Below are 55,958 nucleotides of genomic sequence, written 5' to 3'. Positions count from 1 at the left end.
ATCGCGCATTGCAGTTCCTGCGCACCTTCGTGGTGGCGCGTGACAAAGAGAACTACTTTGAAATCCCGCCAGCCAACATGTGGGAATTTCTTGCTGAAGAAGCGGACGTCACTATTCAGCCGGACAGCACGCAAGATTGCAGTTTTGCTTTCCAGCCGATCATTGATCCTTTCGCGCGCCGCGTGACGTCTTTTGAAGCGCTGATTCGTACGCCAGAAGGTGGATCACCGGAAGCCTATTTTTCGGCGTTTAGCGGCGATGAAATTTATCTGGCGGATATCCAATCTAAACGTCAGGCATTCAAGCTGGCACGTGAATTGGGCATCGGCGATCAGCGTTTGTCGATCAATCTGCTACCGATGTCGTTGGTCACCGTGCCGAATGCGGTGGATATCCTGCTGCAAGAAATCGCCGCTAATGGTTTGATTCCGCAACAGGTGATTGTTGAAGTCACGGAAAACGAAATCATTTCGCGCACCGATGAATTTGCTGCAGAAGTGAGAAAACTGAAAGCGGCGGGCATCAGTTTGGCGCTGGATGATTTTGGTGCGGGCTTTGCCGGTTTGTCGCTGCTTTCAACCTTCCAGCCGGACAAAATTAAGATTGATCGGCAGATCATTCGTGATGTGCACAAAAGCGGTCCGAAACAGGCTATCATGCACGCCATCATCAAATGCTGCGCATCGTTGGAAATCGCGGTGATTGCCGAAGGTGTCGAGCAAGCCGAAGAGTGGATGTGGTTAGAGGCGGCAGGTATTAGTCAGTTCCAAGGCTACTTATTTGCGCATCCGTTATTGAATGGCTTCCCGGCAGTCGCATGGCCGGAAATTAAGTAAGCGTTTCGGTGCGCATTAATGCGCACCCTACGAAAAACGCGCTAATCCTTTGTAGGGTCGAAATTTATGGTGACCCATCCCTGTCAGCCTCTTGTTTGCCATTCAACATCGACTAAGTAAACCTATTTTTGACATGTTAACCAATGAAGTTTACATTGAAAAAAATGGTTTACATGGTGTCTTGCGATGACAAAAATAGTGGAGCAGATCAAAAGCTATGTGGAAGACGCGGTGGGCCTCAAAGCGTCGACTCGCAAATTAGCCGCACTTCCGCTGCCTTTCTTTATTGAAGACATGTATCAACTGATCGGTATGCGGTTAACGCTTACGGAGCAACATATCTTTGATGTGTTGTTAATTGTGCAGAAAGAAGAGGCCTATCCCGGCATTGTGGCGCTGCGCAAACATCTTAATCAAATTCATAAGGTGACAAATGAGCCGCTGGTGTATGTAAACCACGCTTTGTCTGCCGCCGATCGTAAAAGCTTGGTAACGCATCATATCAATTTCATCCAACCGCATACGCAACTCTTCATTCCGGAACTGGCTCTGGATATCCGGGAAGCTTACCGCCAACATCGCATCAGCAAAGAGTTCGACACGCTATTCCCCGCCACACAGGCAGTGTTAATTGCTTGTCTGAATCGGAGCTGGTCGTTAAGCCAAGCCTATACCTCATCACAACTGGCACAAGGCGTTGATTATAGCCGTGTGACACTGTCAAAGGTGATTGATCAGATGCTGGCGCTCGATATCCTTACTCGCGGAGAAAAAGCGCGCACTTACCATTTCACCGCCTCGAAAAAAGATGTTTACGAAAAAATCTTGCCTTTGATGCGCTCGCCGGTCAAACGCGCTGTCGCTATCAATATAACGTTAACAACTGGTGAGGATATTTTTTGGGCAGGAGAAACGGCGTTGGCGCAATACAGTTTGCTGGTAGAGCCGGTGAAGCCAATATATGGCATGACACAAGAGTGTTTTTCTAACATGCTCAAACAAAACGAGTTGCGCGAAACAGAATCTATTGATGAAACGCGGGCGATGGTGGAATTGTGGACTTATCCAAATCCCATCAAAGAGAAACAAATTGCAGATCCACTTTCGCTATTCCTAAGCCTTAAAGATAACAAGGATGAGCGAATCCAAATTGCTCTGGATGAAATGATGGGAGAAATGGCATGGTTGAAATAAAAGGATTACAGCGATTTGCTGAGCATTTCAAAGATTGGCAACAGCATTACGTGCTGATTGGCGGGGTTGCTTCAAGCCTGTCAATGGAAGAAGCGGGTTTGGATTTCCGGGCTACTAAGGATTTAGATATTGTACTGGTGATTGAGATGTTATCACCTGCATTCGCGGCGCACTTTTGGCATTTCATTCAGGAAGGAAACTATGAAATCCGGGAAAAAGGCGGGCAAAAGCCTAATTGTTATCGTTTTTTAAAACCGCAGAACCCAGATTATCCCTATCAGTTAGAACTCTTCTCCCGCACGCCTGAAGGATTAGCGTTAACTGAAGAAGCAACACTGACGCCGATTCCCATCGAGGAGGATATATCCAGCCTATCAGCAATTCTACTTGATGAGGATTATTACGCATTCTTAATGTCAGGGCGGCAATACGCTGATGATAGTGGGCTGGCTTTTATTCACGCTGATCGTTTGATACCTTTCAAAGCGAAAGCCTGGATTGATTTATCGCAGCGAAAAAGCCAGGGAGAAAGAGTCGATAGTCGGGATATCAGCAAGCATCGCAATGATGTATTGCGACTGGTGGGATTATTATCCGGCGAGCCGGTGATTTTGCCAGCAACGTTATTCCAGGATATGACGCATTTTATTGAGCGGCTTGCAAATGAATCAATCGACCTCAAAGCCTTTGGTATTCGCGGCACATTGGCCGAGCTAATCGCACGCTTGCACAGTAGTTTCATCAGTGATGAACCTGAAACAGCGCCAGAAGATATGGCGGACTTGGCGTAATTACGGACACAAAGAAGACGTATTTCATCGTCTTCTTAATCGTTAATCCTAATTAATAATACACAACTTCAATATTACCATGCTGCTTAGCCAGCACCTTACCTTCATTATCGGTGGTAACAATGTCGCAATAATAAGGAATATCATTTTTATATTTGCAGGTATTACTAACGATTTTAGTTTGGTTATTGCTTTTAACTGTGGTCACCACATCTGATATTTTCTTCACATCAGAAGAACGCTCAGCCGTGGCGCGCGATACCTCTTCGCCTGCCTTGGTAATACTCAACACCGACATTTCGCCCGCGCTGTTATAAGCCAGATTGAAGGCTACATCGGTATTCGGCGAGGAGAGCTTCTCCACCAATCCTTGCGGGTTATAGCTAATATCCACCGTCAGCGTCGGCGTAACTTTCTTCACCATGGTGCAGTGTTTATCCAGCGTCACCACCACGTTTTGACCGTTCTCGCTGCCGGTTAATTGATCGCCGTTACGCGAGACTTCAATTACCTTACCTTCTTTATCTACCGATTTAACATGCTGCAAACAGCCCTGTTTATCGAAATCGGCATTCACTTCGAACAGTTGCTCGCCATCTTCGGCAAACAGCGTTTGATGGGTGCTTTTCACTTTGCCCGGCAACGCTTCGAACTGATAGAGATAGGCAAAGTTTTTCATTTGCGGGTAATAGTTCGCTTCATCCTTATTACATCCTGACAGCAGGACAACGGCGCTTAAAAACAGCAGGGTTTTCTTCACCTGAGAATCCTCTTCTCTTAATGTTACCGCGCTGAACTATACCCGTAAGCGATAGCAAACTACACCTGCATATTCATCACGTCGGTATAAGCCGATACCAGCTTATTGCGCACCTGAATGCCCATCTGCATCGAAATAGAGGATTTCTGCAGATCGACCATCACATCATTTAACTGAATACCGGGTTTGCCCATTTCAAAATCCTGCGCCTGGGTGCGTGCGGCGTTTTGCGTGTCGCTGATTTTGTCTAACGCGGCTTTCATCGTGGCACCGAAATCCACCTGATTGCCGGTCTCAACCTGCTTACCGCTGGCCTGCAATGACGTCATTTGTAGCTGCTGCAACACACCATCAATCGCCTGAATCGACATTACCTGTACCTCATTGAAGAAGGGATTAAATTTTCACGATGAGAAAGTTAACACAGTGTCAATAGGACAAAGGCGCTAAATGACAGCAAAAAACCCGGCTTATCCAGCCATCGAAGTGACACGTTTCAACAAATAATGCCTGCCATTAAGTGGAATTTAATTTTCACCTCCCCCTGACTTTGGGGGGAAGTCTTCAGGGAGTTCGTTTTGTCACCACTAATAATTTCAGGCAGGAATTGGTCATGAATGCGAGTGCAGCCGCTACACCAGAGACAGCAAAGAAAGGTTTCAGTGACCTTCTCGCCCGCCTGCGCGCTAATCCGCGAATCCCCTTAATTGTTGCTGCCGCGGCGGTGATTGCCGTGGTTTTTGCCTTGGTGATGTGGGCGAAAGCGCCTGATTATCGTGTCCTTTATAACAACCTCTCAGACGAGGATGGCGGCGCGATTGTCACTCAGCTGACGCAAATGAACATCCCTTACCAGTTTGCCGAAAACGGTGGAGCGCTGATGGTGCCCGCCGAAAAAGTGCATGAATTGCGTCTGCGCCTCGCACAACAAGGCTTGCCGAAAGGCGGCAATGTTGGCTTTGAGCTGATGGATAAAGAGAAGTTCGGTATCAGCCAGTTCAGCGAGCAAGTCAACTATCAGCGTGCGCTGGAAGGTGAACTGTCGCGCACCATCGAAACGCTCGGTCCAGTTAAGAGCGTGCGCGTGCATCTGGCGATGCCAAAACCGACCTTGTTCGTGCGCGAGCAGAAAGCCCCTTCCGCTTCGGTGACCCTGAACCTGCAACCGGGTCGTGCGCTGGATGAAGGCCAGATTCAGGCGATTCAGCACATGGTATCGAGCAGCGTGGCCGGTTTGCCGCCGGGCAACGTTACGGTGGTCGATCAAACCGGTCGCCTGCTGACGCGTTCAGACAGCGAAGGTCGTGACCTGAATGATGCGCAACTGAAATATGCCTCAGAAGTGGAAGCGCGCTTCCAGCAACGTATCGAAGCCATCCTTAATCCGATTGTTGGCCAGGGCAATGTGCATGCGCAGGTGACGGCGCAGATCAACTTTGACCGCAGCGAACAAACCGACGAGAAATATCAGCCGAACGCCAACCCGAACAACACCGCGGTGCGTTCGCGTCAAACCAATACTTCCGAGCAAAATGGCAGCCCGTATCCTGGCGGCGTGCCGGGTGCATTGTCGAATCAGCCTGCGCCAGCTAATACCGCGCCGGTAACCAATCCGCAGAACAACGCAAACGGCCAGAATGCCAACGGTCAAAACGCTAACGCGCAGAACAATGCGCAAAACAATGGCACCACCACCAGCACCGCACAAAGCAGCGGCCCAAGCAGCTCCAGCCGTAATGACACGGTTAACTACGAACTGGATCGCACCATTCGTCATACCAAAGTTAACGTGGGTGATGTGCAGCGCCTGTCGGTTGCGGTGGTGGTGAACTACCTCGACGACGGCAAAGGCAAACCGGCTGCGCTTAACGAGCAGCAGATCAAACAGATTGAAGATTTGACCCGCGAAGCGATGGGCTATTCCCAGGCGCGTGGCGACAGTGTCAATGTCGTGAACTCGCAGTTCAACACGACCGAGCCAAGCACGGGCGACCTGCCATTCTGGCAGCAACAAGCCTTCTTCGATCAGTTGATGACCGCCGGTCGCTGGCTGCTGGTGGCGTTGGTTGCCTTCATCCTCTATCGCAAGCTGGTGCGTCCACAGCTGATGCGTAAGAAAGCCGAAGAGAAAGCGGCGGCTGAAGCAGCGGCAGCGCGTGCAGCGGCGATGGAAGATGAAGAAGCCTTCAGCGTGCAGCTCAGCAAAGATGAGTTGGAACAAGAGCGTAAATCTTCTAACCGCATGAGCGCCGAGGTGATGAGCCAGCGCATCCGCGATATGTCTGAAAACGATCCGCGCGTTGTGGCGCTGGTTATCCGTGAATGGATGAGTAACGAACTATGAGTCTGACCGGTACTGAAAAAAGCGCCATTCTGATGATGACTATCGGCGAAGAGCGCGCGGCAGAGGTGTTCAAGCACCTCAACCAGCGTGAAGTGCAGCATCTGAGTCAGGCGATGGCCAGCATGAAGCAGGTTTCGCACAAGCAGCTGACTGAAGTGCTGCGTGAGTTCGAAGCCGATGCCGAACAGTTTGCGGCGCTGAGCCTCAACTCTAACGATTACCTGCGTTCGGTGTTGATCAAAGCGCTGGGCGAAGAGCGCGCCTCCAGCCTGCTGGAAGATATTCTCGAGAAGAACGAGACCACCAGCGGCATGGAAACACTCAACTTCATGGAGCCACAAGCGGCGGCCGATCTTATCCGCGACGAACATCCGCAGATCATCGCCACCATTTTGGTGCACCTCAAACGCGGTCAGGCAGCGGATATTCTGGCGCTGTTCGACGAACGTCTGCGTCACGATGTGATGCTGCGTATCGCTACCTTCGGTGGTGTGCAGCCAGCAGCATTGGCGGAACTGACCGAAGTGCTCAACGGCTTGCTGGATGGCACCAACCTCAAGCGCGCGAAGATGGGCGGCGTGAGAACCGCAGCCGAGATTATCAACCTGATGAAAACGCAGCAGGAAGAAGCGGTTATCGAAGCGGTACGCGACTTCGATGGCGAGCTGGCACAGAAGATCATCGACGAGATGTTCCTGTTCGAAAACCTGGTGGAAGTGGACGACCGCAGCATCCAGCGTCTGTTGCAGGAAGTGGAATCCGAGCAGTTGCTGGTGGCATTGAAAGGTGCCGAGCAGCCACTGCGCGAGAAGTTCCTCAAGAACATGTCGGCACGTGCGGCCGATATCCTGCGCGACGATCTGGCCAACCGCGGACCGGTGCGTATGTCGGCGGTGGAAACCGAACAGAAAGCAATCCTGCTGGTGGTACGCCGTTTGGCAGAAGCAGGCGAGATGGTAATTGGTGGTGGCGAGGAAACCTATGTCTGATGCCTTTTCCGCCCGTGCCTGGCAGCGCTGGCAGCCTGATGATTTAGGCAGCCCGTTTGGCGCCGAGCCGGAGCAGCCGATGGTTGAAGAACCGCAAGTCGATGTTGAGCTGAGCGCGGAAGCGGAACAGCAGCAGCAACTCGAACGTATGCAGCAGCAAATGCGCAAAGATGCGCAAACGCAAGGCTACAGCGAAGGCTATCAAAAGGGGTTTGCCGAGGCGCAACAAAACGGTTATGACGCCGGTTTCCAGCAAGGTTTAGCCGATGCACAGCAGCAGCAAGCGCCGTTGCAGGCGCGTATGCAGCAGTTGGTGACCGAGTTCCATCACACGCTGGAAGCGCTCGACAGCGTGATCGCCTCGCGATTGATGCAGCTGGCATTGGAAGCGGCGCGCACGGTGATTGGGCAAGCCACGCAGGTGGATGGCAGCGCCCTGCTGCGTCAGATTCAGCAGCTGATTCAACAAGAACCGATGTTCAGCGGCAAACCGCAGTTGCGCGTGCATCCGGACGATTTGCAACGCATCGAGCAGACGCTGGGTCCAACGCTGGATCTGCACGGCTGGCGTTTGCTGGCCGACAGCACGCTGCATCCTGGCGGCTGCAAACTCAGCGCTGAAGATGGCGATCTCGATGCCAGCGTGGCAACGCGCTGGCAGGAACTGTGCCGCCTCGCTGCGCCGGGGACGCTGTAATGACTTCGCGCCTGTCACGCTGGCTCGGTGCGCTCGACGCCTTCGAAGATCGCATTTCTCAGGTGCAAACGGTGCGTCGTTACGGCCGTTTGACGCGTGCCACCGGCTTAGTGCTGGAAGCCACCGGGCTGCAACTGCCGCTCGGTGCCACCTGCATTATTGAACGTACCGATGGCAGCAAAATCACTGAAGTAGAAAGTGAAGTGGTTGGCTTCAACGGGCAGAAACTGTTGATGATGCCACTGGAGGAAGTCGACGGCATTTTGCCCGGCGCTCGCGTGTATGCGCGCGTCAGTGGCGACAGCGGACACAGCGGCAAACAGATGTTGCTCGGCCCGGAACTGCTGGGCCGCGTGTTGGATGGCAGCGGCAAACCGCTGGATGGTTTGCCCTCCCCTGAAACCGGCTATCGCGCACCGCTGATCACCGCACCATTCAACCCGCTGCAACGTACGCCGATTGAAGATGTGCTGGATACCGGCGTACGCGCGATTAACGCCCTGCTCACCGTCGGTCGCGGTCAGCGTATGGGTTTGTTCGCCGGTTCAGGCGTGGGTAAAAGTGTACTGCTCGGCATGATGGCGCGTTACACCAAAGCCGATGTGATTGTGGTTGGCTTGATTGGTGAACGTGGTCGTGAAGTAAAAGAGTTTATTGAAAACATTCTCGGTGCCGAAGGCCGCGCGCGTTCAGTGGTGATTGCTGCGCCAGCGGATGTGTCGCCGCTGTTGCGGATGCAAGGTGCGGCTTACGCCACGCGCATTGCCGAAGATTTTCGCGATCGCGGTCAGCATGTATTGCTGATTATGGATTCCCTCACCCGCTATGCGATGGCGCAACGTGAAATCGCACTGGCGATCGGTGAGCCACCAGCGACCAAAGGTTATCCACCTTCGGTATTTGCCAAACTGCCAGCGCTGGTAGAACGCGCCGGTAACGGGACGCATGGCGGCGGTTCGATTACCGCTTTCTATACCGTGTTAACCGAAGGCGACGATCAGCAAGATCCGATTGCCGATTCAGCGCGTGCGATTCTCGACGGCCACATTGTGTTGTCACGCCGTCTGGCGGAAGCCGGGCATTATCCGGCGATTGATATTGAAGCGTCGATCAGCCGCGCCATGACCTCATTAATTGATGAGTCGCATTATGCGCGTGTGCGTCAGTTCAAACAGTTGCTCTCCAGTTACCAGCGTAACCGCGATCTGGTGAGCGTGGGTGCGTATGCCGCAGGCAGCGATCCGATGCTGGACAGAGCCATCAAGCTCTACCCAGAGATGGAAGCCTTCCTGCATCAAGGTATTTTCGAACGCAGCGACTACGACGATGCCTGTTTGCATCTGCAGGCGATGTTCGGTTAACGCTGGGAAGCGAGGTTAAGCCATGAAAACTGCCAGTGCCATTGACAAGCTGCGCGATATCGCGGAGCAAGAGCTGGAAAGTGCGGTGATCCATCTCGGTGATATGCGCCGTGGCGTGCAGCAGGCCGATGAACAACTCAACATGCTGCTGGATTATCAGGATGAGTATCGTAATAAGCTCAACCAGGACATGTCCGGCGGCATCGCCAGCACGCGCTGGAGCAACTACCACCAATTTATTCAGACGCTAGAAAAAGCTATCGATCAGCATCGCCAACAGCTTTTCCAGTGGAATCAGCGTTTAGAAACCGCGCTGAGCAACTGGCGTGAGAAGCATAAGCGGCTCAATGCTTATCAAACCTTGATTACGCGCGCTGAGGAAAAAGCATTACTACAAGAAAACCGTCTCGATCAGAAACGGATGGATGAATTTGCCCAACGGGCCGCATTGAGGAAAGGCGAATGATTACGCTGCCAACACTTGCTACGCAAACCTCGGTTAAGGGAGAAGCGGATACTTCAGTTTCACCCGATCTTTTACAAGGTATCGATACGCTGCCGAAGGGATTTATTACGGAACTCGGCAACCGCTTATTGACGCTGGCAAAGCAACAAGGTGTTAACACGCAATCAACTGATCTCACAGCAGAAGTTGATGAAAAAGACGTCACAAAAGCGTCATTAAGCGCGTTATTACAGGCATTGGACAAACCGGATGCGTTAAACGCACTTTTACAGCCGGAAAACACTAAAGCCACGCTGAAATCAGCCGATGATAAAGACAAGAGTGAGGCAAGTTCGTTAAGTGCCAGCGACTTACAGAATGTGCAGGCGTTATTCGCCATGTTGCCGGTAGCCGTTGAGAACCGCAACAGTCAGCCAACCGTAAGCAGCAGCCTGAGCGAAGGCAAAACTGACACTCGCGCTTCGCTTAATGCCGCATTGTTAAATGGTTCTCTGCAAAGCGCAGTAAAAGAAGAATCAGCGCAACCAGATAACACCGGTAAGAAAGCCAGCGATGCTGTAAGTGTCTTAACGCAAACCAGCGCCAGTGCGCAGGCCAGCAATAGCAACACCAGCGCCACCGCCAGTTCCACCGGCGCCCTGACGCTGGATGAGAGTTTCAAGCAAGTATTGAGCGCGTTGAGTAAGCCGGAAGAACGCAGCGCTGCGCAGAACAGTAGTAATGATGTGGCGACGCCAATCACCAGCGCGCCGCTCAGCAGCACCAGTTCACTGGTTGCCAGCACCGCTTCGACCAGCACCACGCCATCGACGCCAATGCTGAATGCGCAGCTCGGCAGCAGCGAGTGGCAGCAGGCGCTGAGTCAACAAATTGTGATGTTTAGCCGCAACGGGCAGCAGAACGCCGAATTGCGCTTACATCCGCAGGATCTGGGCGCTATCCAGATTAGCCTGACGCTCGATAAAGATCAGGCACAGTTAAATATGGTTTCCAGCCACAGCCAAGTGAGGGCCGCGCTGGAAGCGGCTCTCCCTCAGCTGAAAACAGCGCTGGCGGAGAGCGGAATAAACCTGGGACAGAGTAACGTCAGCAGCGACGCCTTCGCACAGGGCCAGAGTTATCAGGGCCAACAAGAAGGACGTCGTGACGGACAGCACGGCAGCTTTACCCTCTCCCAGGACAGTGAAAACGAGATAACGCCTATTGCCGTCCCGGCAGCTCTTCAAGCGCGCGTGGCCGGTAACGGCGCTGTCGATATCTTTGCCTGACAGCAGCTAAACGCTGAAGGTAAGCGTAAAACCCGCGTCTTTTCTTGCCATTGTTTGACTTAAGACGCGGGATAATCTGTCCAGGTGAGCCGAGAGGTTTGCCCATAATTCACAGGAAGTAACTGCAAGATGTCTGATAACGCGAAAGCTAAAGGCCGCAAACGTTCACTACTAATACCGGTGTTACTGATTGTAACGCTGGCCGCTTGCAGCGTGGCAGGCTATGCAGTCTGGCGAATGATGAATAAACACGAGGGCAGCCAGACGGAAGCAGCGAAAGTTGAGCCTCCGGTCGCTCCTGTATTTTTTGCAATGGATACGTTTACAGTTAACCTGGTCAATCCTGACAACGATCCTGACCGTGTGCTGTACGTGGGGTTCACCCTGCGTCTGCCCGATGAGGACACCCGTCGTCGGTTGAATGATTACCTGCCGGAAGTGCGCAGCCGTTTGTTACTGCTGCTGTCACGCCAGAGCGCTACCGCGCTGGCAACCGAGCAAGGCAAGCAAGCGCTGGTTGATCAAATCAAACAGGTTCTTGCCCCGCCGCTGGTAAAAGATCAACCGGCTCAGGTCGTCAGTGACGTGCTGTTTACCGCCTTCATTTTGAGGTGATTTAATGGGCGATAGCATTCTCTCCCAGGCTGAGATTGACGCGCTGCTTAATGGCGACAGTGACAGCGCGGAAGTAGAGAACAGTTCCAAAGGGGCCGATGGCGACATCCGTCCCTATGATCCCAATACCCAGCGTCGCGTGGTGCGCGAGCGTTTGCAGGCGCTGGAGATCATCAACGAGCGATTTGCCCGTCAATTTCGTATGGCGCTGTTTAACCTGCTGCGCCGCAGCCCGGATATTAGCGTCGGTGCGATCAAGATTCAGCCGTATCACGAGTTTGCCCGCAACCTGCCGGTGCCAACCAACCTGAACCTGATCCACCTCAAGCCGCTGCGCGGTACGGCGCTGGTGGTGTTTTCACCGAGCCTGGTATTCATTGCTGTCGATAACTTGTTTGGCGGCGACGGTCGTTTTCCGACCAAAGTGGAAGGCCGTGAATTTACCCATACCGAACAGCGCGTAATCCGTCGCATGTTAAAGCTGGCGCTGGATGGCTACAGCGACGCGTGGAAAGCCATTTATCCGCTGGACGTCGAATATGTACGTTCAGAGATGCAGGTTAAATTCACCAACATCACCACTTCGCCGAACGACATCGTGGTCAACACGCCGTTCCAGGTGGAGATCGGCAACCTGGTGGGTGAATTCAATATCTGTATTCCGTTTTCAATGATTGAGCCGCTGCGCGAGCTGCTGGTCAATCCACCGCTGGAAAACTCCCGTCAGGAAGATAACCACTGGCGCGACAATCTGGTGAAACAGGTGCAGCACTCGGAGCTGGAGCTGATTGCCCACTTCGCGGAAACATCGCTGCGTCTGTCGCGCATTTTGCAATTGAAACCTGGTGACGTCCTGCCGATTGAGAAGCCGGATCGCATCATTGCCCACGTCGATGGCGTACCTGTCCTGACCAGCCAATACGGCACCATTAACGGTCAGTATGCCCTGCGTGTAGAACATTTGATTAACCCGATTTTGAATTCGCTGAACGAGGAACAGCCCGATGAGTGACAGCAAGAATCCGTCTGATGACGTCTCCGCGGACGATCTGTGGGCTGCAGCTATGAACGAACAGACCGCCACTAGCGCGCCTGATCCAACTGAGAATGTGTTCAAATCACTCGACAATCCGGGTGTCAGCGGCTCGCTGCAAGATATCGATCTGATCATGGATATCCCGGTCAAACTGACCGTGGAATTGGGCCGCACCAAGATGACCATCAAAGAGCTGCTGCGTCTGACGCAAGGTTCGGTAGTGGCGCTGGACGGTCTGGCTGGTGAACCGCTGGATATCCTGATCAACGGCTATCTGATTGCGCAAGGTGAAGTGGTGGTGGTGAACGACAAATATGGCGTGCGCATCACCGACATCATTACGCCATCTGAACGTATGCGTCGTTTGAGCCGCTAAGCATGTTGAAGAACACGCAAACAGAGCAACCGGTTCACAGCCAGCCGGTGGTCTCCACCGGTTCGGTGATTGGCCAGGTCAGCAGCGTGCTGGCGGTGATTGTTCTGTTGATTCTCGCTTGTGGCTGGTTGGCAAAACGTCTGGGTTTTGCGCCAAAAACCGTCACCGGCCAGGCGCTGAAAGTCAGCGCCACCGTGCAGGTCGGTCAGCGTGAGCGTGTGGTGATTGTCGATACCGCTGATGCGCGTTTGGTTTTGGGTGTTACCGCTCAGCAAATCACCCATCTGCACTCTTTACCGCCGTTGCCGCCAGAAGAACAGGCTGGCAACGCTGCTGCACCGCAGGATTTCCGTCAGCTGTTGCAGAACATGGTTAAACGTCCCGGAAAAAACCAATGATGCGTCGACTCCTCGCTCTTTTGCCGCTGTTATTGCTGGCACCGGTTGCCCATGCGCAACTGCCGGGATTGATCAGCCAGCCGCTGGCTAATGGCGGCCAAAGCTGGTCGCTGCCGGTGCAGACGCTGGTGTTCATCACCTCGCTGACCTTTATTCCGGCGGTGTTGCTGATGATGACCAGCTTCACGCGCATCATCATTGTGTTTGGCCTGCTGCGTAACGCCTTGGGTACGCCTTCTGCGCCGCCTAACCAGGTGCTGCTCGGCCTCGCGCTGTTTTTAACCTTCTTTATTATGGCGCCGACTTTCGACAAGATTTATTCCGACGCTTATCTGCCGTTCAGCCAGGACAAAATCAGCATGGCGGACGCGATTGATAAAGGGGCACAGCCGCTGCGCGAATTTATGCTGCGTCAAACACGTGAAGCCGATTTAGCCCTGTTCGCCCGCCTGGCGAATACGCCGCCGATTCAAGGCCCGGAAGCGGTGCCAATGCGCATTCTGCTACCGGCTTACGTCACCAGTGAATTGAAAACCGCCTTCCAGATTGGTTTCACCGTGTTCATCCCGTTCCTGATCATCGATCTGGTGGTCGCCAGCGTGTTAATGGCGCTGGGGATGATGATGGTGCCGCCAGCCACCATTTCCCTGCCGTTCAAGCTGATGCTGTTTGTGTTAGTGGATGGCTGGCAATTGCTGGTGGGTTCACTGGCGCAGAGTTTCTACTCGTAGTTCAACCTATCTCGAGGAATGCAACATGACACCTGAATCAGTAATGGTTATGGGCCAGGAAGCAATGCGCGTCGCCCTGATGATGGCGGCACCGATGTTGCTGGTGGCGATGATAAGCGGTTTGATCATTAGCGTGTTGCAAGCGGCAACCCAGATCAACGAACAAACCCTCTCCTTTATTCCGAAAATTTTGGCCGTGGCGGCAACGGCGGTGATCGCCGGTCCGTGGATGTTAAATCTTATGCTTGATTACATTCGCACCCTGTTTAGCAACCTGCCGTACATTATTGGCTAATGATTAACTTCGACAGCAGCCAGCTGATCCATTGGGTCGCACAATTTTTCTGGCCAATGGTGCGTTTGCTGGCGCTGTTTGCCAGCGCGCCGATGCTGAGCGAAAAGTCGATTCCCAAACGCGTCAAAATTGGTCTGGCGGTATTAACCACCTACATCATTATTCCGGTACTGCCACCGGTTGAAGTGACGTTGTTTACGCCCGCTGGATTCTGGTTGTTGCTGCAACAGTTGCTGATTGGCATCAGCATTGGGCTGACCATGCAATTGGCTTTCGCGGCGGTGCGCATGGCCGGTGAAGTGATTGGTTTGCAGATGGGTTTGTCGTTTGCCACCTTCTTTGATCCCGGCAGCCGTTTGAACATGCCGGTGCTGGCGCGCTTCCTCGATATGCTGGCAATGCTGCTGTTTCTTACCTTCAACGGCCACCTGTGGCTGATTTCATTATTAGTCGATAGTTTCCACACCTTGCCGATCAGCGATCATCCGCTTAACGCCAATGCGTTTATGGCATTGGTGAAGGCCGCCGGGTTAATTTTCCTTAATGGCATGATGTTAGCGCTGCCTTTAATAGTTCTGTTACTCACGCTTAACATGGCACTAGGTTTGTTAAACCGTGTTTCACCACAGCTATCCATTTTCGCCATTGGCTTCCCGATTACCTTAACGGTGGGGATCCTCAGTATGGGGATGATGATGCCGCTGCTTGCTCCCTTCTGTGAACATCTGTTCAGCGAAGTCTTTGATTTGCTCGCGCAGTTTATGTCAGAACTTTCCCGCGCAGGTTGATTAACTATTCTGTAGATGTTCTTAAGTAATAGTTAAGCAATGGGAATAAGTCTGTGCATTTTTCGAACCATATTTCCCAGAAATCAACTGAGGAAATTCTGATAAATGCGCATTTTAGGTGAAAATTATTCTTATTAAACGGCGCTTCGCGTATTTTAGTCAGACGATTCCTAAGGTATCTAACTTTATGAATTGGACGTTGAAATGCTCAAAGGGCTGTTTTTAAACAAAAAAAATTTCACAGCGATTTTTCTTGTCTAAATCCCTTTTTTCCGGCATTGTCAACGCTCGCTAAAGCGTCACACTTTCGCGATTCAAATGTTTTTAAGAATTGTCCTATCAGATTTGTCTGTGATCTAAGCGATAGTGACAGGGCTCTCAAAACAGAGCGAATTAAACACTTAATCCAAATCCTTAGCCATTCCCACTATGGCTGAGTTTAGAGTGACGTGGATGCACTAAAAAAATAACTTCGCAGGACGGTTCAGGGAAGAGTCATGATGGCGCATGGATCACTATCGCCAATCTGCCGAGCAGAATATAAAAGTGTCTTTGGAAATTTCTCTCGTACCGCAAACGCGTATTCATCGTTGATTTAAACGGATAACAAATTGGTGAGGGTCGCTATAATGCCAACGATTATTATGGATTCATGTAATTACACACGCCTGGGTTTGTCTGACTATATGTCGGCCAAAGGAGTTAAAAAGAAAAATATTACTCCGGTGTCCGATATCGAACAGTTACAACAACGTTGCGAGCAATTAAAGCCGGGCGTGGTATTTATCAACGAAGAGTGCTTTATTCACGAATCAGATTCGAGCGATCGTATTCGTGCCATTATTATGCAGCATCCTGATACCTTATTCTTTATATTCATGGCGATCTCGAATATCCATTTTGAGGAATACCTCTACGTTCGTAAGAACTTGATTATTACGTCAAAATCGATAAAAACCTCGACGTTGGATTCATTATTAGGTACTTACCTGCAAAAGAAACTCAACGCTTCGCCACGTATTTCCGCTGGCCTCGATGTGCATCCACTGACATTAAGCCAGACTGAATCAAATATGCTGAAAATGTGGATGTCAGGTCATGACACCATTCAAATTTCAGACAAGATGCAAATTAAAGCTAAAACAGTTTCGTCACACAAAGGTAATATTAAACGCAAAATTAAAACCCATAATAAGCAGGTTATTTATCATGTGGTGCGTTTAACCGATAATGTGACCTCGGGAATTTACGTTAACGTTCGTTAATTCCGCACGGTGAATAATAGGGCTGATCGCCAGATCGGCCCTTTCTCGTTTTGCGAGTTAGATCCCACTTCCCTGTCTAATCCTTTCACTGCCGCTGCCGATGCTTACTCTCATCACCCCTAGATAGAGAGCAAGGATATGAAAACAGCATCGATTGATGAGCAACATAAGCTCAGCATCTGGCAGAACCTGCGCCTGATGCCTTTGTTCAGTATGATCTTTGGTGGCATTCTGCTGCTTTTTGCCCTGTGCATTGGACTCGCCAGCTATTTTTTGATTCAAAGTAACAATTCCCTCAATGATGCCACCGAAGAAATTCAAATCCGCATGGGCATCTCCAACAGTTCCAACCATCTGCGTACCGCGCGTTTGAACGTGCTGCAATCCGGTGCGGCGGCACGTATTGGTGAGATGGACGGTTACCGCGCGGATTTAGCGGCCACCGAGAAGCGCATCAAGCAGGCGCGTGAAGGCTTTAAGGTGTATATGGATCGCCAAGCCAAGACACCTGAAGATATCGCGCTCGACGAACCGTTAACCGCCAGCTTTAACGCGTATATCGATAAAGGCTTGAAGCCGATGATTGAATCGGCCAAACAAGGCAGCTTTGAAGGCATTGTGGCGCAAGAGACCGATGTGACGCGCAAGCTGGATGACGCTTACAACGCGGTATTGCTGAAAGCGATTAAAATCCGCACCGATCGCGCAGAAGCGATCAATGCCGCCGCCGCGCATCAATCACGCGTCGGCTTTATCGCCATGGCCGTGGCCTTTGTGGCGGCCTTGGTGCTGGTGCTGCTGACCTTCGTGTTCCTGCGTCGCGTGGTAATTAATCCGCTGCGCCAATCGGTTGATCGCATTGAACGCATCGCACAAGGCGACCTGACCGCGCCGGAACAAGCTTTTGGCCGCAGCGAGATTGGTAGCCTGCTGCACAACCTGCAACTGATGCAGGCTTCGCTGGTGCGCACCGTTGGCACGGTACGCGAAGGTGCGGTAGCGATTTACCAAGGTTCGAGCGAAATCTCCGCCGGTAACACCGATTTATCTTCCCGCACTGAAGAACAAGCTTCGGCGCTGGAGCAGACTGCCGCCAGTATGGAACAGTTGACCGCGACGGTGAAGCAGAACGCCGAGAACGCCCATCACGCCAGCCAGCTGGCGGCGGATGCTTCTGGCAAAGCGCGCAGCGGCGGTGATCTGGTGAATGGCGTGGTGCAAACCATGAACAATATTTCTGGCAGCTCGAAGAAGATTGCCGAAATCACCAACGTGATTAATAGCATCGCCTTCCAGACCAACATTCTGGCCTTGAACGCCGCAGTGGAAGCGGCACGCGCCGGTGAACAAGGCCGCGGCTTTGCCGTGGTGGCCAGCGAAGTGCGTAATCTGGCCCAGCGCAGTGCGCAGGCAGCGAAAGAGATCGAAACCTTGATCGCCGAATCGGTGGGATTGATCACCAACGGTTCGCGTCAGGTCGGTGAAGCCGGTAGCACCATGGGCGAGATTGTCGAAGCCGTGCGCCGCGTGACCGACATCATGGCGGAGATCGCGGCAGCGTCCGATGAGCAGAGTCGCGGCATTCAGCAAGTGAGCCTGGCGGTGACTGAGATGGATAACGTGACGCAGCAGAACGCCTCGCTGGTTGAGGAAGCGTCTTCAGCGGCGGCGTCGCTGGAAGATCAGGCGGGCAGATTGACGCAGGCGGTGGCAGTGTTCCGTCTCAATGACAGCCCGGCAGCGCAGTTGGTGAAATCTGCACCATCGGCGTTGCGTGCGCCAACGTTAACGCCGCGTCCGGCATTGGCCTCGGCGGGTAATGATAATTGGGAAACGTTTTAAGTTAGATCGGAGCGCGCTGCCCCTCACATTTGTGCGCGATGTCCCTCACCCCAACCCTCTCCCATAAATGGGAGAGGGAGCAGATCGAGCGAGCAGCCGCGAGTTACGCCTCTACATACGGCTCAACAAAAATCCCTTCTGCGTGGTCGCTCTCATTAAAGAACCAAATCCCCAGCGGATAATCTTCCAGCGCCACCAGATACATGGTGCCTTCATTAAATGCTTCCACTGCCAGCACCGTACCTAAGCGGCGCGGACCGCCGTCGGTTTTCACTGTAACGCGGTCATTCACCTTCATTGATTACTCTCCACAAATAGTCCTGCGACACAGTTTAACGGAAGATAATCAATGCTGCCTGATCACGATCAGCGTCGTGCGATAACCCATACCGCATGCACGATACCGGGAATGTAGCCGCACAGCGTCAACAGGATGTTGAGCCAGAAAGCACCGCCAAATCCCACTTGCAGGAAAACGCCCAGCGGCGGCAGTAAAATCGCTATCACAATACGTAAAAAGTCCATATTTGCTCCCTGATATCACTTAACAATCAATCGCTAAGCATAGACGCTTCCACAGGTCCCGCGCTTAAAAGCAGGTAAAACTCTGTCAATATCGGACTTTTCGCTTTCTTAACATTTCATGGCGAGACTTTTGACGCAGCCAACTCGTACACTTCTCCTCACTGCACCAACCCCAAAGGCGCAGTCAACCTAAAAGTAACAAGGATTTTTGCCCGCGCAGCGCGGGCTTTTTTTTGCCCGCCATTTGCCCTCGCCGCCGCCTTTTTCAGCAACGTCTATACTTGCAAACTATGCGGGTAATTCATCCGATCGCCTCTGGGAGGGCGCCATGACGACGGCAAAAGAGTACAGCGAGAATGTGCAGCGCGAAGTGAATATTGATGTCGATGCGCTGCTGGAAGCGATTCAGAAGAAAACGTCCGGTGAAGTGAAAGAGTTTATGGAAGCTGAACACGCCCATCGCGTCAAAGTGAATGGCGAAGCTTATGACTCCTACACCGAGTTAGCCGAAGCCTTTGAACTCGATATTCGTGACTTCGCCATTACCGAAGTGAATCGCTGAAATCGATTACAAAAAAATACCCGGCACGCTGGCCGGGTAAAGTAAATCAGTAAATTCGTTACACCAGGGAATTCTTAACACCTGGTCAGATTACGCCTTAGCACACTTAAGACAAGTCTTAACCCTGCGTGGTAATCGAACAATTTCGTCTATCCTTTCACGCTAACTGCCGTTAACACCGCGCCACGGCTGATGATTTTCTGTGCACGAACTGTGCATGGAGGATTCTGCTGCGGCTATCATTTAAGAATTATCCTGGTTGTAGTGGTCAAGCTCACGCGAAAAAGTGTGATCGCCATTACGCTATTATACTGATTACTCTCTGCTTTACGGATGCCTTTGGCGTAAGGAGTGTGATGATGCTGAGTCTGAACGCGTCTCTGCTGATCGTTACCGATCTGGATGGCTCATTACTGGATCACCATGACTACAACTGGGATGCCGCCAGTGAATGGCTGGCGCGGCTGAAACAACATCAAATCCCGCTGGTTATTTGTTCCAGCAAAACCGCTGCGGAGATCATCCCACTGCAAAAACGTTTGGGGATCATCGGCGCACCGTTTATCGCGGAAAACGGCGCGCGCGTGGCGTTGGAGGCACAAACACCGCCGGAAGAACCCAGCGCCGCCTACCGTGCGCTGTGCCACACGCTGCAAGGCCTGCAAGCACAATTCCGCTTCAACGGTTTTCACCAATTTAGCGATGCCGATGTGGCGCGTTTCACCGGTTTGACGCTGGCCGAAGCCAGCCAAAGCCGCTTGCGCGAAGCTTCCGAAGTGGTGTTGTGGCGTGATGATGAGCATCGTTTAGCCGCGTTCCGAGAAGCGTTGTCTGAACATAACCTGGCGCTGACCCAAGGGGGTCGCTTCTGGCACATCATGCCCGCCGGCAGCGGCAAAGGCATCGCGCTGGAACAGATCACCCAACATTTCGCGCAACAGGAAGGCCAACCGCGCATCACCATTGGGCTGGGCGACGGGCCCAATGATGTGCCAATGCTGGAGCGCGTCGATTATGCCGTGGTGATTAAAGGCTTCAGTAAAACGCCAGTCAACTTGCAACGCAGCGATACGCAAAACGTTTACCACACCGCACACGTTGGCCCGCAAGGCTGGCGTGAAGGTCTGGACTATTTTCTTGCGCCTAACGATTAATGGCCGAACCAGGAGGATGAGACGATGAGTGATTTTTACCAGAATGGTGTCATTACTAATTTCCATAATCTCACCCACCGCAGCGTTGAATCGCTGGAAAAAGAGATGGTGCGCTTTGCGCGCAAACGCAAAATGGGGCTGATTTTACCGTCGCTGTTTTCTGAACTTGAAGGGCCAGCTCTCGATAACATCGTTAATGAACTGGCCAAAGTGCCCTACCTCGACGAAATCGTTATCGGGCTGGATCGCGCCGACCGCGATCAGTTTATGTTTGCTCGTGAGTTCTTCTCACGCCTGCCGCAACGACATCGCATTTTGTGGAACGATGGCCCACGCCTCAAAGCGCTGGATGCTGAATTAGACAAAGAGGGATTGTCGCCGAGCCAACCCGGCAAAGGCCGCAACGTGTGGTTCTGTACCGGCTACACGCTGGCTTCAGATCGCACCCAATGCGTGGCGCTGCACGATTGCGATATCGTCACCTACGAACGGGGTATGCTGGCGCGCTTGCTGTATCCGCTGGCCAATCCGGCGTTTCAATACGAGTTCTGCAAAGGCTTTTATGCACGCGTCGCCGATGGCAAATTGAATGGTCGCGTTGGCCGTTTGCTGGTCGGCCCGCTGTTACGTTCGCTGCAAAAAGTCTACGGCCATTCGGAATATCTCGATTATCTCACCAGCTTCCGTTATCCGCTGTCCGGCGAGTTTGCCATGCGCACTCATGTGCTGAACGGCATCAAGATTCCGGGCGATTGGGGATTGGAGATTGGCGTGCTGTCGGAGATCTATCGCAACTACACCACGCGCCAAACCTGTCAGGTGGAGATTGCCGATAACTACGATCATAAACATCAGCCGCTGGCCGAGGATGATGGCACCGGCGGCCTGAAGCGCATGAGCAACGACATCGTGCAGTCACTGCTGCGTAAGCTGGCAACCATGGGCGTGCCGCTCACCAGCGATTCGTTCCGCGTTTTGAAAGCCACCTATTACCGCAATGCGCTGGATATGATGGAGATCTACAACCACGAAGCCACCATGAATGGCCTCAAGTTTGATCAGCACATCGAAGAAGCGGCGGTTGAGATGTTCACTCAGGCAATTCTTGATGCCGGGCAATCCTTCATTGAGCGGCCCAACGAGAAGCCATTTATCCCCAGCTGGAGTCGCGTGCAATCGGCCTTCCCCGACATCCTGCAACGTATTTATCAGGCGGTGGAAGAGGACAACGACGGCAAGGTTTAATCGCTGCCGCACACCTGATTACGGCCCTGGGTTTTGGCGCGATACAAGCGGCTGTCGGCGCTGGCTTGCAGACTTTCGGCATCGTAATCGCCCTGCGCTTCACTGCTGCTCACACCCGCCGACAGCGTAACGCTGAACGTAGTGCTAGCGTTGATCAGGATGATTTTCGCCTCGAGGCGCGCACGGATGCGCTCCGCCACCGCCTTCGCCTCTTCCAGCGAGGTTTCCGGCAGCACGATACAAAACTCTTCGCCGCCGATGCGCCCTGCTACATCGTATTTGCGTAACGTGTGGCTAATCACGCTCGCCACGCGAATCAACGCCTGATCGCCCGCATGATGTCCCCAGGTATCGTTGACCTTTTTGAAGTGATCGACATCCAGCTGGATCACCGCAATCGGCGTGTGTTGCTGACTGCCGCGTGCCGCTAAGGCCACAAACTGCTCGAAGAAGGCGCTACGATTGAGTAAGCGCGTCAAGCCATCGTAATTGGCACGCCAGGTCAGTTTGGCCGACATCGCATCCATACGTTTCACCAGACGGAAAATCACCTGATGCGCCACCGCCAGCAGCAGCACGAACAGCAGCCACATGCCCAACATGAACAGCGCCACGCGGCCCAACTCCTGCGAGAATCCCTGGCGCAAGCTTTGGATGTTGATCAGATAGGCATCGACGTTTTTCAGCTTGCTCCAGGTGGCGAACTGCGTTCCGAGCCGCAGCACACCGGCAGGCTGTTGCAAAATACGCTGCTTCAGACGCGCTTCTTGTTCATCGGTGAGCGGCTTATCATTAGGTGCATGCAGCCGGGTGACCTCTTGCAGTGAGCGATCCACCAACAGCAATTTGCCCTGCAACAAACTGTGCCGCGTGGTTTCCATCAGATCGTGGATACGTTGCTGGGTGAAATCCATCGACAGCACGCCATACCAATAGTTGTTGCTGTAAATCGGCGAGCTAACGGTCAACATCAACCCTTCATTGAACATGCCTTGATAACCTTTGGTCCAGCGCAGCGTTGCATGGTTTGGATTGCTCGGATCCTGATCGCGGAAATAGGGGCGCTGCGTCATGATCGCGTAGCTTTGCTCCAGTTCCTGTGCACTTTGCGGTGGGCGTGAACTGATAAAGAAACCGGCGCGTGAGATGTACCAAAAGCGCGAATGAAAATCCTTGCTGGCATCGCCAAACTGCATGATAAAGCTGAACTCCAGCGCGGCGCGCAGCTCTTGATCGAGATGGCGGCTGTCGCGGATTAACAGCGAATCACGCATCAGCCAGCTGTCGCTCACGCCGTTGATTGGCATGCTGCGTGGGCTGGAAAGCTGCAATTGCCACGAAGGCTGCTGGCGCACTTGCTGGAAGCGCGCAATGGTTTCACGCGCGTGATCGGAATCCAGCGGATGGGTGAGCGCATAGTTAAGCATCTGCTGGTAATAGAGCAGCTCATCAATGCTTTCCTGGAACTGGCTATCTAGGTTTTTCTGGATTTCAGAAAGCTGCGCGCGCTGGCGTTGTTCGTAATTATTTTTGAGCTCTATCGCTTCATGGGTGGTGAGAAACGCGGAGAAAAGAAAGACCGCCAGAAAGCAGAGATGAACCGATAAAAACGGATTACCTAAACGTTGCGAGAATGGCGAGGTTGGCATGCGCAGCCGTGCTCCGGAAAGAGACGAATGCGGAAAGTGTAGTCAGTTGCAGAGAAAGCGTACAGACAAGGATCAAAGTAAAATCAGCGAGCTAAAACAATTCGGGACGGTCCACAACCGTCCCGAATGCGGTTAACTGGCCATCTGTTGCGCGCTGGATAAGTGACTGAGTTCGTCACTGCGAAACGCTTCGCGCCGCACGCTGTAGCCGTCATACCAACGACACTCAACCATTCCACTGGCATTGTCAGTCACCACCATAATGGTGCCGCCCTGTTTGTGCTGAACTTCGTCGCCCATAGCAAAGATCATACCGCACCTCCTTCTTCATCGTTAAATGACCGATGTTAGGTATAGCAGCTGCGCCGGATTTTTTCCTATATGAGAAAGTTATTAATGCATCTTATGCAGAATAAGCAGTTAAAAATGCTGAGAATAAAAAAAGCCGACAAGATTTATTGTCGGCTTTGATAGCACTTCCTGAACAGGAAACTTAGATTTTGCAGCCTTCACAATCCGCTTCGTCGCTGATGTCGGCTGGCACTTCGTTGGCTTTTTCTGCCGCTTTGGCTTCAGCCTGTTCCAGCTGTGCATCGATATCGAATTCAAACATATCGTCGTTCATCATCATCTCCCGGTCGTGATTAGAAATTTCCTGCGCTTTATAACGATTAACCGCGCAGCTTGGCAATCAGATTTACACCTAACAGCACGATCGACCCAACGATAAAGCCGATCACCAGATTGGTACCGTTGCTTAATAACGCCGAAACCAACCCGTTGAAACCGCCGCTGTACTCAGTGATGGCGTGATGCAGCGGCGTAATGCCATGCACGATAATGCCGCCACCAACCAAAAACATCGCAATGGTGCCGACCAGCGTCAGCGCTTTCATTAACCACGGCGCAAACGCTAACAACGCGCCGCCAATCGCCTGCGCGACGGTGGACGATTTCTGTTTCAGCCACAATCCGAGGTCGTCAATTTTTACGATCATCGCCACGATGCCGTATACGCCGATGGTGACCAAAATCGCCACGCCCGCCAAAATCAGCACCTGATTCAGCAGCGGCGCTTCCGAGACAATGCCCAAGGTAATCGCCACAATTTCTGCCGAAAGGATAAAGTCGGTGCGAATCGCGCCTTTCACTTTGTCCTTTTCAAATGCACGCGGATCTTGCTTAGCCAATTTATCCAGACGCTGCTGACGGGCTTCCGGACTTTGTTCCGCTTTGTCGTGATTCAGGCTGTGCAGCACCTTTTCCACGCCTTCGTAACAAAGATAGGCACCGCCGATCATCAATAACGGCGTAATCAACCACGGCGCGAACGCTGAAATCACCAGCGCCAACGGCACCAGAATCAATTTATTTAAGAACGAGCCTTTGGCTACGCCCCACACCACCGGCAATTCACGGTTGGCTTTGACGCCGCTCACCTGTTGCGCATTCAGCGACAGATCATCGCCCAACACGCCCGCCGTCTTCTTTGCTGCTACTTTTCCCATCACCGAGATATCGTCGAGCAGCGTCGCAATATCATCCAAAAGCGTTAATAAACTGGTTCCTGCCAAAATGGTGTTCCTTATTATTCCGGTTGGTGATCCTGACAACAGGGGCAACGCTCAATCATTGTCACCGTCATATCGGCGATGCCCGCACAGTCCCATTCAACGCGTAATGGCCCGCTTACATCTCCGGCATGCAAATATTTGCTTACCGGGCTTTCCGTCATGCCGCTGATCTCTTCGGTGGCAACCAAGGTGTCGCCAAGATAAATGCGCGCCGTTGCATGGGTGTTCACCATCCGCTCGTCGCGGAGTTGATACAGGCGCTTGACGGTCAGTTTGATGCTGTTCATGGCTCAATTCCGCGTCCCAGAGAAAAGGAAGATCTAAACTGTTCTGCTGGCTAAAAGCAACAATCAGACGCTATTCAACGCGATAGTGATGCAATCCTTGATGATCAATTTCGCTGCTGTCGGTGGCGGCTAGCAGCCACTCTTCCAGCCGTTCGATCAGTGCCGCGTCATCCAATTGCAGTTTGCCGCGCAGCGCGCATTCCCAAACGATCAGCACTTTCCAGCCGCCTTCACGCAGTTGCTGGATGTAGCGCCTGTCACGCTCCACGTTGCTGTTAATTTTGCCGCTCCAGAACTCGGTGCGCGTCGCCGGCATTTTGAACAGATAACAATGATGTCGATGCCAGAAGCAGCCATGAACAAAGATGATCGCTTTTTCGGCGGGCAAGACAAAATCTGGCCGGCCCGGCAGCGCTTTATCCTGCACGCGATAGGTAAAGCCGCGATCTTTAAGAATCAACGCAATACGCTGCTCAATCGCCGTATCCTGATTACGAATGGCACGCATATTTTTGCTGCGAATATCTTGCGAGTGGACGTCTGCCATGGCGTCTCCTTGTTATTAGGGCTCCTTCAACTTTAGCGGTTTAGGCTAAAAGCGAAAGCACACGCCACGCCAATTTCCTCGTTGCGTGATGAGTGTTAGCATAGCCGCCTCTCTGTTAAGGAAAAACGCATGCTTGCTATTGATCCCGCCGCGCCTGTTTCACCCGCCTCTTCTGCTGCTCATCATGATGATGCCTCTGCGCTGTTATTGCAGGTGCTGGATATCTATGCGGCCCGCGATGTGGTGGAACGCTTAAGCGAAGCCGGCGGTCGTGACTGGAGCGTGCCGCGTTTGAACCGCATTCGCACCGGCAAAAGCATTGCACCAGCGCTTTCCAGCGCGGAAGTGGCCTGCTTGCAAGCGTTGCTGCCCACGCGCCCGGCACATTATGACGATGCCAAATTCCGTTTCATCGACTTGTTTGCTGGCATTGGCGGCATTCGCCGTGGCTTTGAACAGATCGGCGGCCAATGCGTATTTACCAGCGAATGGAATAAGGAAGCGGTACGCACTTACAAAGCCAATTTGTACAGCGATCCGCAGCAGCATCAATTCAACAGTGATATCCGCCTAGTGACGCAACCGGCTGGGCTGAGTGATGAACAGGCGATTTATCAGCACATTGACCGTACCATTCCCGATCATCAGGTGTTGCTGGCCGGTTTTCCTTGTCAGCCGTTTTCACTGGCGGGCGTGAGCAAGAAGAATGCGTTAGGACGCGCGCACGGTTTTGAGTGTGAAGCACAAGGCACCTTATTCTTCGATGTGGCGCGCATTCTCGCCGCCAAAAAGCCGCCGTTCTTTGTGCTGGAAAACGTAAAAAACCTCAAAAGCCACGATAAAGGCCGCACCTTTGCCATCATCATGTCAACGCTGGATGAGCTTGGTTATGACGTCGCCGACGCCGATGAAAGCGGTTTACCGGACGCGAAGATCATCGATGCGCGCCACTTCTTGCCGCAGCATCGTGAACGCATTGTATTGGTGGGCATTCGTCGCGATAGCGGGCTCAGCAACGGCTTTACGCTGCGCGCCCTGCCCGCGCTCTATCCAAAGAAAGTGCCGTCATTGCACAGCCTGCTGGAAACTGCGCCTGAAGCCAAATACACCTTGTCGCCCACGTTGTGGAATTATCTCTATCAATACGCCAAAAAGCACAAAGCCAAAGGCAACGGCTTTGGTTTCGGCCTTAACGATGCGCGTAACCTGAATGTTTGCGTGCGCACCTTGTCGGCGCGCTATTACAAAGATGGATCGGAAATCCTGATCGATCGCGGCTGGGATCACGCGCAAGGCGAAGTGGATTTCCAGCAAGCAGAAAATATGGCACGTCGTCCACGGCGTTTAACCCCGCGTGAATGCGCGCGACTGATGGGTTTTGAAGCGCCAGGCGAAGCGCAGTTGCGTATTCCAGTATCGGATACCCAAGCCTATAAGCAGTTTGGCAATTCGGTGGTGGTGCCGGTATTTGCTGCGGTGGCGCAATTGTTGTTGCCGCTGATTGAGCAGCATTCAGCACAAAACACCTAGCTTTTACCCTGCACAATTTTATTTATTGCCGCGCTTTGTGCTGTTTTCGGAATAATCTCAATCGCTGTCACAAAGCTGTCACGCGCGCTGCCAATACTCGCCTTTTATTTTTTGGAGGCGTTCGATGTCACTCCTTTCCGTTATCTCCCTACCGTTGCGGCTGCGCGCGCGGTTCTCATTCCGCGTCCCGCTGTGGCTCACCAGTTTACGTAGCCAATTCCTGCTGTTTATCGTGCTGTTTTGCGCCTTGCAGTTTGCCGGCGTGCTGTTGCTGAATAATCACGTCAATCAGACGCAAACCTCATTGCAACAGGCGAATCAACTGCGGGAACGTTTGGCACTGCTGGATAAAGCGCGCATTGAGTTGCTGACCGCCAGCGACAATAGCCACCGCGCCGGCATCTATTTGATGCAGGATCAGCAGAGTGGCTCGGTAGATAGCTGGAAAAGTCTGGCGGCAGCAGCAGATGATTCGCTGAAGCAAGCGCAGCAACAATTCGCCGCTTATCATGCCAATAAAGACAGCCCGCTGGCGCAAGGTTTTGCCATGCTGGCCGAAGGTTTGCAGGAGCAGCTGAAAGGCTTAGCCGCCAACGATATCAATGCCTTTTTCATGGTGCCGATGCAGGCGTTTCAGCAGCAATTTAACGATGCGTGGTTCAGCGAAATCGAGCAGGCCAACCATCAACTTAGCGACGTCAATCACAACACGCTCAGCACCTTAAAGCAGAGCCGCAATATGTCGATGATCGTCTGCGCGGTGTTGATGGCGCTGCTGGCGCTGGCTTCCAGCTTGCTGATGCGCGGCGTGTTGCTGCCGCTGCGTCGTGCCAATGCGCAGCTCGAACACATCGCCACCGGCGATCTGGTGCCGACTCACGATACGCCGCGCCGCCAGTCGCTGGAAACGCGCCAGTTATTCACATCCATTGATACCATGCGCAGCGGCTTGCAGCAGATTGTCAGCGACATCAATACGGTGGCCGTCAGCGTGGCGGCCGGTGCTGAAGAGATGCAGCAGAACAATGAAAAAGTGATGCAGCAGCATCAGGCACAAAATGCCAGTTTCCATCATCTGTCGCAGCGTCTGGATCGCGTGTCGGAAGAGGTTGAAATCGGCGCGCAGTTCTCGCAGCAAGCTACACAAGAAGCGCAATCGGCTGACGTGTTGATGCGTAACTGCGCGGTGGAAGTCGATAACATGGAAAACCAGATGCAGCAGATCGTTAACGCGGCGGGTGATATCTCCGGCATCGTTGGCATGCTGGATAATCTTTCGATGCAAACCCGTTTACTGTCATTGAACGCGGCAATCGAATCCGCCCACGCTGGCGCGTATGGCCGCAGCTTCTCGGTGGTAGCCAAAGAGATGGGGTTACTGTCGCAAAAAAGTGGTGAATCAACGCGCCAGATTGATGGCCTGATTCAGCATACGCAGCAGCACGTCAATGATGGCTTTGAGAAAGTACAGGCATTGGAAGTGTTGTTCGCACAAATCAGCGGCGCGGTTTCCGGCGTAGTAACGCAGTTGAGTGAACTGCAACAAAACAGCGCGGCGCAAAGTCATCGCGTGAAAAAGATTGCGCTGGAAGTGGTCGAGATGAGTGGACAGCTGCAACAAAACGAAGCGCTTAACGCCCATCAAGTGCATTCGGCAACCCAGTTACGTGAACTGTCGGATCGACTGGCGCAGCGCGCGCAGCAGTTCCGTGTCAGTAACGCTTAACTAACCGCAATAAAAAAACCCGCCAATCGGCGGGTTTTTTGTTTATTTCTTCTTCTTGCCTTTCTTCAGCAGCGCACGGATCTGCTTCAGTTCTGTCGCGGAGAGTTGTTCTGTTACCGCTTCTTCAGTATGCAGGCTATCCACGGTTGGCTGCTCACCCGCATCCAAACTGGCCTGTAAACGATTAACGATCTCCTGACTCATGGAGATTTGATTATCTGCAGCTAACTGTTTGATGTGCTCTTTCAGTGCCGGGTCAATCTTAATGGTTAAGTTTACGGTCTCGGTCATCTTCATACTCCCTTTTAATTTACAACAACGTAGCGGAAGAAGATGAAAGTTAACAGACTGTCATAAAAATTTAATATTAAGAGTGTATAGGGCTGAAATCCCTTAACACCGATTCATCAATTGATGTCAGGTTGCCTTGCAATTCCGCGCAAAGCTTGCCCATGTAGTTGACCAAAAAGTCGGCGTTATGCTCTGCCAGCAGGCGCCCTGCTTCGGTTTGCATGGTTTGTGGCAGACGCAATAATTTCTTCTGGAAGTGATCCAGCGTCCACTTTACATCGTCTAATTCACGCTCTTTTCCCAGCGGATCTTCACTATCAAACAGCGGTCGACCCAATGCGCCCGCAGTGTAGAAAACGCGTGCCAGGCCGATAGCTCCTAAAGACTCGAGACGATCGGCGTCCTGCACGATTTTCGCTTCCAGCGTATGCGGCGCGATACCGGCACTGAAACTGTGTGCTTGCACCGCGTGTGCTACGGCATCCAGCAACTCCAGCGGAAAATCGGGGAAATCTTGCTGCAAGATACGGCGGGTTTCTTCCGCTGCGTAGGTTGAAGCCAAATGACGTTCTGGATGGTTTTTCGGCAGGTTAACCACATCGTGGAAATAACAGGCGGTTAACACCACCATCGGATCAGCGTCGCTGTGTTGCATGATGCGTTTTGCACTCATCCAAACGCGGCGCAGGTGCGCGATATCGTGGGCTTTGTCGTCGTGCAGCCAGTTCAGCTGCAGCCAGTTCTCGTAGCGTTGTTGCCAGTGAGTGAGAGACATCGTGCTTCTCCTTTTATTGCTGTTATAAAGCACCGCTCATGCAGGGTGCTGCTCCTGTGGACATCATAGCGGTTGGGTAATGACACTTTTTTTACATCCCTCCCGGATGTGCAAAGCGTAAAAATGCGATCACGATCTTGTTATAGCGCTGTTAACGGCCGTTGCACAGCACCTAATACGATTTAGGTATTTCCTTACTGCCGTTTTAGTTAAATAACTCTGTTAAACACAGGTAATGTATTTTGACCACAAACAAATTTCGCGCTGGAAGAATATTCCAGTTATATGTGCTGATTTATGCGGTTTATTAAGGAGAGTTCAACAGGGTATAATCTGAAACGGTTCCCATTCTGGCCTTTATAACGTACTGTATCTGGGAAAATTCTGACTTCGAACCCTTTGCGAGGCCGGTGACAGCACACATTTTGCTTATGAGCCATTTTTAAAAGCTAAAATCGCAGAAATAGCCTGATTATGAGGCGACAAATTATTAAGCAAACTGATTCAAACCCACTAAGCTAACTCTCACTTCTGCCAATGCGGATGTTTTCGACAGTTTCCGGGTTTGTGACACTACATGAGGTATGCAATGAAAGAACGGCCGATTCTTTTTTCTGAACAGCGGGTGCGCGCCCTGTTGGTTGGCCAGCAAACGCAGACCCGACGCATAATGAAAACCCAGGCGTTTGGCCCGGGGCAAGATCATCACGAAGGCGTGCATGCGTTTGATGTCAGCGCCAACCATCTGCACGGTTATAAATTGATGTCGATGGCCGATGTCAGCTCTCACTGCCCGTTTGGTCAGGCCGGTGACAGTTTGTGGGTGCGGGAAACCTGGCGTGGTCCGATTGTGCCGGAAGCGTTACTCGCTGAATATGAGCGCGATCCGCTGCCTTTCCGCAAATCGTCGTTTTGTCAGTATCGTGCCGACAGCAATGAACTCGGCCAATTAGACGAAGACGTCCAACACGCCGAGCAATTTGGCTGGCAAACTGCCATTCATATGCCGCGCTGGGCCAGTCGCATTGATTTGCAAATCACCTCGGTACGCGCGGAGAAGATTCAGGACATCAGCGAAGATGACATCATGGCCGAAGGCGTGCAGACCGATACGCACTTCCTGAACAACTTCTTCACGATGAACATGAATGCGGAATCGCCGAAAGAAGCCTATCGCAAAGCGTGGCAGAAGCAGTACGGCGCCACCAGTTGGGAAGTGAATCCGTGGGTGTGGGTTATCGCCTTTGAGCGTGTGGTGCGCGAAGGTTAAATTCCTTTATACCAACATTCATCAGGTCGTCATTTGTGACGACCTTTTTTATGCCTTCCGTCTGGTTTGCCACTCCAATCACAGACAAATCGTGTTGCAGCTGATTTAATAATCGGCTTTGAGTCCGCCCCTGAAGAGTGAGTGATGCGATGTTCAAATGGCCGTGGCATGCGCAAATAGAAACTTCAGTTACCGCGCTTCCGTGGCAATCAGCGTTAGCGCAGCCAATCTTTTCCCTGCTCGATCCATCAGAACAAAACGCGCTTGTCGCGTTAGCACAGCGTTTCCTGCAACAGAAAAAAATCACCCCGTTACAGAATCTGCAACTGGATGATCTGCTGCTGGCGCGTATGGCTTTGCTGTTTTGCTTGCCAGTACTCAAGCTAGGCTTTGAATGGCTCGACGGCTTTCACGAAGTATTGATTTATCCCGAACCTTTTAACGTCGATGATCGTTGGGAAGATGACAACGGCTTAGTGCATCACGCGCCCGCCGTGCATGCGGGACAAAGCTGGACGCAAGGCCCAGTGGTGCTGAACGCGCTGGATATTCAGGACTCGTTCGACCTTTCGGGCTTTAATCTGGTGATCCATGAAGTGGCGCATAAACTGGATGCGCGCGGCAGCGGTTACACCAGCGGCATTCCGGTGATGCCGCTGCGCGATGTTGCCGATTGGGAAAAGGATTTACAGCAGGCGATGGCAGAGATAGAAGCGGAAGTGGAGTTGGTCGGCGAACAAGCTGCCACCATCGATCCTTACGCCGCCAGCGATGCCGCAGAATGTTTTGCCGTGCTTTCCGAGTATTTCTTTAGCGCGCCGGACTTATTAGCCAATCGTTTTCCGGTGATGTATCGCCATTTACAGCAGTTCTATCGCCAGGATCCGCTGGCACGATTGATGTTATTGACATCGGAACCTGCTTAAATCGCGATCGCTTTGTACTATTGCTAGCCAATTGAATATAAATGTGTTTTAAGCTGTTGACACCCGACGGAGGCGCCATTAATATTCGCCTCGTTCACACGATTCCTCTGTAGTTCAGTCGGTAGAACGGCGGACTGTTAATCCGTATGTCACTGGTTCGAGTCCAGTCAGAGGAGCCATATTTAGAGAAGCCCGCTTAGGAAACTAAGCGGGCTTTTTGCTTTTCTGATTTCGCCAACTCATTAAAAGTTCATTTTTGAACCTTTTATCCCATTTCAGTGCAATTAGATGCTAAACCCACTGCGATAAAAGACAAAAGTATCAAAAATGACACTTTTCACTTTTAACCTCGTATTTCGCCCTACATTTTCACATGAAGATAGGACAAAGGTTCAAAAATGAACCTTTTCGTACTATAGTCATTCCATATTGCGGTATTTAAGGTGAAAAGTGTCAAAAATGAACCCTGATGAAATCAAATTTAAGGCTTTTGACTTTACATCGTTGCCGGAACTGCTGACCAGCGAACTGAAGCGACAGAACATCACCTATGAAGAGATGGCGTTCCAGATCGGTGTCTCAATCTCCACGTTTAAGCGCATGATTGCCAATCCCTCCTCCGCGAAGGCGATTAATTTGCATGAATTGCTGACGGAACTGGGAATAAAAGTATGGCTCGGCAAATAGACGTGTGGTTGTATGGCAAACCTGTCGGCAGATTGACTGAGGAAGCGGCCGGTTTTGCATTTTGCTATTTGCCGGGTTATCGCGGCCGGGCAATCTCGCTGAGTATGCCAGTAAGATCTGAACCTTATTTGAGTGAAGAACTTCATCCTTTCTTTAAGGGATTGGCTCCCGAAGGTTGGTTACGCAAACGCTATTCTGAAATTCAAAAAATCGACGACCAAGACTTGTTTGGTTTGCTGATGCAAAATGGTAACGACTTGCTCGGTGCAGTGGTACTCAAGGAGATAACAGATTGAATCCACAACGCTGTTTGATAAATTTAAATACCTTAAAAGACACCGAGCTTGAAACGCATTATTCAATCAAAGGCATCAAACACCTGTTTGGCAGCATAAACGTTGCTCTGCGCCTGCCTTTCACCCGCAGCCAGTTTATTCAGGAACTGCCGGAACGTCAGAAAGGGATGAGTATTTCCGGCTATCAGCCCAAGCTCTCCCTTCGATTGGAAAATGGCGAGTTGCAGGTTGTTAGCAATGATGGCAGCTATATCCTCAAACCTTCACCAGAAGAGTACCCACATTTGGCGGAAAACGAACACGCCACCATGTGTGTGATGCAGCGGTTGCGATTCAACGTACCGCCTTTTGGCCTCATCCCCTTTAAACATGAAGATAATCAGCCAGAAGAGTTGGCATTTGTGATTAAGAGGTATGATCGCTTAGGTGCAGATCAGGCGAGATTACATCAGGAACAATTAGATGGCGCGATGGGACTCGATGATAAATATGGCAAAATTGATAATAAGAAAGCCATCAGCTACGAGAAAGCGGCTAAATTTCTCAATAATGCGGTAAGCCGGAGTTTGCACAGCAAGCGCGACCTGTTTTTACGCATCGTCTATGCCTACGTGCTGGGCAATAATGATTTCCACCTGCGCAATATCGGCATCATCCTGCCGGAAACGGAGCCCGCACATCTGGCACCGGTTTACGATTTTATTAGCGTGGTGCCCTATCCTGCCGCGTTCGGCGAATATCTCGCCTTGCCGCTGCTGGAACGTGAAGAAAATGATGCGGAGAACGCACCGGGTATCGATTCAGGATACGGCGAATATGTTGGCGCAGATTTTATCCTGCTGGCGCAAGGGATGGATATCAATCCGGCATTAGCACGCAAATGGCTCGCCGACGTGGTTAACAGCCATCCGTTGATTATTGAAACTTACACTGAAAGCCATATGCCTGAAGTCCAGCGCCATGCCGTCCTTGAATACGTTGCCCGGCGTATCACGTTGCTCGCCGTGACTGACCTCTAAACATAAAAAACCCGCTGGTCAGCAGCGGGTTTTTATTCATTGACGCACAGTTCATTCCAGTAACTGTAACGCATTGCATGATGCTGGAGTTCATCTCTCATAATAGCGATACACCGAAGGGTGGAACTCTACGCCGTAGAGTTGGCTAATCGGGATCAGCAGATCGATATGATTGCCAAGATCGAATTCTCCCGCTTCTATTGCTCTGGTATCGCCGTTAATCAGTTGGTTAAACCAATTTTGCAAACGTGTTTTCATCGTTAGCGTCTCCACAAATGATTGACGCTGACAGTAAAACGCATGTCGAGATATAACCAAAACGATTAGTTGTTCGTTTCTTTTCCAAAGAATGCATATAAAAGCAGGTCGCCATGAATGGCGACCCGGCTCGAACTATCCCTTAGTCTTCGCCATCATCTTGCGATAATTGTTCAGCCATTTGCCGCTGGTCAAACGCCACCAGAAGCACACGCCGCGCACCGTCCAGTCAAGGAACATGCCAAGCCACACGCCAATCACGCCCATACCAAGCACGATACCGAGGAAATAGCCCGCCACCACGCGCGCGCCCCACATGCTGAACATCGAAACATACATGGTGAAACGCGCATCGCGTGCGCCTTTCAGGCTGGCTGGCAGCACCCAGGAAGCCGTCCAAATCGGCATAAAGGCGGCATTGAGCCAAATTAAATGTTTGGTTACCGAAATCACTTCGGGATCGCGGCTGTAAAACTGCGCCAGCGTTCCGGCGAGCGGAACGGTGAGCAACGCCAGCGAGCACAAACCTATCATCGCCAGCCAGAAAACATGTTTGATTTGCCGTTCAGCCTGCATCACCTGATTAAGCCCCAACCTGCGGCCAGTAATGATGGTCGAAGCCGACCCCAAAGCGTTACCTGGCAAGTTGATCAACGTGGCAATCGAGAAGGCGATAAAGTTACCGGCGATTTCGTTGGTGCCCATGCCCGCGACAAAAATCTGTGTTAGCAATTTACCGCCGTTGAACAGCACCGATTCGATACTGGCAGGCACGCCAATGCCCAACACTTCCATCAAGATATTGCGATCCCAGCGACGAAAATAGCTGGCAATGGAGATTTTCAGCGCGGGCGTAATGCCGCGGTACAGCACGTAAATCGCCGCCGCAGCACCGATATAACGCGAAATGGTCAGCCCCAATCCGGCACCGACAAAACCCAATCCTTCCCAACCCATGCAGCCGTAAATCAGCACGCTACTGATCACGATGTTGAGGATGTTCATGCCGCCGTTGATCAGCATCGGAATTTTAGTATTGCCCGCACCACGCAGCGCGCCGCTGCCAATCAGCGCAATCGCCGCAGCCGGATAGCTCCACGCCGAGGTTTGCAGATAGCTCAACGCCAGTTCTTTCACCTTGGGGTCGGCGCTGCCCGCAATCACATCAATGATTAGGTGTCCCCAAAACTCAATGGCGATCACCAGCAGGAAGGCCAGCGCGGTCATCAATCCCAACGACTGCCGCGTTGCTGCGCGCGCACGTTTGCCGTTGCGTTTGGCAAGGCTAAACGCTACCACCACGGTGGTACCGAGATCGATGGCGGCGAAGAAGGAGATAATCACCATATTGAAGCTGTCGGCGAGGCCCACGCCCGCCATCGCTTCTTTACCCAGCCAACTGACCAAAAACGTACTGAGGACGCCCATCAACATCACACATAAGTTTTCGATGAAGATCGGCACGGCTAACGGGGTGATTTCACGCCAGAACAGCGTGCGATAAGAACGACGTTTGGGATACCACGCCGTATTTCTCACCGCCCGCATCACTGCTACGCCAGGATTTTGCAAGGGAGTACCAAATCACTTTGGAGAGGAAGAAGAGTAATAATGATGATAGGCCACTGACAAATATGCAAAGTGTTTCCCATCACCATTTAATCATTATTACAAACTTTTTGTCGCCACCACCGCAGGATCCGCTGCGCCGCCCAGATAGGCGCTACGCACGTCATCATTATTTAGCAATTCAGCGCCGCTGCCGCTGAGCCGAATCTCGCCGTTCACCATCACATAACCACGATCCGCCAATTGCAACGCATGACGAGCATTTTGCTCGACCAGAAACAGCGTCATGCCTTGTTGAGTTAACTCGCGCAGGATGGCAAAAATCTGTTTCACCACAATCGGCGCAAGGCCAAGGCTGGGTTCGTCGAGCAGCAGCAATTTAGGCCGACTCATCAGCGCGCGCGCAATTGCCAGCATTTGTTGCTCACCACCCGAAAGCGTCATCGCACGTTGTTTGCGCCGCTCCAGCAGACGCGGAAATAGCTGATACATACGTTCCTTATCCTGTTTCACGTAGCGCTCACCAATCGCAATGGTGCCCATCAGCAGATTCTCTTCCACCGTCATGTCGGGAAAAATACGCCGCCCTTCTGGTGCCTGCGCGATGCCACTGGCGGCGATGAAATGCGTTGAGCGTTGACTGATGGCTTCTCCACGCAAGCGAATCTCGCCGCTGGCAATGCGGGGCTGGCCAAAAATCGACATCAATAAGGTGGATTTACCTGCGCCGTTGGCGCCAATCAATGCCACGGTTTCACCTTGATTGACCGTCAACGACACCTGTTTCAGCGCCTGCAAGGGACCGTAAAACACATCGACCTGTTCAAACGCTAACATCGGTTCAGCCATGGTCGCTCTCCTCTTCCGCACCGAGATAAGCGGCAATCACTTTGGCATCGTGGCGAATTTGCTGCGGCGTACCTTGTGCAATTACATCGCCGTGATCGAGCACCACAATATGGTCAGAAATACGCATCACCATCGGCATATCGTGTTCAATCAACAACACGCTAATGCGGTGATCGGCGCGCAGACGATGCAAAATTTGACTAAGCGCTTCGGTTTCCACCGGATTGAGCCCTGCTGCCGGTTCATCAAGGCATATCAATTCCGGCCGCGTGCACATGGCGCGTGCAATCTCCAGTCGCCGCTGCTGGCCGTAGGAGAGCGTGCCCGCCAGACGATTGGCACTCGACACTAAATCGACGTTTTCCAGCCAATAGAAAGCGCGATCCAATGCGCGATTTTCCGCCTCGCGATAGCCACGCGTATTAAGTACGCCTGCCAGCAAGTGGCGATTAACCTGCATATGCTGCGCCACCAGCAGGTTTTCAATCACCGACATTTCACGGAATAGGCGAATATTTTGGAAGGTGCGTGCCAACCCGGCACGGTTTACCAAATGCGCGCCGCCGAACATTTTGTACCAGACGCGTGAGCCGAGCCGCGATGGATTGATCCAATCACTGGCATGGATTTTTTGTCCTAATACCTGAATCACATCGGTGCTGCGTTGATTGGCATTGAGCATGATGCGGCCGCCCGTGGCACGATAGAAACCGGTTAAACAGTTGAACACCGTGGTTTTTCCCGCGCCGTTTGGCCCGATCAGCGAAGTCACCGAACCACGCTCAACTTGTAGACTGACGTCATTGAGCGCCTTAATGCCACCAAAACGCATCATCAGATTATCGACTTGCAGAATCGCATCACTCATGGCGCACTCCTTTACGCAGCGGCACGCCGACGCGCGCGGTACGCACCAACCCACGTGGTCGCCAAATCATCATCAACACCATCAACATGCCAAACAGCAACACGCGATACTCGGCGAAGCTACGCAGCAATTCGGGTGCAACGGTTAATACAAAAGCCGCCAGCACCACACCCAGCGTCGAGCCCATGCCTCCCAGCACCACAATGGCGAGAATCAGCGCCGACTCAAAAAAGGTGAAGGAAGTGGGATTGACGAAGCCCTGATAGCTGGCGAAAAACACCCCAGCAATACCGGCGGTGGACGCGCCCAGCATAAAGGCGGACAGCTTGACCAATACGTGATTCAATCCCATCGCGCGGCAGGCAATTTCATCTTCGCGCAGCGCTTCCCATGCGCGACCAATCGGCATGCGCGTCAACCGATGTTTGATCCACAGCACCAGCAACACCACGAATACCAGCACCACGTAGATGAAGATAAACTTCATATTAGGGTTGTAGGTGACATGCAGAAACTCGTGATACGGCACGCCGCCATCGCGCGCGCGGCGGGCGAATTCCAAACCAAAAAAGGTCGGCGATGGCACCGAAACGCCGTTTGGACCGCCAGTAAACGACAGCCAGTTAGTCAGCACCAAACGGATAATTTCGCCGAAACCGAGCGTAACAATCGCCAGATAATCGCCGTGCATGCGCAGCACCGGAAAACCCAATAGCGCTCCGGCGAATGCTGCCATCAACGCCGCCAGCGGCAGCATGCTCCAGAATCCTAAGCCGAGATATTGATAGCCGAGCGCCAAACCATACGCGCCGATGGCGTAGAAAGCGACGTAGCCAAGATCAAGTAAACCAGCCAGACCGACAACGATGTTCAATCCCAGCCCCAGCAACACGTAAATCAAGCCGAGAATCGCCACCGTCAGCAGATATTTACTGGAGAGAAACGGGAATGCCATCGCCACGATCAACAGCAGCGGCAATATCCAGCGTAAACGAGAGCGATAACCTGGGTCGCGCACATACACGCCGTCATCTTTGCCGGAAAAGCGGCGCATCACATTTTGGCCAAACGCTGTATGCAGAAACAAACTAAACAGTAAGCGCCCGACCATCACCACCGCCACCAACAGCGCCACGCGCTGTGGTGACAATTTGAAGCTGTAACCGTCGAGCACGATGCCGACAATCGGGCCAAATACCACCAGTGCCACCAATCCCGCCAACAGCGTGTCGAGCAGTGTCTGGCGCAACGGGCTTTGCGTCATTGCATTCATCAATGCTTCCTCACACTTTAGCGACCAGCGGTCGTCCTAACAGTCCCTGCGGGCGGAAAATCAAAATCACCACCAGCAGCGAGAACGAAAATACATCTTTGTAATCCGAGTTCACCATGCCGGCAAACTGCGCTTCAGCCACGCCCAGCAGCAAACCACCTAACATCGCGCCTGGCAGTGAACCGATACCGCCCAGCACCGCGGCGGTGAAGGCTTTAATGCCGATAATGAAGCCAGCATAGAAATCAAAGGTGCCGTAATTCATCGTTACCAGTACGCCCGCTAAACCCGCCATCGCCGCACCTATCACAAACACCAGCGAAATCACGCGATCGGTGTTGATGCCGAGAATTGATGCCATACGCCGATCCTGTTGCACCGCACGGCAAATACGGCCCAATTTGGTAAACTGGATAATCCACGTCAGCAGCGCCATGCCACAGAACGCAGCAATCAGAATGAAGATTTTGGTCCAGGTGATTTGCACCACACCGCCATCAATCTCCATGCGCAGCACGCCGGTCAGCAGCGTGGGAATCCCCTGCTGATTCGGTCCCTGACTAAGCTGCACGTAGTTTTGCAAAATCAGCGACATACCAATCGCCGAAATCAGTGGCGCAAGGCGTGTTGAGTTACGCAGCGGACGATAAGCGATGCGCTCAATCGTCCAGCCATAAGCCGAGGTGACGATGACGGTAAAAATAAGCGTGCCAAAAATCAGCAGCGGGAAGGAGTGAATACCGAAGAAACTCAGGATGGAAAGTCCAATCGCGCACAGATAAGCAGAGATCATATACACCTCGCCGTGGGCGAAGTTGATCATGCCAATGATGCCGTAAACCATGGTGTAGCCGATGGCTATCAAGCCATAAACGGCACCCAGCGTTAAGCCGTTAATCAGCTGCTGTAAGAAGAAGGCGTCCATAATGGGGTCTCGTACTCAATGGGAGCGCACACTTCGCGCTCAATCGCGAATGGCCCCGCAGCGCGCGGGGCCGCGTGACCAATCACAGTTGGTGATATTTGCCTTTGTCATCCCATTGATAGACGACGTAATCCGAGACTTTGAGGTCGCCTTTACTGTCCCACGCCTTTTTACCCATCACGGTATCGACGCTGTTCGCTTTCAGCCAATCGCTGGCTTTGGCATTGTCTTTACCTGCGGCTTTGTAAGCGGCAGCCAGCGTTTGAATCGAGGCGTACGCGTATAAGGTGTAGCCTTCTGGCTCAAAACCACCGGCACGGAATTTCTCGATCACGGCTTTACCATCCGGAATGGTGCGCGGATCGTTGCCGAAGGTCATGTAGACACCTTTGGTGTATTGCGGGCCGCCCGCGGCAGTGACCATATCTTCAGTAACGATGCAGTCGCCAGAGAAGAAGGCGGCGTTGACACCTTGTTCACGCATCTGACGTACCAGTGGACCGGCTTCCGGATGGCAACCACCAAAATAGACCACGTCGGGATTGAGCGCGCCAATTTTGGTTACCAGCGCGTTGAAATCTTTCTCACCGCGCGACAAACCTTCATACAGCACTTCCTTCACACCACGTTTTTCCAGCGAGGCCTTAGTCGCATCCGCCAAGCCTTGACCGTAGGTGTCTTTGTCATGAATTACCGCGACTTTTTTCGCTTTGAGCTTGTCGATAATGAAATCAGCGGCGATGGCACCTTGCTGGTCATCACGCCCGCACATGCGGAACATAGTTTTCATGCCGCGTTCGGTAATTTGCGGGTTGGTTGATCCGGGGGTAATCGCCAGCACGCCGGCTTCGTCATAGACTTCGGAGGCGGGCATAGTGGAGGAAGAACAGAAGTGGCCGACCACCGCCATCACTTTATCTTGATCGACCAAGCGGTTGGCTACCGCCACTGCTTGCTTAGGCTCACAGGCGTCATCGCCCTGCACCAAAACAATTTTCTCGCCGTTAATGCCACCAGCGGCATTGATGTCATCGGCGGCCTGGCTGGCACCTTTCCAATATTGCGCGCCGTACGTTGCATTGGGCCCAGAGAAGGGACCGGCCACACCAATTTTAATATCGGCCTGAGCGTAAAAGGCCACGCTTAAACAACCGGCAATCGCCACCTTCATTGGGTGTTTTATGAATTTCAAAGACATGCTTTCAATCCTCAACGGGTCAGGAACGGAGCCATACCACGGCCTGGGAGAAATCAATTTCTGAAACTTTGGTGGAGCTGAGTGCGACCAAGCGGATTTTTTCGTAGGGTCGCCATTCATAGTGACCACTTTCAATGGCGTGAATAAACTCACTCCAAACGAAATAACATCGGATTGCTATGGCCACGATTGAAAACTAAGCAATAAACTCGCCAATAACGTTAATGTGGACGATTTTTTGCCAGAGCATCGCGGCGCAGCGGGAGGCGCGCGATGTAACATCCCTGCTGATCATAAACATAGCCACAGTTACGCGGCGTACCAGCACCGTGATGGTGCAGAATGCGGTCGATCACAGATTCTTCATCGTGCTAAAAGGTTTATCCGCTATGCTCTGGTGAAAACGGTCCACGTTTCCTAAAGGAGAACCTATGAATACGCTACGGAACGGATTGAGCAGCCAGCAAGCGCTGGACGAATTGGAACGCCTGTACGACAGTGCGGTGGAAGCGCTGCGTGATGCGATTCGCGAGTTCACCACCAACGGGCAATTGCCGGAAGAGAGCGCACGCCAGCAAGGGCTGTTTGTTTATCCGGAACTGCGCATCACCTGGCTGGGTGAAGGCCCGCAACAAAATCGCACCCGCGCCTGGGGACGATTCACCCATACTGGCAGCTACAGTTCCACCATCACGCGCCCTGCTTTGCTGCGTCACTATCTCAGCGAACAGTTGCAGATGCTGGAGAAAGAGTATGACGTGTTGATTGAAGTCGGCCCGTCACAACAGGAAATCCCGTATCCGTATGTGATTGATGGCTTGTCGCTGGACCGTTCCATGAGCGCCAGCATCGCCCGTCACTTCCCCACCACCGAACTGTCGCAAATTGGTGATGAAACTGCCGATGGCCTGTTCCACGCTAATGCGCTTTTCCCACTGTCGCACTTTGATGCCCTGCGCACTGATTTCTCACTGGCACGTTTACGCCACTACACCGGTACCGCCGTCGAGCATTTCCAGCCGTTTGTGCTGTTCACCAACTACACGCGCTACGTCGATGAATTTGTGCGCTGGGCGATTGAGCAAGTGCAAGACCCAACCACGCCTTATGACAGCCTCGCCTGTGCGGGCGATGTAGTGATCACCGCTGACACTCAAGATCCTACCGCGATGATGTCCGACCTGGCGTGGAAGAAACATCAAATGCCGGCCTGGCATCTGACATCACCGAATCGTCGCGGCATTACGCTGGTGAATATCGGTGTTGGCCCTTCCAATGCAAAAACCATCTGCGACCATTTAGCAGTGATTCGCCCGCACGCGTGGTTGATGATTGGTCACTGCGGCGGCCTGCGTGAAAGCCAGACCATCGGCGATTATGTGCTGGCACACGCTTATTTGCGTGACGATCATGTGCTGGATAGCGTGTTACCGCCTGACATCCCTATCCCCAGCATTGCCGAAGTTCAGCGTGCGCTGTATGACGCCACCAAAGCAGTCAGCGGCATGCCGGGCGAGGAAGTTAAACAGCGCCTGCGCACCGGCACCGTCGTTACCACCGATGACCGCAACTGGGAGCTGCGCTACTCGGCTTCCGCGCTGCGTTTCAACCTGAGTCGCGCAGTGGCGGTGGATATGGAGAGCGCCACCATTGCCGCGCAGGGTTATCGCTTCCGCGTGCCGTACGGCACCTTACTGTGCGTATCTGATAAACCGCTGCACGGTGAAATCAAACTGCCGGGCCAGGCTAATCGTTTCTACGAAGGTGCTATTTCTGAGCACTTGCAGATTGGCATCTGCGCAGTAGAACTGCTGCGTGCCGAAGGCGACAAGCTGCACTCAAGGAAGCTCAGAACCTTCAACGAGCCGCCGTTTAGGTAAAAGTGCAACAACGCCAGCCGCTAATGTGGCTGGCGTTGTTCAACAATTAAATCTTTAAGACAATATCTTTTACAAACCATATTAAAATTGCGGCAACGGCTGGAACCATAATGCTCCAGGTTAAACGATCGTTTAGCCTCTCGAATTTAAGATCTATTTTTTCGAACTTCGCTTCGAGTTTTTCCTCCATTCGCTCGAACTTTTCATCTATACGATTTTCAAGCTGGCCGAGCTCCCCCATAATTTCAAAGCGCATGGCGCCCTGTTCCGCTCTCAGTTCATTTTTAACGGATTCAATATCCGCCTTAGTAGCAAAATGCTCCGAGCGAGCAGTGAGCACAGCAACATCCATCTGAATTTTTTGCGTGTTTTTTTCCAGCTGTTCAACCCGTTTGGTCAATTGCTCCATGTGATGATCTCCTTGGTTACCGACGCCAAAAATTAGCGGTGGAAACACGCGTGTTGCGCTGCTCATGGGATAATCCATCTCCGAATCCTCTTCCCTGGTTTGATGTAACTTTCCACCTTGAAGCTAGTGGAACAGATTTGCGCCGCATTAACATTCCACGATCCCGCCATTCGCGGTGAAAATTTTGCGAGCAGGTGTGAACAATGCGCTGAGCCTAAGCCAGTACAGAATGCAGGAGAAGTGACCTTGGTTGGGGATTGCGAGGTATCGCGCAGAAAATCAGCGGCAGAATGTAACAACAGACACGGAAGCCCGAGCGGGCTTCCGTAAATGACAACTTAAGCGCTCAGCCAACCCAGTTTGATCACAAACAGAATCGACAGAATGATCAGCGCCGGATTCACCTCTTTAGTACGGCCGCTCAGCAATTTCACCACGGTCCAGGTAATGAAACCGAAGGCGATGCCGTTAGCAATTGAGTAGGTCAGCGGCATGGTCAACGCCGTCACGGTAACTGGCGCAGCGGTGGTGATGTCTTTCCAGTCAATATCCGCCAAGCCTGAGGTCATCAGCACAGCAACAAACAGCAGCGCAGGCGCGGTGGCATAAATCGGTACGCTGCCCGCCAGCGGCGAGAAGAACAGGCTCAGCAGGAACAGAATCGCCACGACAATCGCGGTCAAACCGGTACGGCCACCGGCGCTGACGCCCGCCGCAGATTCCACATAGCTGGTGGTGGTCGAGGTACCCAGCAGCGAACCAAACAACGCCGCAGCACTGTCAGCGATTAACGCACGGCCCATTTTTGGCACGTTGCCCTTTTCGTCCGCCAGACCCGCACGTTTGGTCACACCCAGCAAGGTGCCGGTGTTATCGAACACATCAACAAACAGGAAGGCGAAGATCACGCTGACTAGGCCCACATTGAAGGCACCTGCGATATCCAATTGCATAAAGGTCGGTGCGATAGAAGGCGGTGCCGAGAACACGCCACCAAACGGTGTCAAACCAATGCCCATAGAGATGAATGTCACGATCAGAATGCCGATCAGCACCGCACCGGTCACGCGGCGTGCTTCCAACACCACGATGATGAAGAAGCCCAGCAGCGCCAGCAGCGGGCCAGGTTTGGTCAGATCGCCCAAGCCCACTAATGTTGCCGGGTTATCCACCACAATACCCGCACCTTCAAGTGCGATGATCGCCAGGAACAGACCGATACCGGCACCGATACCGGCACGCAGCGGCAGCGGAATGCTGTTGATAATCCACTCACGGATTTTGAAAAGCGACATCGCAAAGAAGATCACCGCTGACAAGAACACCGCGCCAAGCGCGACTTGCCAGGTGTAACCCATATGCAGCACCACGGTGTAGGTGAAGAAGGCGTTGAGGCCCATGCCCGGAGCCAGTGCAATCGGATAGTTAGCGATCAGGCCCATCAGTACACAGCCAATCGCCGCCGCCAGACAGGTGGCAACGAATACCGCACCTTTATCCATGCCGGTTGCGCCGAGGATGCTCGGGTTAACAAACAGAATGTAGGCCATGGCCAGGAAGGTGGTGATACCCGCGATAATTTCAGTGCGGACCGTTGTGTTGTGCGCTTTTAGTTTGAAGAGTTTTTCTAACATCATCATCTCTCATGAGCGGAGTCGGCACGAATGCACGCGCTCCTTGCCAATGTGGTTTACATGCTTATTGTTGTATTGGACGCAAGGCTGTGAACCTTCCCCTGTCCTCATAGCAATAGCTATGCCACACCGTACGCAATCGTTTACGTTTCCAATTGCGGCTACGGTTAGGATAATTCCGAACCAAAATGAGGCGCGATTATGGTGCATCGCACCAGATCTGCGCAATCGTTTTCCTAAGCAAGACATGTCTCAACGAAAAATATTGCGGCACTGCACGCTTTCGCACTCTGCCTGGCGATGGCGGTCACGTTTCTGTTGCTTGCATTAGCAGGGAAAAATCGCCGGATTACACTGATTTTAACCCTTTCGTAACAAAAGAGGCTAGACGATGAAGCCCGCGATTTTGGTGGTCGATGATGATCGTGCCGTATGCGAATTGCTGCACGATGTATTGCATGAACATGTGTTCACAGTTTATAGCTGCCATCAGGGCAAAGATGCGCTGGCTTTATTAGCGCTACACCCGGAAATTTCGCTGGTGATGCTGGATATGATGCTGCCAGACACCAACGGCTTGCTGGTGTTGCAACAGATGCAGCGTCAACGCCCGGACCTGCTGGTGATTATGTTAACCGGCATGGGATCGGAAGCGGATATGGTGGTGGGGTTGGAAATGGGCGCGGATGATTACATCGCCAAGCCATTTAATCCACGCGTGGTGGTGGCGCGCGCCCGTGCGGCGCTGCGACGTTGTGGACGCTTATCGCAGCCAGAGCTGTTCAATGATGAAGGTTGGCAATTTAACGGTTGGCGGCTGGATGATGCGCGCTGCGAATTGTTCAATCCACAACGTGAAAGCGTGCCACTCACCCAAGGCGAATACACGCTGCTGCGCGCTTTAGTTGCTCATGCGCGCAAGGTGTTAACCCGCGATCAACTGCTGGAGCTAACGCACAGCGAAAGCCTTGATGTGTTTGATCGCACCATCGATGTGCTGATCATGCGGCTGCGGCGCAAAATCGAAGCCAATCCGCATCAACCGAGCCTGATCCGCACCATTCGCGGACTCGGCTATGTTTTCTCTGCCGATGTGATGCGCCCGGCTTCATCGCCGCGCGAGACACAAATCGCCTGATCCATCCAGCGCTGCATCTCTGCCAATGGCCGCGTGCCGTCCAGCGCGTTTGCTGCATGCAGATTAAAACAGGCGCAGGTGTGTGCCAGTTTCAGCGTTTCCGTCAGCGACCAACCTTGATGGCTGGCATACAACACGCCAGCGCAAAACGCATCACCGGCACCGACACTGCCAACGATCTCCTCCGGCGTTAAACACCACGCCGGTTGCCAGCGCCCTTCACCACCGCGTTCTTCTCCCCATGCGCCTTCCGGAGCATGAATCACCACGCGCTGACGCACACCTTGTTGCATCAACCAAGTAGCCGCCTCAGCGAACGCGCTGGCTCCGGCTAATCCGTGCGGCGTACGCAAAGTGACTCCGGTTAGCGATTGCGCCTCAAGTTCATTGATCACCAGATAATCGAGCCAGCGCAGCGCGGGCATCACCAACGGGCGATATTCTCCCGTACGCGACACCAAATCCAGTGAGGTTTGATAGCCGCGCTGCTGCATCTGCGCCAACAAACGTGCGCTGCGGGTGTCGAATTCGTCATCCGGCTGATCGAGGCTATCAAGCAGCAATAGATAGCCAAGATGGAAGATACGATGCGAAGTGGACACAGCGGCGAAGTGCGCCAGGTCGAGTTGCCCATTCGCGCCACGCGCATGGAAAAAGGTGCGCTGGCCGTCTGGCGTGGTCATCACCTGAGTCATGGCGGTATTGATGCTGCGGGTGCGCTGGACAAACAGGCGATCGATATGATGATCGTCAAGCAATTGCAGGATGTAATCGCCGTCGCTGTCTTCGCCAATCATCCCGACGCCCGCCAGCGGCAGGTTCACCTGCATGCGTGCCAGCGTGAACAGCACGTTGAGCGCCGCGCCGCCGCTGCATTTTTCGCTGTGCTCGATCTCCGCCAACCAACCTTGCTCCGGCCAGTGGCTGATGCGCTGCACATGATCCACCAGCATGCTACCTGCGCCGAGAATTCCGCTGCGTGCTGCCATGTCAGGCCCTCCTGGCGCTGCCGAACACCTGCATCTGCTGTGCCACCACATTGCTGATGGCACGTTCCACCGCCATTAACAGTTCGGCAAATGAGTCGTAGCGCGCATCACGCTGGCTGATTTGCGTTTCAATCGCGCCCAGCGCCGCCTGCGACATGCCGGTGTAGAAGTTGATTTTGTTAATGCCGAGGGTAATGGCGCGGCGGAAATCCGCATCGCTAATCCCAGACCCGCCATGCAGCACCAGCGGAATCCCGGCGCTGGCACGTATCGCCGCTAGCCGTTCGAAGTCAAGTTTAGGTTCGCCTTTGTATTTGCCGTGCGCATTGCCAATCGCCACCGCCAAACAATCGATACCGGTGGATTGCACAAAATCGGCGGCCTGCGCCGGATCGGTGAATTTATCGCTGTCGGCCTCACCAAACAGCGCCCCGCCTTCATCGCCGCCCACCGCACCGAGTTCCGCTTCCACCGATACACCCAGCGCGTGACACATTTTCACCACTTCGCGCGTCTGGCGCACATTTTCGTCGTAGCTGAGCGTTGAGCCGTCAAACATCACCGAGGTAAAGCCGAGGCGAATCGCCTGCATCACCGCCTCAAAATGCAAGCCATGATCGAGATGCAGCACCACCGGAATATCGTGCAGCGCCGCTTCGGTGCGCACCGCCGCCACCAGATGTTCGAGATTGACGTACTTAAAGTGCACTTCCGCGATGCTGATGATAAATGGCGAACGCTGTTGTTCAGCCGCCTGAAACAACGCGCGCAAGAAATGGGTATCGAGCACGTTAAATGCGCCAAGTGCGTAGCCATTTTGCTGCGCATGTGCCAAACCCTGCGCCAATGAAATCAAAGCCATATTGTTCTCCTAACTATCCCCTCTCCCGCCTGCGGGAGAGGGTTAGGGTGAGGGCAAGCGCGCGTCTATTTCACCGTCCAGCCCTTATAGCTGCTGACGCTGTTGCGATCGATCATCGTCACCGGAATCAGCACCGGTTTATCCGGCGCAGGCTTGCCTTGCAGGATGTCGTAACCAATCTCCACCGCTTTTGCCGCCATCACTTGCGGGTCTTGTGCTGGCGTGGCGACAAACAGTGAACCTTTGCGTTTCAGTGCTTCTTCGCCATCTGGCGATCCATCGACGCCGACAATAAAGAACTCATTACGTTGTGCCTGTTTCGCGGCTAAATCGGCACCAATCGCCGTTGGATCGTTAATTGCGAACACCGCATCGATCTTCGGATTAGCCGACAACAAGCCGGTCATCACTTCCAGGCCACCTTCACGGCTGCCTTTGGCGTTCTGGTTATAGGAGAGAATTTTGATATCTGGATGGGTTTTCAGCTCGGTCATGCAGCCTTCAACACGGTTTTGCACCGCGGAGACCGGCGGCCCGTTAATGATCACCACATTGCCTTTGGCTTTCAGGCGGTCGGAGATGTACTTGCACGCCATGGCACCGGCAGCGGTGTTATCGGAGGTGATGGTGGCGTTGGCGCCGTCAGCCGCCACGTCCACCGCCACCACCACGATACCGGCGTCACGCGCACGCTTCACGGCTGGCGCGATGCCTTTGGAATCGGCAGCGTTGAGGATGATCATGTCGACTTTGGCGGCGATGAAGTTATCAATCTGCGCCACCTGTTGACCGAGATCGTAGCCACTGGAAACCAACGTCACGTTCACTTTGTCGCCCGCCAGTTCTCGCGCCTTGAGTTCCGCGCCTTTAGTAATTTGCACGAAGAACGGGTTGGCGAGGTCGCCGACAGTCACACCAATGGATTTCAGCTCTTTGGCCTGCACCAATGGCGCGCTCAGAAGCGAAGCTGCCAGCAGTCCGGTAATAATCGGATTAAAACGCATAGTCGATGTTCTCCTGCTTTTTTTGGTTTTTACCCTCACCCTAACCCTCTCCCGCAAGCAGGAGAGGGGATGATTAGGTGGAGCGAACTTTACGAACAAACCGCACTTTCAACTCCCTCTCCCACCTGTGGGAGAGGGCTGGGGTGAGGGACAGCACGCACCAAACTCAACCCACGTGATGCCGCGTGCGGTACTTATCGATCAGCACCGCGATAATGATCACCGCGCCCTTGATCACTAACTGCCAGAAATAGGAGACGCCCATCAGCGTCATGCCGTTGTTGAGCGTGGCGATAATCAGCGCCCCGATCAGCGTGCCGGTAATGGTGCCGATGCCGCCGACAAAGCTGGTGCCACCGAGAATCACCGCGGCAATCGCATCCAACTCATAACCGACGCCGAGATTGCCGTTGGCGCTGTAAAGTCGTGAGGCGCTCATCAATCCGCCCAAGCCTGACAACAGCCCGCTCATGGCGTAGACAAACAGCAGCACCACGCCAACCTTGATGCCGGTCAAGCGTGCCGCCTGCACGTTGCCGCCTACCGCGTAGATGTGCACACCCAGCGTGGTGCGGCGCAGAATGAACCAGCACAGCGCAATCACCGCGAAGGCGATAATGATCAGCCACGGCACCGGGCCGAGATAGCCGTTGCCAATCCATTCAAAGTTGATGTCGGAGTTAATCACCGTGGTGCCATTCGCCAGCAAATAGGCCGCGCCGCGCATTGCGGTATAGGTTCCCAGCGTGACAATAAACGGTGGCAAACCGGCCCACGCCACCAAAATGCCGTTGAACAATCCCATGATCAGGCCAGCTGCCAACGCCGCCGGAATGGTCAGCGAAGCAAATGCCGGATCGAGCGACACCACCATCGCCACTACCGCCGTGGTGCCGAGCATTGATCCCACCGACAAATCGATGCCGCCGGTGAGAATCACAAAGGTCATGCCCGCCGCCAGCACGATGTTGATCGACGCCTGACGTGTAATATTCAGCAAATTACCTTCGGTAAAGAAGTTGGGCGCAACAAAACCAAATACCGCCACAATCAGGATTAAGATCGGCAAGATGCCGACGGTTTGCAGCAGGTCGCTCATCAACGCGCGCTTGAGCGTTGGGCTTTTTACGCGTGCGGTTTCACTGGTCATTGCGCTCTCCTCAGGCCTGAACCGGCTGCGCGCCGGTGGCCAGTGTCATTATGTTTTCCTGGCTAATCTCCGCCCCACTCAACTCACCCGCGATGGTGCCTTCGCGCATCACATAAACGCGATCGCTCATGCCGACCACTTCCGGCAACTCGCTGGAAATCATCAAAATCGCCACGCCTTGCTGCGCCATTTGTTGCATCATGCGGTAGATTTCGCTCTTGGCGCCGACGTCTACGCCACGCGTCGGTTCATCAAGAATCAGGATGCGCGGTGCAATCGCCACCCAGCGTGAAATCAGCAATTTTTGCTGGTTGCCGCCGGACAAGCCGCCCGCTCTGACTTGCGCATGCGGCACGCGAATATTCAGCGCATCAATCGCGTCGCTGGCGATCTTCTGCCCTTTGCGCTTGTTCAGCAGACCGTAACTGGCATCGCGCTCCAGCGTCGCCATCACGATGTTTTCCTGCGCCGCCATCTCAAGGAATAAGCCCTGCTCTTTACGGTTCTCGGTGAGGAAACCAATGCCGCGCGCGATGGCGTCACGTGGGGAGTGAATCTGCACTTCCTCGCCATCGATCCAGATTTCACCGCCGCTGGGTTTGTGCACGCCAAAAATCAGCTGCGCCAACTCGCTGCGTCCGGCACCGACCAAACCGGCCAAGCCAACAATCTCCCCGGCGCGCACCGCTAAACTGCTGGGATGCACTTTGCGTTTGTCGCACAGGTGATTAACCGCCAGACGAATGTCGCCGAGCGGGATGTTGCGATCTTTGTTGAACAAATCGCTGAGTGGACGCCCGACCATCATGCGTACCAGCTCGCTGGCGTTCAGTTGATCGCGCGTCAAGCTGCCAACGTATTGCCCATCGCGCAGCACGCTGACACGGTCGGAAAGCTCATACACTTCCGCCATGCGATGGCTGATATAGATGATCGCCATGCCCTCGCCGCGCAGACGTTTAATCAGCGCAAACAGCTGTTCGGTTTCACGATTCGAAAGCGCGGCAGTGGGTTCATCCATCACCAGAATGCGGCTGTTGCGATGTAGCGCGCGGGCGATTTCTACTTGCTGCTGCTCGGCGATACTCAGGCGGCTGACCAGATCGGTGGCGTTGAACTGCGCGCCGAGCCGGTCGATGACCACCTGCGCCTCTTCCGCCATCTGACGACGCCGGACTAATCCAGCACGGGTGATTTCGCTGCCGAGGAAGATGTTCTCCGCCACGGTTAAGTTGGGCGCCAGATTGATCTCCTGATAAATCAGCGTGATGCCCGCCGCCAGCGCCTCTTTCGGCCCTTTAATGGCGTAAGGCTTCCCGTCGATCAGAATCTCGCCGCTGCTGGCGGTGTAAGCACCGGCCAGAATCTTCATCAAGGTACTTTTCCCCGCGCCGTTCTCGCCCATCAACGCATGCACTTCGCCAGGCCAGACGGTGAGATCGACGCCTTTTAGCGCGTAGAAGCTACCAAAGCGGCGGGTGATTGCGCGCATTTCCAATATCGGTGTCGCTGTCATCGGCAAGCTCCTGCTGGCAAGGGTTGCAGCGAGTAAAGCCGCTGTAGATAAATGGAAAATGTCAGCGTCCCGTTCATATTTGTCATATTTCGCCTCGGGTGCGCTTCTATACTCGCCGGGAGTTGAGCGGCATGAGGTGGCAAGAATGAGTCACGGTCTGCATTGGCACGCGGGCGCACGCAGTCGCCTGCTGCTGTTTAATTTGCTGGTGATGTCGGTGACGCTGGCGGTGAGCCTGGTGGCTATTTTTGGATTTCGCCACGCCGGTCACATTCAGGAACAGGCGCAGGCGCAAACGCTGGCGGATATGAACGGCAGCCTGGCGCTGGCACGCGATACCGCCAACGTGGCGATTGCCGCGGTGCGCTTATCACAAGTGGTGGGCGCGCTGGAATATCAAAGCGAATCGGCACGTTTGCAGCAAACGCAGCAGGAACTGCAACACTCGCTGAACTTGCTGGCGCACGCACCACTGGCCGAACAACAGCCGCAACTGCTGGCACGCATCCGCGATCGCAGCCAGATGCTGGAACAGACCATCAATCAGTTGTTATTGGCCGGACATCAGCGCCATTTGCAGCGCAACGTGATGCTGAGCGGTTTATGGCAATCGCAGCTGCTGCTCAACCACATTAACCTGCTGACGCACACCCCATCGCCTTCCCGCGCCTTGCGCCAGCAAACCGCCAGTTTATTAAGCGTGGCGATTCAATCGGCTGCGCCACAAGCGGCGGTGCAGCAACTCGCCACGGTGCTAGGCCAGTGGCAAACGCTGACGCTAAACGGCGTGCTGAATGACCAAGTCCAGCGACTGATTACCACCGGCAACGATCTGCTGCCGGTGGCGCAACAGCTGGAACAAAGCGATATCGCCATCGCCTATGCGACTTATCGCATCAAAGCGCTGGTGGCGATGCTCAACGACGACATCACCCATTACGTGCAGCTGGTAGCGCAGCAAAGCGATGCACGCAGCGCGGTGACCCACGAAGAACTGGATTCGATTATCGGCTTTATCGGCCTGTTTATGCTGCTGGCGCTGCTGATTACCGGTTACGCCGGTTATTACATTTATCGCAATCTGGGATCGAGTTTGACCGCCATTGCCCACGCCATGACGCGGCTGGCGCAGGGTGAGAAAAGCGTCAATGTGCCGGGCCTGGCGCGACGTGATGAACTGGGCGATTTGGCACGGGCGTTTAACGTGTTTGCGCGCAATACCGCCTCGTTGGCACAAACTTCGCGTTTGCTGAGAGAGAAAAGCAATCAGCTGGAATCGACAGAAGAAGCGTTGCTGCACAGCCAGAAGATGAAAGCGGTTGGGCAACTGACCGGCGGCCTGGCGCATGACTTTAACAATTTGCTGGCGGTGATCATTGGCAGCCTGGCGCTAACCGTGGATCAACTGCCACCCGGTACGCTGGCCAGCCGCATTGATCGTGCCCGTCAGGCCGCCGATCGCGCGGCGCAACTGACGCAGCGTTTGCTGGCGTTTTCGCGCAAGCAGGCGCTCTATCCTCGCGCGGTGGCGGTGGTCGAACTGGTGGAAAATTTGCACTCGCTGTTACAGCACGCGCTGCTGCCCGGTCAAAACCTGGTGGTCGATGCGCAAGGTCCCGGCTGGCCGGCGTGGATCGATGCCGGGCAATTGGAAAACGCCTTGATGAATTTGGTGGTCAACGCGCGCGATGCGATGGAAAAACAGCGCGGCGAGATTCGGCTGCGCATCTGGAATCAACGTAAAGCGCTGGCCGATGGCGAACGCGATTGCGTCACTATCGAAGTCATCGATCACGGTTGCGGCATGTCGAACGAAGTGCGCGAACAGGTGTTTGAGCCGTTCTTCACCACCAAAGCGATTGGCAGCGGCAGCGGATTGGGATTATCGATGGTGTACGGATTTGTGCGCCAATCCGGCGGGCAAATCGAGCTGGAAACCGCGCCGGGCCAGGGCACCACCGTGCGTCTGCTGCTGCCGCGTGCGCCGGAAGCGGTGCAACCCACCCGCCTACCTGTGCCCATTGCGCCAACCGCGAGCAACGATCGGCTGATCTTGGTGCTGGATGATGAACCGGCGGTGCGGCAAACGCTGTGTGAACATCTGCATCAGTTGGGTTATTTGACGCTGGAGTGTGGCGACGGTGAAAGTGCATTGGCCTTGCTGCGTCAGACGCCAGATATCGACATGCTGATCAGTGATTTGATGTTATCGGGCGGGATGAACGGTGCGGATGTGATTCGCCAGGCGCAGGCGCAATGGCCGCATTTGGCAACGATGTTAATCAGCGGGCAGGATTTGCGCCGGAGCCAGGTGACGCTGCCGCTGTGTGAGCGGTTGGCGAAACCCTGGCATCAGGCGCAGTTGGTACAGACGCTGGAGCGTGCCTGGCAACGCAGCCAGCGGCTTAATCGCGCACGGCGGGCTGCCACAACGGCACCCCTTTCCCAGTGATGTAGCGTTTACGCAGCTTGCTGGAGATCACATCCATGATCATCACCACCGCCACCAGAATAATGGTCAGGAACATCACCACATCCCAGTTCCACAAACGCATGTTCTCGGCATACACCAAACCGACGCCGCCCGCGCCGACAAAGCCCAGCACCGCTGCGGAACGGGTGTTGGATTCAATCTGGTACAAGCTGAGGGCGAGGAAGGTCGGGAACGATTGGGTGAAGATGCCATAGCGATGTTTTTGCAGACTGTTGGCGCCCACCGCGCTGAGACCACGGCTTGGCGAACGCTCCACCGCTTCGTGCCCTTCGGCATACAGTTTGCCGAGCAAACCGACATCCTGCATCACAATCGCCAGCACACCGGCCAGCGGCCCCATGCCAACGGCGCGCACGAAGATCAAACCCCAAATCGCCATGTCGATGCCGCGCAGCACATCCAGTATGCGGCGCACCACCAGCGAAATCGGACGCGTAACCGGATCGTGCATCACGTTACGCGCGGCAAGGAACGAAACCGGCAGCGCGATAAACGAGGCGGTTATGGTGCCGGCAAACACAATCGCCAGCGTAATGCCGACCTGGGTGAAGTAGTAAGCAAACGGCCAGTTCATGAAATCCTGCCAGACAAACATGCGCAGGAAATAGCGGCTCAACTGCTGGCAGCCGACCAGAAAGCGGCTCCACTCAATGCCGAAAAACTCAAAGAAGAACAGGTAGTACAAGATAATAGCCAGCGCCACCAACGCCACGCGGCGCAAATAACGGTTCTGCGCGGCAAACAGCGCGGCGTGTTCCTGCTTGAGTTTGGCAACATCCGGCGCGAGGGTAATCATAGCGTCTCTCCTTCCACCACGCGGCGACGCAGCCAGCCGGACAGCGTATCCAGCAGCGACACCACCACAATAATCAGCAACAGCGTGATGCTGACCTGATCGTAACGATCGAGTTTGATATTGGTCATCAGCTCCTGGCCAATCCCACCTGCGCCGACCAAACCGAGAATGGTCGAGGAGCGGAAATTCACTTCCAGGCGCATAAAGCTGTAGGAAAGAAACGTCGGTTTGACCTGCGGCCAGAAGGCAAAGCGCATGCGCTGTAATTTGGTGGCGCCACAGGCGGCAAGGCCGCGCACCGGTTTATCGGAGGCGCTCTCAATTGATTCATAGAACAACTTGGTCAGGCTGCCGACGGTGTGCAACGCCAGCGCGAGGAAGCCAGGAATCGCGCCAATGCCGAACGCCATCACGAACATCACTGCCCACGCCAGTTCCGGCATGGTGCGCAGGAAGGCGACAAAGGCGCGAATGGCGATGCGCAGGCTGCGTGGCGTGTTGGTGTTATCGGCGGCGAAGAACGCCAGCACGCCCGCCACCATCACTGCCACGATGGTGGACGACAGCGCCAGCTGTAAGGTTTCCCAAATCAGGGGCAGCTGGAAGTGCAGACGATAGCCCCAATAGGCCAGCGATCCTTCTGTTTTCACATCAGAGAACAAGACCGACCAATGCAACACCGGCATGGTTTCGCCGATGTAGTCAAAAAAGTGTGGCAACGATTGCCAGACCGTGGTGAGGCTGAATTCCGACATCTTGCCCGCGGCCAGATAGAGCGCCAGTAACAGCAGCGACCACAGCAGCGAGTCGCGCTTTTGCTGGCGGCGGATGCGTTGGTAGTAGTGTTCGAAATCGGTCAAGGGAGGAATTCCTGTTGGTTGGGACGGAGGTGCACGCTGGCCCTCACCCTAGCCCTCTCCCGCAAGCGGGAGAGGGAATGATTAGGTGGAGCGAGCGGCGAACCTACTGCGCTCTCGGTCCGCTCCTTCCCCTGCGAGCGGGGGAAGGCTGGGATGGGGGACAGCGAGCGC

The 55,958-nt window shown here is 53.5% G+C and carries 59 protein-coding genes and 1 tRNA gene (1 of these 60 cut by a window edge); 32 read left to right on the top strand and 28 right to left on the bottom strand.

Annotation, left to right across the window (positions count from 1 at the left end):
- The 3 genes from ABDW13_RS05275 to ABDW13_RS05265 form a co-directional block, all read left to right on the top strand.
- Positions 1-836: the 3' portion of a diguanylate phosphodiesterase gene (locus ABDW13_RS05275; RefSeq protein WP_343551384.1), read on the top strand. 367 nt of this gene lie to the left of the window's left edge; 836 of the gene's 1,203 nt are visible here — the last part of the coding sequence; its start codon lies off the left edge, out of view; the stop codon is at positions 834-836.
- Between the two features lie 186 nt (positions 837-1,022).
- A complete protein-coding gene (locus tag ABDW13_RS05270) occupies positions 1,023-2,030 on the top strand; it encodes a hypothetical protein (protein ID WP_343551382.1) in 1,008 nt (335 codons plus the stop codon).
- Positions 2,018-2,821, top strand: a complete 804-nt coding sequence (locus ABDW13_RS05265; protein WP_343551381.1) for a hypothetical protein — start codon at positions 2,018-2,020, stop codon at positions 2,819-2,821. Before ABDW13_RS05270 ends, ABDW13_RS05265 begins: the two co-directional genes overlap by 13 nt.
- A 52-nt stretch (positions 2,822-2,873) precedes the next feature.
- On the opposite strand, the gene ABDW13_RS05260 is transcribed toward ABDW13_RS05265, so the two are convergent.
- Both ABDW13_RS05260 and fliE read right to left on the bottom strand, forming a co-directional pair.
- On the bottom strand, positions 2,874-3,581 hold the full coding sequence (locus ABDW13_RS05260) for a YnfC family lipoprotein (RefSeq protein ID WP_343551380.1): 708 nt from the start codon (positions 3,579-3,581) through the stop codon (positions 2,874-2,876).
- Between the two features lie 59 nt (positions 3,582-3,640).
- Positions 3,641-3,952, bottom strand: a complete 312-nt coding sequence (gene fliE / locus ABDW13_RS05255; protein ID WP_343551379.1) for a flagellar hook-basal body complex protein FliE — start codon at positions 3,950-3,952, stop codon at positions 3,641-3,643.
- Between the two features lie 242 nt (positions 3,953-4,194).
- Between fliE and fliF the strand changes: the two genes are divergently transcribed.
- From fliF to ABDW13_RS05180, 15 genes are all read left to right on the top strand, one after another.
- Entirely contained in the window at positions 4,195-5,925 is a 1,731-nt protein-coding gene (gene fliF / locus ABDW13_RS05250; RefSeq protein WP_343551378.1) for a flagellar basal-body MS-ring/collar protein FliF, read from the top strand.
- Positions 5,922-6,914 carry a flagellar motor switch protein FliG gene (gene fliG, locus ABDW13_RS05245; protein ID WP_343551377.1) on the top strand — a complete coding sequence of 331 codons (993 nt, stop codon included), beginning with the start codon at positions 5,922-5,924 and terminating at the stop codon, positions 6,912-6,914. The genes fliF and fliG overlap by 4 nt, the downstream gene beginning before the upstream one ends.
- Entirely contained in the window at positions 6,907-7,611 is a 705-nt protein-coding gene (gene fliH / locus ABDW13_RS05240) for a flagellar assembly protein FliH (RefSeq protein WP_343551376.1), read from the top strand. The genes fliG and fliH overlap by 8 nt, the downstream gene beginning before the upstream one ends.
- Positions 7,611-8,972, top strand: coding sequence for a flagellar protein export ATPase FliI (gene fliI, locus ABDW13_RS05235; RefSeq protein WP_343551375.1), 1,362 nt, complete (start codon positions 7,611-7,613; stop codon positions 8,970-8,972). The genes fliH and fliI overlap by 1 nt, the downstream gene beginning before the upstream one ends.
- A gap of 22 nt (positions 8,973-8,994) precedes the next feature.
- Positions 8,995-9,438 carry a flagellar export protein FliJ gene (fliJ, locus tag ABDW13_RS05230; protein WP_343551374.1) on the top strand — a complete coding sequence of 148 codons (444 nt, stop codon included), beginning with the start codon at positions 8,995-8,997 and terminating at the stop codon, positions 9,436-9,438.
- A complete protein-coding gene (locus tag ABDW13_RS05225) occupies positions 9,435-10,706 on the top strand; it encodes a flagellar hook-length control protein FliK (protein WP_343551373.1) in 1,272 nt (423 codons plus the stop codon). The genes fliJ and ABDW13_RS05225 overlap by 4 nt, the downstream gene beginning before the upstream one ends.
- A 129-nt stretch (positions 10,707-10,835) precedes the next feature.
- Positions 10,836-11,321, top strand: coding sequence for a flagellar basal body-associated protein FliL (gene fliL, locus ABDW13_RS05220; RefSeq protein ID WP_343551372.1), 486 nt, complete (start codon positions 10,836-10,838; stop codon positions 11,319-11,321).
- A gap of 4 nt (positions 11,322-11,325) precedes the next feature.
- Positions 11,326-12,333, top strand: a complete 1,008-nt coding sequence (fliM, locus tag ABDW13_RS05215) for a flagellar motor switch protein FliM (RefSeq protein ID WP_007891447.1) — start codon at positions 11,326-11,328, stop codon at positions 12,331-12,333.
- Entirely contained in the window at positions 12,326-12,733 is a 408-nt protein-coding gene (gene fliN / locus ABDW13_RS05210) for a flagellar motor switch protein FliN (RefSeq protein WP_343551371.1), read from the top strand. Before fliM ends, fliN begins: the two co-directional genes overlap by 8 nt.
- Before the next feature lie 2 nt (positions 12,734-12,735).
- Positions 12,736-13,131, top strand: a complete 396-nt coding sequence (gene fliO / locus ABDW13_RS05205) for a flagellar biosynthetic protein FliO (RefSeq protein WP_343551370.1) — start codon at positions 12,736-12,738, stop codon at positions 13,129-13,131.
- Positions 13,131-13,862, top strand: coding sequence for a flagellar type III secretion system pore protein FliP (gene fliP, locus ABDW13_RS05200; protein ID WP_343551400.1), 732 nt, complete (start codon positions 13,131-13,133; stop codon positions 13,860-13,862). The genes fliO and fliP overlap by 1 nt, the downstream gene beginning before the upstream one ends.
- Before the next feature lie 25 nt (positions 13,863-13,887).
- On the top strand, positions 13,888-14,157 hold the full coding sequence (gene fliQ / locus ABDW13_RS05195; protein WP_343551369.1) for a flagellar biosynthesis protein FliQ: 270 nt from the start codon (positions 13,888-13,890) through the stop codon (positions 14,155-14,157).
- Positions 14,157-14,945, top strand: coding sequence for a flagellar biosynthetic protein FliR (gene fliR / locus ABDW13_RS05190; RefSeq protein ID WP_343551368.1), 789 nt, complete (start codon positions 14,157-14,159; stop codon positions 14,943-14,945). The genes fliQ and fliR overlap by 1 nt, the downstream gene beginning before the upstream one ends.
- A 629-nt stretch (positions 14,946-15,574) precedes the next feature.
- On the top strand, positions 15,575-16,210 hold the full coding sequence (rcsA, locus tag ABDW13_RS05185; protein ID WP_343551366.1) for a transcriptional regulator RcsA: 636 nt from the start codon (positions 15,575-15,577) through the stop codon (positions 16,208-16,210).
- A gap of 138 nt (positions 16,211-16,348) precedes the next feature.
- Positions 16,349-18,052 carry a methyl-accepting chemotaxis protein gene (locus ABDW13_RS05180; RefSeq protein ID WP_343551365.1) on the top strand — a complete coding sequence of 568 codons (1,704 nt, stop codon included), beginning with the start codon at positions 16,349-16,351 and terminating at the stop codon, positions 18,050-18,052.
- A gap of 103 nt (positions 18,053-18,155) precedes the next feature.
- On the opposite strand, the gene dsrB is transcribed toward ABDW13_RS05180, so the two are convergent.
- Both dsrB and ABDW13_RS05170 read right to left on the bottom strand, forming a co-directional pair.
- On the bottom strand, positions 18,156-18,350 hold the full coding sequence (gene dsrB, locus ABDW13_RS05175; RefSeq protein WP_343551364.1) for a protein DsrB: 195 nt from the start codon (positions 18,348-18,350) through the stop codon (positions 18,156-18,158).
- Positions 18,351-18,418: 68 nt separating this feature from the next.
- Positions 18,419-18,577, bottom strand: a complete 159-nt coding sequence (locus ABDW13_RS05170; RefSeq protein ID WP_097096922.1) for a YqaE/Pmp3 family membrane protein — start codon at positions 18,575-18,577, stop codon at positions 18,419-18,421.
- A gap of 328 nt (positions 18,578-18,905) precedes the next feature.
- Between ABDW13_RS05170 and ABDW13_RS05165 the strand changes: the two genes are divergently transcribed.
- From ABDW13_RS05165 to ABDW13_RS05155, 3 genes are all read left to right on the top strand, one after another.
- Positions 18,906-19,139 carry a DUF2525 domain-containing protein gene (locus ABDW13_RS05165; protein ID WP_343551363.1) on the top strand — a complete coding sequence of 78 codons (234 nt, stop codon included), beginning with the start codon at positions 18,906-18,908 and terminating at the stop codon, positions 19,137-19,139.
- Positions 19,140-19,498: 359 nt separating this feature from the next.
- Positions 19,499-20,293: a mannosyl-3-phosphoglycerate phosphatase-related protein gene (locus ABDW13_RS05160; RefSeq protein ID WP_343551399.1), complete on the top strand. Its 795-nt coding sequence runs from the start codon at positions 19,499-19,501 to the stop codon at positions 20,291-20,293.
- Between the two features lie 24 nt (positions 20,294-20,317).
- Positions 20,318-21,538: a glycosyl transferase gene (locus tag ABDW13_RS05155; RefSeq protein ID WP_343551362.1), complete on the top strand. Its 1,221-nt coding sequence runs from the start codon at positions 20,318-20,320 to the stop codon at positions 21,536-21,538.
- On the opposite strand, the gene dgcQ is transcribed toward ABDW13_RS05155, so the two are convergent.
- The 6 genes from dgcQ to vsr form a co-directional block, all read right to left on the bottom strand.
- Positions 21,535-23,187 (bottom strand): cellulose biosynthesis regulator diguanylate cyclase DgcQ, encoded by a 1,653-nt coding sequence (dgcQ, locus tag ABDW13_RS05150; protein WP_343551361.1) that lies wholly within the window; start codon positions 23,185-23,187, stop codon positions 21,535-21,537. The genes ABDW13_RS05155 and dgcQ overlap by 4 nt on opposite strands.
- 132 nt (positions 23,188-23,319) lie before the next feature.
- On the bottom strand, positions 23,320-23,499 hold the full coding sequence (locus ABDW13_RS05145; protein ID WP_343551360.1) for a DUF2158 domain-containing protein: 180 nt from the start codon (positions 23,497-23,499) through the stop codon (positions 23,320-23,322).
- Positions 23,500-23,680: 181 nt separating this feature from the next.
- Complete coding sequence (locus tag ABDW13_RS05140; RefSeq protein ID WP_008105430.1) at positions 23,681-23,812, bottom strand: hypothetical protein; 132 nt, start codon at positions 23,810-23,812, stop codon at positions 23,681-23,683.
- Between the two features lie 46 nt (positions 23,813-23,858).
- A complete protein-coding gene (locus ABDW13_RS05135; RefSeq protein ID WP_343551359.1) occupies positions 23,859-24,761 on the bottom strand; it encodes a DUF808 domain-containing protein in 903 nt (300 codons plus the stop codon).
- 14 nt (positions 24,762-24,775) lie between these two features.
- Positions 24,776-25,048, bottom strand: coding sequence for a hypothetical protein (locus ABDW13_RS05130; RefSeq protein ID WP_343551358.1), 273 nt, complete (start codon positions 25,046-25,048; stop codon positions 24,776-24,778).
- Between the two features lie 70 nt (positions 25,049-25,118).
- Entirely contained in the window at positions 25,119-25,595 is a 477-nt protein-coding gene (gene vsr, locus ABDW13_RS05125; protein ID WP_343551357.1) for a DNA mismatch endonuclease Vsr, read from the bottom strand.
- Between the two features lie 129 nt (positions 25,596-25,724).
- On the opposite strand from vsr, the gene dcm reads away from it, so the two are divergent.
- Together dcm and ABDW13_RS05115 are read left to right on the top strand one after the other, a co-directional pair.
- A complete protein-coding gene (dcm, locus tag ABDW13_RS05120) occupies positions 25,725-27,125 on the top strand; it encodes a DNA (cytosine-5-)-methyltransferase (RefSeq protein WP_343551356.1) in 1,401 nt (466 codons plus the stop codon).
- A 124-nt stretch (positions 27,126-27,249) separates the two neighbouring features.
- The gene (locus tag ABDW13_RS05115) at positions 27,250-28,851 is read left to right on the top strand and encodes a methyl-accepting chemotaxis protein (protein ID WP_343551355.1); all 1,602 of its coding nucleotides are present in this window, start codon (positions 27,250-27,252) and stop codon (positions 28,849-28,851) included.
- A gap of 42 nt (positions 28,852-28,893) precedes the next feature.
- Here the strand turns inward: ABDW13_RS05115 and ABDW13_RS05110 are convergent, their stop codons facing one another.
- Together ABDW13_RS05110 and ABDW13_RS05105 are read right to left on the bottom strand one after the other, a co-directional pair.
- Positions 28,894-29,142: a hypothetical protein gene (locus ABDW13_RS05110; RefSeq protein ID WP_343551354.1), complete on the bottom strand. Its 249-nt coding sequence runs from the start codon at positions 29,140-29,142 to the stop codon at positions 28,894-28,896.
- A 76-nt stretch (positions 29,143-29,218) separates the two neighbouring features.
- Complete coding sequence (locus tag ABDW13_RS05105) at positions 29,219-29,917, bottom strand: phosphohydrolase (protein WP_343551353.1); 699 nt, start codon at positions 29,915-29,917, stop codon at positions 29,219-29,221.
- Between the two features lie 589 nt (positions 29,918-30,506).
- Here ABDW13_RS05105 and ABDW13_RS05100 point away from each other — a divergent pair.
- From ABDW13_RS05100 to ABDW13_RS05075, 6 genes are all read left to right on the top strand, one after another.
- Entirely contained in the window at positions 30,507-31,187 is a 681-nt protein-coding gene (locus ABDW13_RS05100) for a hypothetical protein (RefSeq protein ID WP_343551352.1), read from the top strand.
- Positions 31,188-31,336: 149 nt separating this feature from the next.
- The gene (gene mtfA / locus ABDW13_RS05095; RefSeq protein ID WP_343551351.1) at positions 31,337-32,113 is read left to right on the top strand and encodes a DgsA anti-repressor MtfA; all 777 of its coding nucleotides are present in this window, start codon (positions 31,337-31,339) and stop codon (positions 32,111-32,113) included.
- A gap of 103 nt (positions 32,114-32,216) precedes the next feature.
- A tRNA-Asn gene (locus tag ABDW13_RS05090) sits at positions 32,217-32,292 on the top strand.
- Positions 32,293-32,572: 280 nt separating this feature from the next.
- Positions 32,573-32,800: a hypothetical protein gene (locus ABDW13_RS05085; protein ID WP_343551350.1), complete on the top strand. Its 228-nt coding sequence runs from the start codon at positions 32,573-32,575 to the stop codon at positions 32,798-32,800.
- A complete protein-coding gene (locus tag ABDW13_RS05080; protein WP_343551349.1) occupies positions 32,785-33,096 on the top strand; it encodes a HipA N-terminal domain-containing protein in 312 nt (103 codons plus the stop codon). Before ABDW13_RS05085 ends, ABDW13_RS05080 begins: the two co-directional genes overlap by 16 nt.
- Positions 33,093-34,115, top strand: coding sequence for a HipA domain-containing protein (locus ABDW13_RS05075; RefSeq protein ID WP_343551348.1), 1,023 nt, complete (start codon positions 33,093-33,095; stop codon positions 34,113-34,115). Before ABDW13_RS05080 ends, ABDW13_RS05075 begins: the two co-directional genes overlap by 4 nt.
- Before the next feature lie 90 nt (positions 34,116-34,205).
- Here the strand turns inward: ABDW13_RS05075 and ABDW13_RS05070 are convergent, their stop codons facing one another.
- From ABDW13_RS05070 to ABDW13_RS05040, 7 genes are all read right to left on the bottom strand, one after another.
- Positions 34,206-34,373: a hypothetical protein gene (locus ABDW13_RS05070; RefSeq protein WP_343551347.1), complete on the bottom strand. Its 168-nt coding sequence runs from the start codon at positions 34,371-34,373 to the stop codon at positions 34,206-34,208.
- A 135-nt stretch (positions 34,374-34,508) separates the two neighbouring features.
- Positions 34,509-35,921 (bottom strand): EmmdR/YeeO family multidrug/toxin efflux MATE transporter, encoded by a 1,413-nt coding sequence (locus ABDW13_RS05065; protein ID WP_343551346.1) that lies wholly within the window; start codon positions 35,919-35,921, stop codon positions 34,509-34,511.
- Between the two features lie 120 nt (positions 35,922-36,041).
- On the bottom strand, positions 36,042-36,791 hold the full coding sequence (locus tag ABDW13_RS05060) for an ABC transporter ATP-binding protein (protein WP_343551345.1): 750 nt from the start codon (positions 36,789-36,791) through the stop codon (positions 36,042-36,044).
- Complete coding sequence (locus ABDW13_RS05055; protein WP_343551343.1) at positions 36,784-37,659, bottom strand: ATP-binding cassette domain-containing protein; 876 nt, start codon at positions 37,657-37,659, stop codon at positions 36,784-36,786. The genes ABDW13_RS05060 and ABDW13_RS05055 overlap by 8 nt, the downstream gene beginning before the upstream one ends.
- Entirely contained in the window at positions 37,652-38,932 is a 1,281-nt protein-coding gene (livM, locus tag ABDW13_RS05050; protein ID WP_343551342.1) for a high-affinity branched-chain amino acid ABC transporter permease LivM, read from the bottom strand. Before livM ends, ABDW13_RS05055 begins: the two co-directional genes overlap by 8 nt.
- Positions 38,933-38,942: 10 nt before the next feature.
- Entirely contained in the window at positions 38,943-39,857 is a 915-nt protein-coding gene (locus tag ABDW13_RS05045) for a branched-chain amino acid ABC transporter permease LivH (RefSeq protein ID WP_343551341.1), read from the bottom strand.
- An 82-nt stretch (positions 39,858-39,939) separates the two neighbouring features.
- Complete coding sequence (locus ABDW13_RS05040) at positions 39,940-41,055, bottom strand: branched-chain amino acid ABC transporter substrate-binding protein (RefSeq protein ID WP_343551339.1); 1,116 nt, start codon at positions 41,053-41,055, stop codon at positions 39,940-39,942.
- 431 nt (positions 41,056-41,486) lie between these two features.
- Between ABDW13_RS05040 and ABDW13_RS05035 the strand changes: the two genes are divergently transcribed.
- Complete coding sequence (locus ABDW13_RS05035) at positions 41,487-42,935, top strand: AMP nucleosidase (protein WP_343551338.1); 1,449 nt, start codon at positions 41,487-41,489, stop codon at positions 42,933-42,935.
- Positions 42,936-42,981: 46 nt separating this feature from the next.
- Here ABDW13_RS05035 and ABDW13_RS05030 read toward each other — a convergent pair whose 3' ends face one another.
- On the bottom strand, positions 42,982-43,422 hold the full coding sequence (locus tag ABDW13_RS05030) for a hypothetical protein (RefSeq protein WP_343551337.1): 441 nt from the start codon (positions 43,420-43,422) through the stop codon (positions 42,982-42,984).
- A 260-nt stretch (positions 43,423-43,682) separates the two neighbouring features.
- Positions 43,683-44,981 carry an NCS2 family permease gene (locus ABDW13_RS05025; RefSeq protein ID WP_343551336.1) on the bottom strand — a complete coding sequence of 433 codons (1,299 nt, stop codon included), beginning with the start codon at positions 44,979-44,981 and terminating at the stop codon, positions 43,683-43,685.
- A 388-nt stretch (positions 44,982-45,369) separates the two neighbouring features.
- Here ABDW13_RS05025 and ABDW13_RS05020 point away from each other — a divergent pair, with 388 nt between their 5' ends.
- On the top strand, positions 45,370-46,116 hold the full coding sequence (locus tag ABDW13_RS05020; RefSeq protein ID WP_343551334.1) for a response regulator transcription factor: 747 nt from the start codon (positions 45,370-45,372) through the stop codon (positions 46,114-46,116).
- Here the strand turns inward: ABDW13_RS05020 and ABDW13_RS05015 are convergent.
- From ABDW13_RS05015 to ABDW13_RS04995, 5 genes are all read right to left on the bottom strand, one after another.
- Positions 46,053-47,105, bottom strand: coding sequence for a carbohydrate kinase family protein (locus ABDW13_RS05015; RefSeq protein ID WP_343551332.1), 1,053 nt, complete (start codon positions 47,103-47,105; stop codon positions 46,053-46,055). The two genes, ABDW13_RS05020 and ABDW13_RS05015, sit on opposite strands and share 64 nt — an antisense overlap.
- Position 47,106: 1 nt before the next feature.
- Positions 47,107-47,967 carry a ketose 1,6-bisphosphate aldolase gene (locus ABDW13_RS05010; protein WP_343551331.1) on the bottom strand — a complete coding sequence of 287 codons (861 nt, stop codon included), beginning with the start codon at positions 47,965-47,967 and terminating at the stop codon, positions 47,107-47,109.
- Positions 47,968-48,032: 65 nt separating this feature from the next.
- Positions 48,033-48,971, bottom strand: coding sequence for an ABC transporter substrate-binding protein (locus tag ABDW13_RS05005; protein WP_343551330.1), 939 nt, complete (start codon positions 48,969-48,971; stop codon positions 48,033-48,035).
- Between the two features lie 166 nt (positions 48,972-49,137).
- Positions 49,138-50,121, bottom strand: a complete 984-nt coding sequence (locus ABDW13_RS05000; RefSeq protein WP_343551329.1) for a ribose ABC transporter permease — start codon at positions 50,119-50,121, stop codon at positions 49,138-49,140.
- A gap of 10 nt (positions 50,122-50,131) precedes the next feature.
- Positions 50,132-51,637, bottom strand: a complete 1,506-nt coding sequence (locus tag ABDW13_RS04995) for a sugar ABC transporter ATP-binding protein (protein ID WP_343551327.1) — start codon at positions 51,635-51,637, stop codon at positions 50,132-50,134.
- A 145-nt stretch (positions 51,638-51,782) separates the two neighbouring features.
- Here ABDW13_RS04995 and ABDW13_RS04990 point away from each other — a divergent pair, with 145 nt between their 5' ends.
- Positions 51,783-54,089, top strand: a complete 2,307-nt coding sequence (locus ABDW13_RS04990) for an ATP-binding protein (protein ID WP_343551326.1) — start codon at positions 51,783-51,785, stop codon at positions 54,087-54,089.
- On the opposite strand, the gene phnE (ABDW13_RS04985) is transcribed toward ABDW13_RS04990, so the two are convergent.
- Both phnE (ABDW13_RS04985) and phnE (ABDW13_RS04980) read right to left on the bottom strand, forming a co-directional pair.
- On the bottom strand, positions 54,043-54,927 hold the full coding sequence (gene phnE / locus ABDW13_RS04985; protein ID WP_343551324.1) for a phosphonate ABC transporter, permease protein PhnE: 885 nt from the start codon (positions 54,925-54,927) through the stop codon (positions 54,043-54,045). The two genes, ABDW13_RS04990 and phnE (ABDW13_RS04985), sit on opposite strands and share 47 nt — an antisense overlap.
- On the bottom strand, positions 54,924-55,787 hold the full coding sequence (gene phnE / locus ABDW13_RS04980) for a phosphonate ABC transporter, permease protein PhnE (protein WP_343551322.1): 864 nt from the start codon (positions 55,785-55,787) through the stop codon (positions 54,924-54,926). Before phnE (ABDW13_RS04980) ends, phnE (ABDW13_RS04985) begins: the two co-directional genes overlap by 4 nt.
- Positions 55,788-55,958: the final 171 nt, after the last annotated feature.

Source organism: Pantoea sp. (assembly GCF_039594315.1).
Lineage (GTDB): Bacteria > Pseudomonadota > Gammaproteobacteria > Enterobacterales > Enterobacteriaceae > Pantoea.
The sequence above is the reverse complement of the archived record's forward strand: the minus strand, read 5'-3'. Positions and strand labels throughout refer to the sequence as shown.

Coding starts and splice junctions, on each gene's coding strand:
- ABDW13_RS05170 (WP_097096922.1), bottom strand. CDS start 18,577: ATGGACTTTTTACGTATTGTGATAGCGATTTTACTGCCGCCGCTGGGC.
- dcm (WP_343551356.1), top strand. CDS start 25,725: ATGCTTGCTATTGATCCCGCCGCGCCTGTTTCACCCGCCTCTTCTGCT.
- dsrB (WP_343551364.1), bottom strand. CDS start 18,350: ATGAAGGTGAATGACCGCGTTACAGTGAAAACCGACGGCGGTCCGCGC.
- ABDW13_RS05165 (WP_343551363.1), top strand. CDS start 18,906: ATGACGACGGCAAAAGAGTACAGCGAGAATGTGCAGCGCGAAGTGAAT.
- ABDW13_RS05155 (WP_343551362.1), top strand. CDS start 20,318: ATGAGTGATTTTTACCAGAATGGTGTCATTACTAATTTCCATAATCTC.
- ABDW13_RS05035 (WP_343551338.1), top strand. CDS start 41,487: ATGAATACGCTACGGAACGGATTGAGCAGCCAGCAAGCGCTGGACGAA.
- ABDW13_RS05140 (WP_008105430.1), bottom strand. CDS start 23,812: ATGAACGACGATATGTTTGAATTCGATATCGATGCACAGCTGGAACAG.
- fliM (WP_007891447.1), top strand. CDS start 11,326: ATGGGCGATAGCATTCTCTCCCAGGCTGAGATTGACGCGCTGCTTAAT.
- mtfA (WP_343551351.1), top strand. CDS start 31,337: ATGTTCAAATGGCCGTGGCATGCGCAAATAGAAACTTCAGTTACCGCG.
- livM (WP_343551342.1), bottom strand. CDS start 38,932: ATGAATGCAATGACGCAAAGCCCGTTGCGCCAGACACTGCTCGACACG.
- ABDW13_RS05045 (WP_343551341.1), bottom strand. CDS start 39,857: ATGGACGCCTTCTTCTTACAGCAGCTGATTAACGGCTTAACGCTGGGT.
- ABDW13_RS04990 (WP_343551326.1), top strand. CDS start 51,783: ATGAGTCACGGTCTGCATTGGCACGCGGGCGCACGCAGTCGCCTGCTG.
- fliF (WP_343551378.1), top strand. CDS start 4,195: ATGAATGCGAGTGCAGCCGCTACACCAGAGACAGCAAAGAAAGGTTTC.
- ABDW13_RS05130 (WP_343551358.1), bottom strand. CDS start 25,048: ATGAACAGCATCAAACTGACCGTCAAGCGCCTGTATCAACTCCGCGAC.
- ABDW13_RS05070 (WP_343551347.1), bottom strand. CDS start 34,373: ATGAAAACACGTTTGCAAAATTGGTTTAACCAACTGATTAACGGCGAT.
- ABDW13_RS05225 (WP_343551373.1), top strand. CDS start 9,435: ATGATTACGCTGCCAACACTTGCTACGCAAACCTCGGTTAAGGGAGAA.
- ABDW13_RS05080 (WP_343551349.1), top strand. CDS start 32,785: ATGGCTCGGCAAATAGACGTGTGGTTGTATGGCAAACCTGTCGGCAGA.
- fliL (WP_343551372.1), top strand. CDS start 10,836: ATGTCTGATAACGCGAAAGCTAAAGGCCGCAAACGTTCACTACTAATA.
- fliH (WP_343551376.1), top strand. CDS start 6,907: ATGTCTGATGCCTTTTCCGCCCGTGCCTGGCAGCGCTGGCAGCCTGAT.
- ABDW13_RS05110 (WP_343551354.1), bottom strand. CDS start 29,142: ATGACCGAGACCGTAAACTTAACCATTAAGATTGACCCGGCACTGAAA.
- ABDW13_RS05085 (WP_343551350.1), top strand. CDS start 32,573: ATGAACCCTGATGAAATCAAATTTAAGGCTTTTGACTTTACATCGTTG.
- ABDW13_RS05060 (WP_343551345.1), bottom strand. CDS start 36,791: ATGGCTGAACCGATGTTAGCGTTTGAACAGGTCGATGTGTTTTACGGT.
- ABDW13_RS05160 (WP_343551399.1), top strand. CDS start 19,499: ATGCTGAGTCTGAACGCGTCTCTGCTGATCGTTACCGATCTGGATGGC.
- ABDW13_RS05040 (WP_343551339.1), bottom strand. CDS start 41,055: ATGTCTTTGAAATTCATAAAACACCCAATGAAGGTGGCGATTGCCGGT.
- ABDW13_RS05105 (WP_343551353.1), bottom strand. CDS start 29,917: ATGTCTCTCACTCACTGGCAACAACGCTACGAGAACTGGCTGCAGCTG.
- vsr (WP_343551357.1), bottom strand. CDS start 25,595: ATGGCAGACGTCCACTCGCAAGATATTCGCAGCAAAAATATGCGTGCC.
- ABDW13_RS05000 (WP_343551329.1), bottom strand. CDS start 50,121: ATGACCAGTGAAACCGCACGCGTAAAAAGCCCAACGCTCAAGCGCGCG.
- ABDW13_RS05065 (WP_343551346.1), bottom strand. CDS start 35,921: ATGCGGGCGGTGAGAAATACGGCGTGGTATCCCAAACGTCGTTCTTAT.
- fliG (WP_343551377.1), top strand. CDS start 5,922: ATGAGTCTGACCGGTACTGAAAAAAGCGCCATTCTGATGATGACTATC.
- fliP (WP_343551400.1), top strand. CDS start 13,131: ATGCGTCGACTCCTCGCTCTTTTGCCGCTGTTATTGCTGGCACCGGTT.
- ABDW13_RS05015 (WP_343551332.1), bottom strand. CDS start 47,105: ATGGCAGCACGCAGCGGAATTCTCGGCGCAGGTAGCATGCTGGTGGAT.
- ABDW13_RS05030 (WP_343551337.1), bottom strand. CDS start 43,422: ATGGATTATCCCATGAGCAGCGCAACACGCGTGTTTCCACCGCTAATT.
- ABDW13_RS05010 (WP_343551331.1), bottom strand. CDS start 47,967: ATGGCTTTGATTTCATTGGCGCAGGGTTTGGCACATGCGCAGCAAAAT.
- ABDW13_RS05025 (WP_343551336.1), bottom strand. CDS start 44,981: ATGATGTTAGAAAAACTCTTCAAACTAAAAGCGCACAACACAACGGTC.
- ABDW13_RS05055 (WP_343551343.1), bottom strand. CDS start 37,659: ATGAGTGATGCGATTCTGCAAGTCGATAATCTGATGATGCGTTTTGGT.
- fliQ (WP_343551369.1), top strand. CDS start 13,888: ATGACACCTGAATCAGTAATGGTTATGGGCCAGGAAGCAATGCGCGTC.
- fliI (WP_343551375.1), top strand. CDS start 7,611: ATGACTTCGCGCCTGTCACGCTGGCTCGGTGCGCTCGACGCCTTCGAA.
- ABDW13_RS05270 (WP_343551382.1), top strand. CDS start 1,023: ATGACAAAAATAGTGGAGCAGATCAAAAGCTATGTGGAAGACGCGGTG.
- ABDW13_RS05115 (WP_343551355.1), top strand. CDS start 27,250: ATGTCACTCCTTTCCGTTATCTCCCTACCGTTGCGGCTGCGCGCGCGG.
- ABDW13_RS05020 (WP_343551334.1), top strand. CDS start 45,370: ATGAAGCCCGCGATTTTGGTGGTCGATGATGATCGTGCCGTATGCGAA.
- ABDW13_RS05180 (WP_343551365.1), top strand. CDS start 16,349: ATGAAAACAGCATCGATTGATGAGCAACATAAGCTCAGCATCTGGCAG.
- rcsA (WP_343551366.1), top strand. CDS start 15,575: ATGCCAACGATTATTATGGATTCATGTAATTACACACGCCTGGGTTTG.
- ABDW13_RS05265 (WP_343551381.1), top strand. CDS start 2,018: ATGGTTGAAATAAAAGGATTACAGCGATTTGCTGAGCATTTCAAAGAT.
- fliE (WP_343551379.1), bottom strand. CDS start 3,952: ATGTCGATTCAGGCGATTGATGGTGTGTTGCAGCAGCTACAAATGACG.
- fliN (WP_343551371.1), top strand. CDS start 12,326: ATGAGTGACAGCAAGAATCCGTCTGATGACGTCTCCGCGGACGATCTG.
- ABDW13_RS04995 (WP_343551327.1), bottom strand. CDS start 51,637: ATGACAGCGACACCGATATTGGAAATGCGCGCAATCACCCGCCGCTTT.
- fliR (WP_343551368.1), top strand. CDS start 14,157: ATGATTAACTTCGACAGCAGCCAGCTGATCCATTGGGTCGCACAATTT.
- dgcQ (WP_343551361.1), bottom strand. CDS start 23,187: ATGCCAACCTCGCCATTCTCGCAACGTTTAGGTAATCCGTTTTTATCG.
- fliO (WP_343551370.1), top strand. CDS start 12,736: ATGTTGAAGAACACGCAAACAGAGCAACCGGTTCACAGCCAGCCGGTG.
- phnE (WP_343551324.1), bottom strand. CDS start 54,927: ATGATTACCCTCGCGCCGGATGTTGCCAAACTCAAGCAGGAACACGCC.
- fliJ (WP_343551374.1), top strand. CDS start 8,995: ATGAAAACTGCCAGTGCCATTGACAAGCTGCGCGATATCGCGGAGCAA.
- ABDW13_RS05005 (WP_343551330.1), bottom strand. CDS start 48,971: ATGCGTTTTAATCCGATTATTACCGGACTGCTGGCAGCTTCGCTTCTG.
- ABDW13_RS05100 (WP_343551352.1), top strand. CDS start 30,507: ATGAAAGAACGGCCGATTCTTTTTTCTGAACAGCGGGTGCGCGCCCTG.
- ABDW13_RS05145 (WP_343551360.1), bottom strand. CDS start 23,499: ATGATCTTTGCTATGGGCGACGAAGTTCAGCACAAACAGGGCGGCACC.